Source organism: Streptomyces luteosporeus (assembly GCF_039532865.1).
Classification (GTDB): domain Bacteria; phylum Actinomycetota; class Actinomycetes; order Streptomycetales; family Streptomycetaceae; genus Streptomyces; species Streptomyces luteosporeus.
The window spans coordinates 57,275-114,148 of the sequence record NZ_BAAASL010000013.1 but is presented as its reverse complement, the minus strand read 5'-3'; the positions used below and the strand labels follow the sequence as shown (position 1 = coordinate 114,148).

Below are 56,874 nucleotides of genomic sequence, written 5' to 3'. Positions count from 1 at the left end.
CCACGCTGCCACGTTCACGGTGAAGGCACCAGGCAAGCACGGCGAGCATCAGTGGGCGGCGCAGTTCTGCGACATCCGGCGGCAGGACCAGCGCAGGCACCTTGTAGACGTCCCGCATGACCTCCCAGGCTCGTCCCGGATCCGTCACACCGTTCGCCCAGTGGATCCCGTAGGGGCGGCCCCCGGTCTCTGCCGATGTCAGGCGCCGGTCCAGCCGGGTGGACGCCACGAGCAGAACCGAGGGGAATTCTCTCAACAGCATGGCAAGGGATGCGAAACCGTCGAGTTCTTCACCTCGCAGGCGCGTGACATCGTTGAGAGCGTCGACGATCAGCACGGCGTTCTTCCCAGTGGAATCCGCGTGCCCCTGAAGTGCGGCCAACAGCAGCCTGGCAGGGACGGCCGGGCCCCCCGGTACGGCTGCGCTGGAGAGGCGTCCCTCCCATGACTCATCGCTGCCGAGTTCGCGACCGGTGACGAACGCGACCGGAGCGCCGGCAGCGACCCTGGCCTCGGCCCAGGCTCCGAGTCCGTACGACTTGCCGGTCCCCCATCCTCCTGCGATCAACAGAGCACCAGTCGCCCGGGCCGACAAGGCGGCGTCGGAGCCGAGTGCGGCCAAGCGGCGTCTGCACGCCTGCAGATCCTGAAGGGCAGTGAACAACTGCTGTTGCGCCGCAAGGTGATCGGCCGGCAATTCATCCACCAGCCCGGCGGCCTGGAAACCTGCGCACAATTCCCTGATCAGGTCTCCCATCCCCTCGGCCACAGCTGCGATCCGTCCGAGAGCAGCCACGATGTGGGAACCGTCGGCCCTGGCGGCCTCGGGTCCAGCACGCTCGAGCGTTGTGGCCAGCGTCTCGATCGCCAGGAGGCACTCCGCGCGGTCGCTTTCCCCGGCGTGCCACACCGCGAGGGCGGCGTCCACCTGCTCGGCGGTGGGGCTCCGGAGCCCGTCTGCGGACGGTTGCCATGCACTCCAAGGCCTCAGCGCGTCGACCGCGGATCGGATGCGTACCACGGTCGGTGCGGGGTCATTCAGCTCCTCCAAGACACCGCTGAGGGGGGTGTGCAGCCACGGGGTCTCGGGCCCGTCGGCACCAGGGGTGCGCCGTACGCTCCGTACCGTGGCGATCGTCTTCCGGTTCAGATCATCCAGGCAGGCGAACTGCACATCGTCGGACCGATCATCCGACTTGCGGATCACCTTCCCTATCACTTCTCCGGTGAAATTCCCGTTGAACTCGAAATGATCCCCGAGGATGTATGTGGCATGCGCTTCGGGCAGGGACAGAGTTCGGATGACCTCGTCGATGGGCATCCCTTCCCACCCGGCTGCGGCATAGCTGTTCCATGCAGCAACGAGCGCGGCTCTCAGCCCGAGACGCCAGGGGAACTCCTTGGTGAGAGCCTTGAGGGCATGGAGCGCCTCAGGTGTGCACCTATTGACCAGCACGCGGGGGATGGCGTCCCGCCACTCGACCACGTGCTCCGCCGGACCCATGAAATGGCCGCCCAAGCGATAGGCAGTCTCCACATCGGCGAAGAGGGAGTGAAGCCAGCGGTAGAGGTCCGCCAGCTCGACCTCGGCCAACGACCGTTCGATGCGCTGTCGCACTTCGCCCGTAGCGCATGCCTCAGCAAGGGCACGGCTGAAACTTTCCGATGTATGTACCAGCGCACGGATGCGAGGCCACGAATCCCGTGCGTCCGTGAACAGCATGGCTCTGGCCGCCCGCACGGCCAGCTCCCGCTGATCCGGCTCGGATGCTTCTGCCAAGCCTGTGAGCACCTCGGTCGCAAGACGGCGCGCCGACCGGCTTCCGGCCGGCAGAAGTGCTTCGAGTAGCCACGACCAGGTCTCCTGGATGAGATTGGGATCCGCAGCCTCAGCTGGGAGCACCAGGGGGGCGTCACCGTCCCCAGCCCGAGCCGCCCGCTCGGCAGGGCCGGTACACCCGACAGATGCGTCTCCTTCCCGGTCTCTGACGGCTACGGCCACCAGGCAGGCGAGTCGCTCCATCACCGACGCCAGTGGCGCCGCCCATTGAGGATCCAGGAACCTGAGGTTCCAGGGCAGTTGCCCGCGCGCCAGGTCGCCTCTCACAGCTCGTTCGAGGTCGTGGGCAAAGTCTGCTGGGGCATGGCAGGCCGCACGGCGCAACAGATCCGTCTGGGTTCTGCGGGACCGCTCGTCGGAATCGGCTGGCAAACTGCAGACGACGGCCGCAGTCCACCGGGACCAGAGTTGCCCGGTCAGCCCGTCCATTCGATCGGCCTGGTGCAGGAGGAGGAGCGCCCGGAAGCCCGCCCAGGCGCGAAGGTCTTGACGGCCCGTTCCGAGCCAGTCGTCGCGGTGATCGTGCTCGGCACCAAGATAGGTGAGCGCACAGTCCGTGAGTGCAGCCAGATCTTCGGCAGAAAACACCCTGGCTCCCGGCCATTCAGCCAGGTCATAGCTGTACTGCTGGTCCCCCTTGCCGGTATCCGGGTCACATTGGAGGTTCCACAACAGCCTCAGGAAGCTGTCGGGATCACCTGTCTGCGCCTCGGTAAGGGCCTTGTGCTGAGCGGTGGCAAGTTCCACGGCAACGGATTCGTTCTTACGCTGGGCCGCTTCGGCATTCATCCGCATGGATCGTGCCAGCTCGCTGTCGAGTGCGATGCCCTCGAAGAACCATTTCAGCCGTCGCCAAGCCGGATTGTCCTGTCGGCCGTAAAGGAGCTCGAAGGCTGCTTGGTCGTGGTGCCGGAAGAGGTGGGATGCGAGGAATCCGTACGCTTCGGCCACGTCCGGTTCGCCCGCCTTGACGGCGCGCTCCGCCTGATCGAGCAACCAGCCGAAGTCCTGCTCGCTCAGCAGCCGGGTCCGAACGGGGGCATTGCTCGGGAGATCACCGGCCGTCTGCCATTGCCGGATGCCGGTCAATGCTCGTTTCCACGACCGGGTCAGTGCCCAGAGCTCATGGGCGGGGAAATCGTCGGAACGAAGGCTCTCTGTGACCAGTGCCTCGACCAGGCGCAGCCGCTCGGCATCGACTGCCGCGGCATCCTCCACGTCGGTGCTCTCGAGGGCCGCCGGGAAGAAGACGTCCTCGTGCTTTCGCAGGCGGCCGACGATGATCGAGGCCACGAGCGGTCGGAGACCAGCGACGCGGTCAATCCGCAGGATGCGATCGATGACCTCGTCGATGAAGCCCTCCACCACCGACTTCTTGCCGCTGAGGAAGTCGCCTCCACGAGCGGTCAGCCAGCGCAGGATCTCGATCACTTGGTCATCGGTGCAGTAGGACACCATCGTCCGGAGAAAAAAGAGGTAGGAGCCGACCAGATGGGGATTCCGCGGCGGCCGGAGAACGTCGAGCACCGCCGCGATACCGATGTACCGCGGCCAGAGTCCGGACAGTAAAGTCCCGCGGAGCTCGTCGTCAGGATCGACACGTGCGGCGTAGTCGTCGTTCTGCAGGGAAGTGAGGAGAGGCCCTAACGCACCGGCGGCAGCCTCAGGAGAGCAGGCGAATACCGCGGCGACCGCGAGCCTGCGCTCCGTCGCAGGACATCGGTCTTCGCCGCAGACAGCGAGCAGCGGTGCCACCAGTTCGGGGCCCGCACAGGCCTGAGCGAGACGCAGGGCCACGCGCACACGCGCCCGCAGGGGCCAGTCGTCGTCCAAGCTGGACAGATCGCCCGTCAAGGCTGCGCCTATCTGGTCCGCCAGCCTGGGATGGGCCAGATCCCAACGCGAGAACTGCCATCGCGTGGCGCTCAGTTCCACGTCAGCCGCATGGTCCAGCAGGCGCGAGACGATCAGTCCACGCATGGCGTCGGACCGCACCAGGGCACTGTGTACGGTCACACTTTCGACATCTGCAACGACCAGCCATTCGGTGTGCTCTGGGGCGAGCGCGACCAGCCAGGCCGCCGTCTCGCGAAGGGGCGGGGGAATCCGGGACGCGTTCGCGCCTGGCACGTGGACGAGGAAAATCTCCGCTAGTCGCCGGTGGGACAGCCGCCGCCGAGTCAAGTAGGAGGCAGCAAGATAGGCCGACAGCGAAGAGTGGCGAAAGGACTTCCGCTCGTGGTCGATCCCCGTGAACAACGCGGTCCCGAAGGTTTCCCGCACCGCTTCCGGAGTGACAGGGAAGCGGTCCCCGGGCGCGCTCTCCTCCACTCCCCCGATGAGCTCATCAATCCTCAGGTCGAGTCGGTGCGGCTGGCTTCGCGGGCCATGTCCGTCCCACAGCGTCCGTCGTCCGCACAACAGCATTCGCGCAGCGATACGCCCGGCGATTTCCAGGCGCTGTGACGGCGACGTTCGAGGCGCTCGTGCCGGGAATCGTCCAGGGTCGTGCTCGTCGGCTAACAGGCGAACTCCGCTCGCAAACAGCTCTCGGGGATCCCCGCTCAGCCCATCGTTCTCCCGATACGTGCGCACCAGTAGTTCCAGGGTCAGCGGTGCGCTGGCCAGGGCACCCGCTCCGACGGACACCGCGGCGACGATGAGTGCTGTTCCATCCACACCGGCGCTGTCCGCCAGGCGCACGGCCTCCGCCCGGGACAGCGGTGCAAGGTCGGCGAACGAACACTCGCTGAAATGCTCCTGTAGAACCTCGGTCATGCGGACTAGGTAGTCGGCTGTGCGGCAGGCCAGGAGCATCCGGAGGCCTGCCGTGTCCCTGCTGTGCAACGACTTCGTCAGCCGCCCCGGCAACTGGTGAAGCATCGTGCTCTCGTCCAGTTGGTCCAGCACCACAGTCAGACGCTCGCCGTCCCTCTTTTTGGGCAAAGTGGACGACAGCCCTGCTGCATCGTCGCCACCGGCGCGCGGATTTCCGCGGGGAAGCGCGGTGAGATACCGTCCCACAAGGTCCTGGTACGAATTCTCGGTCAGGTCCGAACCATTGACCCAAACATATCCGGCCGACGTCTCCGGGTCCTCCGGCTCGAGCGCCCTGAGATCCTGGACGATGCGGCGCAGCACCGTGGTCTTACCCCCGCCGGGCTCACCGAGCAGCACCGTGGCTCCGCAAACGGCAACCGCTTCTGGAGGCAGCAAGGCCCCTGGGACGGGTGGCCCGTCTGACGGTCCGGACGCCACATCCTCGTCCAGGAACCCGTCGTCACCCAGCGGAAACAGATCCTCGACCGGATCGTTACCCGCCCGCACCCGGCACAGTCGGTCGGCCTGGATCTGGAAAACACCGTTCAATGCGCCTGCCCACCATGAGTGTCTGCCACTCCATCGCCGGAGTGGAATGTTCCGCGTCGACGGTCCACATATTTTCCCGTCACTGATTTCAGGAAGTAACCGCTGAATTCAAAGTGATCGCCGCCGTAGTGGCGTTCGCCACGCGGCTGACCGAAAGGGCGGTCCTGCGGTGGGACAGCATGCTGCCGAGTACTCCGATCACCGGATGTGGACGATTGGAGGCTGGCGATCACGGTGGTCACCACGGCAGCAGCGTGAGCAGCAGCTCTGGAGCGCGCACCGCCGGCGTCGACAGCTCGTTCGACGGTCTGCACCCGTGCACCGATCCCGCAGACGACCAGCGCCCGACCGGGCTGAAGCAGGTGCGCCCCAGCGGCAAAGCCGGAGCTTCCGCTCTCGACCGCCACAGCGTCCCTGCCATTGTGGTGCAGCCGCACCACCAGTTCACTGGGCACCGAGCCGCTGGGCACGCCTCCGCAGACCAATGGTTCGAAGTGGACGACGGGCAACCCTGCGAGGGCCGGCACCGGCCGATCGTCGTCCATGGAGATACGCCTGCGCCACAACCCGTCCTGGAGTGCGGCCCGGGCGACCTGCAGGAGGGAGCCGGACGGGGCCCATGACCGTGCCGTGGTCCCGGTTACACCCTGATGCAGCAAGGCTCCTTGGACGTCGTAGGCCGTCGTGGCCACTACTACGTCGCCGAGGGCGATGTCCTCCTCCAGACAGCTCGCCACACCGACGAAGAAGACGGCTTCGGGTGCGAGCTCACCGACAAGCTCACTGAGCAACGTCGCGGCCTGATCACCCTCGCCGAGCAGTCCGAGCGCGACCTGCCACGGGCTTCCGGGCAACCGACCGAACTCGGCTCCTTCTCCCCCCGGGAGCGGCAGCCGCTGCACATCCTCCAGCCGGTCGCGCACGGCCCGGTACTCCACAGGCAGCGCCGTCAGCACCGCCACCGTCCCCCAAGGATCACGTACCCATCCGGTCCCCACAGTGTTCCCTTCTCATCCGCCAAGGCCGTTCCAGGGAACTGCGGCAGCAGATTGACGTCAAATTGTTTGTACACCAGCAAGCTTGTATCGGGTCACCAGAATCATTAATTCCCACCGCAAGGCAAGGGCGCTCACTAGAGTTGCGCCATGACCGGTGAACCAGCCCCAGACAGAGAATCGCCGATCCCGCCGGCCCTGACCATGCGAGAGCTCGTAAGCGAGGAGACCTGGGCGGACTTCCGGCGACAATCGTTCGAGCGCCCGCACCCTCGCGGTGACGTGTTGTTACAACAAGGTGATGACGGCACTCATGTGCTCGCCGTGCTGTGTGGTTTGACCAAGGTGGAACACACAGCACGGAACGGCTCCGTCAACCTACTGGCCTTTCGCGGTCCGGGTGAGCTGCTCGGCGAGCTGGCGACGATGGGCCGGTGCGGTCGGCTGGCGAGCGTCACCACCCTTTCACGGTGTCGGGTGGCAGTCATGCACGCGGCCGCTTTCACCAAGTTCGTCACGGACCATGACCTCTACCCCGCTCTACTCCACTTTGCCCAGGCCCGACTGCGGGAGTCGACCCCGGACGGCGCGGGGCTCGGACAACGGCTGGCTGCGACGCTGGTGAGGGTGGCCGACATGCTTGTCGCATCCGGCAACGATGCCGGGCGCCCCCTTGTGCTCCCCCTCAGACGCCGCGAGCTGGCCAGCTACCTCGTCACTCATCGCAACAACGTCAGTGATCAGTTGAGGGAACTGCGCAGGTTCGGCGTCAGAGGCCACCGGTCGTCCATCGTGGTCGAAGACCTGTCGGCTCTGCGCCAGGCCCTGGAGACACTGTACGAGTAACCCGCCCCGGCGCGCCGTCCACCCGAGCCGAGAATGTGACCGGCGTCACCGGCTATCGGCACTGGGGCAGCACAACGCCCCATCGATTCCCGCGAGCCTGGACAGGCACAGCGACGCGGTAACCACCGCGTCAGCCACTGCCGATCCGACCTCTCCATGGAGGAATCGCGATGTCCGAGCGCCACGGGCTCCTGCCCGAAGCAACCGCCCACCCCTACAGTCACAGCCGTACCCTCCCGCCATACCGCGGCATCCTGGCCGTGGATGCCAAGGACTTCACCGGCCGCCCGGCCATCGAGCACGCTGTCATCAGCCGCACCATCCCGGAACTCCTGCGGATCTCCTTCACACGGGCCGACCTCTCCGGCCTCTGGGAGGACCGAAGGTTTGCCAACTCTACGGGCGACGGCTATGTCTTCGGATTCGATCCAGCAGCCATGCCGTTCGTCATCCACCCGTGGCTGAGGACCCTTCAGGACGTGCTCACCGAGTTCAACGTGCATTCCATGGGGGTGGCCCCGATCCGGCTCCGAGTCAGCCTCCACATCGGCCCGTTGCCCGACAGCGGGGAGGACTTCGACGGCAACGGCACCCCGCGCAACGACACCCACCGACTGCTCGACTCCCGTCCGGTGAAGGCGATCCTCGCCTCCTCCAACGAGAACATCACTCAGGTCGCCGCCATCTTGTCCGACCGCTGCTACCAGGATGCCGTAGCCAGCGGTTACACCGGGCGTCATCCCGACTACTTCATCGAGGTGCCGGCGACAGTGGAAGGGAAGCGCTTCGATCAGCAGGCCTGGCTCCATGTACCGGTCCCTTCGGGCGCCCTGTACGACCGCCGCGTACTCGGCGATGAGGTGATCGCGGACCAGGAGGCGGGAGATGACAGTGCCCGGGCCGGCCGCGCCAAGCCACGCGCACGCAGTCCTCGGTCGGTGAAGAACTACCGAGCGGACCACGGCAATCTGAACAGCGGTACTGTCCATGGCGACCAGCAGGTCAGTAACACCACCGTCAGCGGTGACTACATGCACGGTGGCAAAGCCGGCTCCGTACGCGGCAACCTGGGCGACACCGTTCAGGGCGACAAGAACACGGACCAGCGGTGAGCCCCCGGGCCGAACGCCCGGCCTTCCCCGGCGGCCCCTCGTGGGAAACCGGGGGATCCGGCTCCCGCGCCGAAGAGACGTTGGCGCCTGGAACGAAGCCCGAATCCACGATGTCCAGTGCCCCTGACCGGCAGGCGGCCGCAGAGGACGCAGACGATGAGGCCTTCGACCAGTCGTTGGAGGACCTGGTCGCCGCAACAACCCACGGGCGTGCCTTCTCCTTCAACTACTACGCACCGGGCGGCAACATCAACGCCGGTTCGGTGAGCGGCGGTCAACATGTGCGCAACGGGATCCATGGTGGTGAGGAATACCGCGTGGAAGTGCACGAGGGCCTCATCTCCGAACAGGAGCTCGCCGAGGCGCTACGGGGCTTCGCGGAGCCGGAATGGTTCCCCGCCGCCAGGGCAGAACTCGGCCAGGGAGTGTTCTTCCTGACCGGTAAGCCGGGAACCGGACGACGCACTGCAGCCCTCAACCTGCTGGACCGCCATAGTCCACCGGACAGCACGCTGTGGGCCATCGACGGCGATACAGACCTGTCTACGTGGCGCCCCGGCCGTGCCGGCGGCTACCTGATGGACGGCTTACTGCCCACCCAAAGGCTGAGGCCGGGCGCCCTACGCCATCTCCAACAACTGCTGCGTGAGGCCGGGGCCTGCCTGGTAGTCGTGGCACAAGACGAACCCGAGCTCGTCCGTGATCTCGAACGCCTCCTTCAGGCACGACTGTTGGTGTGTTCACCACCTTCTCCCAGGGAAGTGTTCGATACCCGATTCAAGGTCGAAGTGCCGGATCCGGCCGAGCGCGAACGACTGCTCGAGTCTTTGGAGCCCGGCCTCTTGGACGGCCTCCTCGTCCCCGAGCTGGTCCCCTCAGAAGTGGTCGAGCTGGTGACCGCCGTAGCAGCATCCGCCGAAGAGCCTGCAGCCCTCTCCGGCCTGCGCGACCGGCTGAGTTTTCTGGCCGAGGGGGAGATCCCCGAGCTGATCAACCAGCTTCACGACGATCCCGACGCCCTGGCGTTCCTGCTGGCCTCCTGCGTCTTCGAAGGGCTCGACTATCGGATCGTCCAGGAGGAGGCGGACCGGCTCCTCACCATCGCGGACGGGACTTTGCACGCCTTCCTCGACACATCGGAAAACGGCACTGGAGAAGGACAACCACGGGCCAACCCCCGCTTCGTCTTTCGGCGATCACTAGAGGACCTGCTGCGCAGCGTAGGCGCGCAGCGCGCGCCGAAGGAGATCATTCTCTCCTCGACCCACCCCTACATGGTGGAACCGGTGCGGTTTACCCGGCATCGGCAGGCAGAGACGGTCCTCAGGCATGTCTGGCGCGAATACGGCGGTCTGTCAACAGTGCTGACCGAATGGATGGACCAGGTTCAGGGCGGAAGAGAACTCACGGCACGTGTCGGTCGTGTCGTGGGCATGGCCGCCGGCTGGGGCGGCGGACGGCGGGCGTTGCGCCACGTCGGCGTCCTCGCCAAGTCAGAGCGCGAAAGCAGCCGAAGCATTGCTGCCTATGCCCTGGGCATCGCATCCGAGGACCCCGTGCTGGTCGGTGAGGTGAAGCACCGGCTCGTCCAGTGGAGCTGGAGCCCGAGTCCAGAACTGCGCACAACCGTCGCGCATGCCTGCGGCACCACTTTCGGCTTTTCCCGTCCGGACCTGGCGATGACACTGCTGCACCGGGTCTCCCGAGGGCCGGACGGCGAGCAGAGCCTGTCGGTGAAGCGTGCAGTCCGCACCTCGTCGGCAAACCTGTTCAGCTCGGGCAGCCAACCAGTGGTCGTGCGCCACTTGGCCGAATGGGTCCGCCGGGACGGACCTGACGCCGAGCTCGCCCTGCGCCTCTTCCCTCACCTCCTGGCGGATGCCTCGTGGTTCCACACCCAGTTGCTCGATGGTGGTGAGTGCGCGCAACCGGTCGTCGAACTCATCCGCCGCGCATTGAACCACGACGGCATGTTCGACACGACCTGCCACCACCTGGTCCGCTGGTGCCGTCGCGCCGCTTGGGCCGAATCCCAGCAGGAAGCCATGACGATCCTCTTCCGCGAGCTGGCCCAGGACATGCAGCACGGAGTGCTGCGGTTGTTCGTCGTGATCGACCGGATCGACGATCCCGGCTTGGTCGGCCGCGACACTGCCCGGAAAGCTCTCGAAGCCTGGCGCCGCGGGACACCGACGGGTCCGGCGCCAACGAACAGCAACCCATTGACCGGAAAGGGGGCCCAGTGACCACCGACAACAACCCTCCGATCTGCTCACCGGCCACCCACGCACCCTGGCTCGAGATCCTGCGTCAACGCTGCTCCGGCCGCCTGGACCGGGCTCTGGTGCTCCGGGACCAGGCCGGCGCACATTACCTGCTGGGGCCCCGGAAGCTGCGCAGGACGGAGGCCGACGAGGCCGCGAGACCCGCCATTCCCCGCCTGCTGGACCGATACGAGTCCGCCTTCCACGTCCGCTTGGATCAACGGACAGCGATCAGAGGAGTCGCGCTACCTACTTCCTACGGCACCGAATCGGTGGACATGCGGGTGCAATGGTGGGTCCACGACCCGGTCCGGGTCGTGACCTCCGGGGTACACAGCGGCTGGGACGTCGTACGGGCCGACCTGGATCGCCGGCTGAGTGAGGTCGAGCAGGCCTGGTCCGGCACGGGCCGTAGCCTCACCGCCGGGGACGTGTTGCACCACTTTTCTCTGTCGTACCGCTTAGACGCCACCGGTCTCACGTATCACCTCGCTGACGTCCACGCCCGCCAGGCAGAGGGGGATCTACGGCTCGGACAGGACTCCGTGGCCACTCCGCCGTACTCATGGGCAGCCAACCGACGCGAGGAGTACGAATTCTGCCTTCAGGCCGTACGGAACGGCCCGGTTTCGCTCGCCACCCTGTGGCTGCTCAGACACCCGCACGAGGTCAGCCAAGTACTGGACTGGTCGATGCGCCACCAGGACCTCTTCCGGGAGGAGACGAACTGGCAGGACGAGATGGCCGGTCTGCTGGGGGCTCTGACGCCGGAAGAGCAGCAGGAGCTCTCCGAGCTGGTGCGCACTCGGTTGATCGCCTTGGGGCGGCGCGTTCCAGGGCCTCGGCCGAGCTGACCAGGCCACGGTCACCACTCAAGTGATGCCCAATCGGCACGACGAGAGAAGACAGCAATGGCATTACTACGCTGGGACAATGCATTCGACAACATCGAGACGCATGTCCTGGAGCTTCAGACCAGCCCGGACCTGCACCTTGCGCTACCGGGCCTCGCGCGGCCGCTGCGACTGAGCCCCGCCGAGGCCAGGAACGCGCTCTACAGGGTTCCCGGCGACGAAGACCTGCGGAATTCAATCTGGTCGAGCACCATCGCCCGAGCCCGGCGCGAGGGCGACGCCCGCTCGGACTGGCAGCTCTTTGTCACGTGGCTGGCCATCCCCGCGCTACGCCGGACGGTGTACCAGGTGTCCAGCCGCCTGGGAAGCGAACGCGCCGAGGTCGAGGCGGAGGTGCTGGTGGCCCTGCTGGAGGAGTTGCAGACGGTCGCGCCGGACCAGCCGAACTGCGGCCAGACGCTGCTGCAGGCCGTCCGGACCCGCGCGTGGCGCGCCGCTCGCCGCCCGCCCGAAGCGACCGTCGCGGACACAGCGGTCATGGAGGTTCTTCGGCGACGCTCCGGCCACGGAGTGGAAGGACACATTCCCGCTCCGGCCAGCCGAGAGCGTCTGCTCGCTGCACCTCGGATCACGGTGTCTCGTGCGCAGCGCGAGGGCGAACTCCTCGGGGCGCTGGCTCACCGGCTCGGCCTGCGCGACCTGGTCTCCGCAACGACAGGTACAGGGCAAAGGCGCCGCATCGGGAAAATTTCACTGAGGAAGAAAGGCGGGCCACGATGACTGGGCGGGGAGCCACCCAGCTGACCTTCCCGGAAGCCTTCGCGCTTCCGGTCACCACCAACCTGCGCACAGCCGCGGCGGCGTTCGGGATGAGCATGAGCACGGCCTACCGGCTTGCTGGCCGCGGAGCATTTCCGTGCAAGCTGCTCCGCCCCGGACACCGCTACCTCGTACCAACTGCGCCTTTGATGCGCGCCCTCGGTATCGAGGAATGGCCAGTCTATGCAGATGACTTGGCGGCGGGCGCCGAAAGCGAAGCCGAGCTCGACTGAACAAAGCTGTTCAGGCGCAGCACACGGCTGTAGGTCAGGCAAGAGAGCCGACGTGGGATCTGGCGGCGGAACCCGGGAGCCGATCTCCAAGCGCTCGTTGCGGGCGGTTCGTGAGCGGCCTGCAGGTCACTGTGCGTGTAAACCGCAGCCCACGGCCGGAGCGCGGCGGCGACCTGGCAGCTGCGGGCGAAAGATCGAAAAGGGCCGTTCCCGATCATCGGAAACGGCCCTTGACCTGCTACTTCGCAAGTCGGGACGGCGGGATTTGAACCCACGACCCCTTGACCCCCAGTCAAGTGCGCTACCAAACTGCGCCACGTCCCGGTGCTTGTCCGGCCCGGGGTTTTCCCCGCGCCGACCGCGCACGAGAACAATACCGCACTTCGCGGGGTGGTCGCGCACCGCTTTCCGGCGGCCGTCCCGGCACACCGTAGCGGGGCGGATGCGGAGCGTGTCCGGGCCGTCAGGGGGGCCGGTGGGCTCGTCTTCCTTCGGGTGATCCTCGGTGCCGTTTTCTTGGTGATCAAATCCGCGCACTTCCCCCTTTCCGGGCCCCGGGGTGTTGACCCCAGGCACATGAGGCATGCAACGATCACCTTTTGCATGTGACCTTCCGCCTCACGCAACTCCCCTGGACCAGGAGGAAAGTTGGACACGGACACCCACATCGCGGCGGCGGCTTCCGCCGCCCTCTCCCGTCGCGGGTTCCTGCAGGCCGCGGCGGGGGGTGCCGTCGTGGCCGGGGCGGGCGTCGCGCTGCCGGGGGTGGCCGGGGACGCCCTGGCCGCCGGGCGGGGCGGGCGGGCGGACGTGCTGTCGTTCACCGCGGCCACCAACGGGGCGGCGTCCATGGCGCCGGACGGGCGGCATCTGGTCGCCGAGGTGCAGAACGTGCTGTGGTCGGTGCCGCGGGAGGGCGGGGAGGCCGTGGCGATCACGCCCGCCGACCTGGAGCCGACCCGGCCGGTGCACGCGCCGGACGGCCGGCAGCTCGCGGTCTGCGCGTACCGGGGTGGCGGCTTCCACATCTGGGTGCTGCGGCCCGACGGCTCGGGGCTGCGGCAGCTGACGGACGGGCCGTGGGACGACCGGGGGCCGGCGTGGTCGCCGGACGGCACGCGGATCGCGTTCGCCTCCGAGCGGGACGGCGACCCGGTGGCGGGCAGCCCGTACCGGGTGTGGGTGGTGGACGTGCGCACCGGCGCGCTGACCAAGGTCACCGGGCTGCCCGGGCAGGAGGGCCCGGGGCAGGAGGGGGCCTGGGAGGACTTCGACCCGGTGTGGTCGCCCGACGGCCGGCGGCTGCTGTTCGTGCGCGGCCGGGTGGAGGGCACTGCGCTGCAGTCCCGTACGGTCGCGTCGGTGGCGGCGGACGGGCGCGGGCCGGTACGGGTCGAGCACACCGAGGCGGCGGCCGCGCAGGTGATGACCCCGGCGGTCTCTCCCGACGGCCGGCTGGCGTACCTGCGGACGACGGCCGCGCCGGCCGCCTCCTGCACGCTGGTCGTGGACGGGGCGGCGGTGCCGGTCGAGGGGGACGTGGAGCCGGTGCCCCCGCGGTGGGTCTCGCGGGACGAGCTGCTGCTGACCGTCGGGGGGCACTTCGCGGTCGTCCAGGTGCCCGCGGGGGCCAGCAAGGGCAAGGCCCCGGCGGACGACCTGCCGCACCCCTCGGCCGCCCCCGCGCCGACCCCGCCGGCGACCGGTCGCGGCGTGCCGGCGGTCACGATTCCGTTCCGTGCGAAGCTGCCGCTGTCCCGGCCGCGGTACGACGTGAAGCGGTACGACTTCGCCGCCGAGGGCGGTGGCGTGCGGCCCGTACGGTCGCTGCACCTGCCGGCGCTGTCGCCGGACGGCCGCCGGGTGGTGTTCGCCGCGCTGAACTCGCTGTGGCTGGCCGACGTCTCCGGCGGCCGGGCGCCGCGGCGGCTGGTGAAGGCGGATCCGACGCGCTACCTGTTCGCGCCGTCCTTCTCCCGCGACGGCCGGGCGCTGATCTACGCCGACGACCGTGACGGGCTGCTGGCGGTGCGCCGCCGCGAGCTGGCCACCGGCGCCGAGACGGTGCTGGCCGCCGGCGGGCGCTCGCTGCCGGCGCTGTCGCCGGACGGCAGCCGGCTGGCCTGCGTCGACATGTCGGGAAACATCGTGGTCCGCGAGCTCGCCGGCGGCACCGAGAAGGTGCTGGCCGCCCCGCTGGGCGCGGGCGGGCTGCCCGGCAGACCGAGCTGGTCCCCGGACGGGCGGTACGTCGCGTTCTGCGACCGCAACCGCCTGAACCAGCGCTTCCGCGAGGGCTACAACCTCATCCGCGTCGTCGACACCACGACCGGCGAGGCCCGGCTGCACGCGCTCGCCCCGCACGCCTCGGTCTCCGACCGCTACGACTCCGGCCCGGTCTGGTCGCCGGACGGCCGCACCATGGCGGTGATCAGCGAGTCCGCGCTGTGGCTGCTGCCCGTGCGCCCCGACGGCACGCCGGACGGCGAGGCGCGGCGGCTGACGGACGAGGCCGCCGACCACCCGTCGTGGGCGGCCGACAGCCGCCGGATCCTGTACCTGTCCGCCGGGCGGCTGCGGCTGCTGGACACCAGGGACGGCTCCGTGCGCACGGTGCCCGTCGCCCTGGACTACCGGCGCCCGGCACCCGTCGACACCGTGGTGCACGCCGGCCGGCTGTGGGACGGCACGGGCTCGCAGGTGCGCGAGGACGTCGACCTCGTCGTGCGGGACGGCCGGATCGCGGCCGTCGAGCCGCACCGGCCCCGGCGGGCGGCCCGCCGCACCGTCGACGCCTCGCAGCGGACGGTGATCCCGGGCCTGTGGGACGCCCACACGCACCCGTGGCAGTACGTCTACGGCGGCCGGCAGACGGCCATACAGCTGGCGTACGGGATCACCACGGCCGTCTCGTTCGGCGGCTTCGCCTACGAGCAGGCGCGGCTGCGCGAGGCGGTGGCGGCCGGGGAGCTGGCGGGGCCGCGGCTGCTGACCGCCGGCGAGCTGCTCGACGGCTCCCGCGTCGCGTACAGCATGGGCCGGGCGCACCGCACGCGCGAGGGGCTGCGCCGCTCGCTGTCCCGGGCGGCGGCCCTGGACTGGGACTTCGTCAAGACCTACGTCCGGGCGCCGGGCTGGCTCATGGAGGAGGCGGCGCGCTTCGCGCACGAGCGGCTGGGGGTGCGCAGCGGCAGCCACCTCTGCTCGCCCGGCGTGCAGCTGGGCCAGGACCTGACCACCCACCTGCAGGCCACCCAGCGCCTGGAGTTCGGGCACGCGACGACGGCCACGGGCCGGGCCTACCAGGACCTGGCGGAGATCTACACGGCCACGAACTTCCACATGGTCGCGACGATCTTCACCTCGATGCCGCTGCTCGGCGCCGATCCGGCGCTGGCGAAGGACCCGCGGATAACGGTGCTGACGCCGCCGTGGGACATCGCGCTGGTCGAGCACACCGCCGCCAAGCCGCCGACCGAGCAGCAGCTGGTCACCTTGGAGCGCGAGGTGGAGGTCTACCGCACGGTGCTGGCGGGCGGCGGCATCGTGGCCCTGGGTACGGACGCCCCGCTGGTACCGGTGGGTCTGTCGCTGCACATGGGGCTGCGGGCGCTGCACCGGTACGGGCTGTCGGCCGCGCAGGCGCTGCGGACGGCGACGGTGCTGCCGGCGCGGGCGTTCGGCGTCGAGAAGGACCTGGGCACGCTGGAGGAGGGCAAGCTGGCGGACGCCGCCGTGATCGACGGCGACCCCTTCGCCGACTTCGACAGCCTCGTGCGCACGACGTCGGTGCTGCGCGGGGGCGTGGAGTTCGAGCAGCGCGCGCTGGTCGCCGCGTACGAGCACGCTCCGGCCGCCGCGGCGCTGCGCGCCGGTGCGGGCCGCCCGGACTGGCTGGCGATCGGCCGGCAGCTGCGCCGGGACTCGTGCTGCGACATGGAGCACCCGGCGCACTGACGCCGTGCGGGCCACTGCGGTCCGGGTGCGGTGGCCCGGCCGCAATGGCCCGCATGGGTCTGCAGGATCGTTACTGCTTGATCTCGTAGGAGTCGCCGTAGACCTTCCACTTCAGCGGCGGTTCGAGGTCGAGGTTGCCGTTGTCGAGGAAGACCCGCTGCGCGGTGTCGACGCGGCTGGTGTCCCTGTGCGCCTCCTCGTGCTTCATGGCGGCCTTGCGCGCGTCCAGGAAGGCGCTCAGGTACGTGCGCTCGTCGCCGCCCCGGGCCGGGGGCTTGGCCTTGGCCAGGGCCTTCTTGCGGATGTCGCCGAAGCTGTCGCGTCCGGTGCCGGGGCCGTGCATGACGATCGCGTCGTAGTAGGCGAACTGACCCAGGGCGCGCAGGCCGTCCTGCTTGGCCTGCTTGACGGCGGGGTCGAAGTAGATGCGGTCGCGCTCGGCCTCCTGGGCGTCCTGGAAGGCCTTGTCCTCGGCGGCCTTGTGCCAGGCGTCCTCGAAGGGCTTGCCGAGTCCGGCGTGGGAGTCGGTGCCGTTGACCTTGCGCAGGGCGGGGAGGTACTTGGCCAGGGGGTTGCCGGGCTTCCGGTCGGTGTAGCGCTCGACGAGTTCGAGCATGTCGCCGGTGCCGGAGCAGAAGCCGATGATGCCTCCGGTGTAGCCGCGGCCGTCCTTGATGTCCTCGATGTAGGTGAACTGGGCACGCCAGTCGAGCGAGGAGTTCTCCGCGCTGGAGACCAGCCGCATGGCGATGTCCTTCTTGTGCGGGTCGTCGAGACCGGCCCCCTGCGTCCGGGCGGCGGCTGCCGGCGCGGCGGCCGGGGACGACGATGCGGCCAGGCCGGGGCCCGCCAGGAGCAGCGAGGCGGGCAGGGCGGCGGCCACGCCCCACAGGGCGAGGCGGGTGGTCTTCGGCGTCGTAGCCGTCGTCGTCTTCGTCGTCGTCTTCGTCGTGGGGCGTGCGGGCATGCGGAACTCCGTTCCCGGTGGGCGGCTTGGGACCCTGCCGACACAGTGTTAGGAAGGTTTCCTAACCTCGGCCCGGGCATTGAAGCGCCCCCTCCGCATACCTGACAAGACATACGCGCACAGTTGTGCGAGATTCCGCCAATGTTGGCGGCGGTTTCCGGTAACGCCCCTCAGGCCTGCAGTGCGACGTCGGCCGGCGAAGCGGCCTCCGTGCCGCCGCCCTCCACCACCGGGCCGGCCCCCGCGGGCCGCGCCGCCACCGCGCGCCACCACGGGTCGAACGGCAGACCCACGGCCGGCTCGAACGGCTGCCCGGGCCGCGGCACGACCAGGCGGGCACCGGCGTCGCGGGCGGCGGTGACGCCGTCCTCGGCGGGCTCCTCCCACGGGTGCGGGGCGAGGTTGAAGGTCCCCCAGTGGATCGGCAGCATGACGCCCGCGGAGGCGTCGCCGCCCTGCAGGTCGGTGTGCGCCCGCACGCCCTCCCGGGGCGTCATGTGGATGTCGGGCCAGAACTCGGAGTACGCGCCGATCTGCACCATCGTGGCGTCGAACGGACCGTGCTGCGCGCCGATGGCGGCGAAGCCGGGGAAGTAGCCGGTGTCGCCGCTGTGGAAGATGCGGTGCGTGTCACCGGCGACGACCCACGACGCCCACAGCGTGTGCTGGGCGTTGCGCAGGGCGCGCCCGCAGAAGTGCCGGGCGGGGGTGGCGGTGAGGGTCAGGCCGCCGACGCGCGTGTGCTCGTGCCAGTCGAGCTCGGTGATGCGCCCGGCCGGTACGCCCCAGTGCTCCAGGTGGGCGCCGACGCCCAGGGGGACGACGAAGGCGGCGCCGCTGCGGACCAGGGCCCGGACGGTGGGCATGTCCAGGTGGTCGTAGTGGTCGTGGGAGATGACGACGGCGTCCAGCGGCCCGGTCTCGGCGAGCGGCACCGGTACGGGGTGCAGGCGGCGGGGGCCGGCGAAGGCGAAGGGCGAGCAGCGCTCGGACCACACCGGGTCGAACAGCACCCGCTGCCCGTCGATCTCGGCGAGGACGCTCGAGTGCCCCATCCACGTCAGCCGCAGCCCGGAGGCGGCGGGGACGGCCAGGTCGGCGACGGTCGTGGGGTGCACGGGCACGGCGTGGGCGGGGGCGCGGCGGCGGCGTTCCTCCGCGCGGAAGTAGGTGGGCAGGAACGCCAGCATCGAGCCGGAGGGGGTGCGCCGGGTGCCCTCGGGGTTGACGAAGGAGCCGTCCGCGAAGTGCGGCGAGCGCCGGATGCGCGCCATCCGCTCCCCCGCCGGGTCGGCGCCGAAGGCGGCCGGGCGCAGCGAGTCGAGGGGCGAGCGGTACGGACGGGAGCCGGTCACGGCACCTCCAGGGAGCACATCGGTCGGACCCGGCCCATTATCCGCCGAGCACATCGCGGTCTTCGGCCGGGCGGGTGATCGCCCGGGCGCGTCCCGGCCGCCCGCACCTCCCCACCGACAATCCGATGAAAAGACTGAGGCCATGGTGGTCATCGGCACATGGAACCTGCAGAACCTGTCCCGGCCCGGCGCCGGCCCGGGCACCCCCCAGGACGAGGCGGCGTACGAGACGAAGCTCGACGGGCTCGCCTCCACCGTCAACCGTCTCGATCCCGTCCTGCTCGGCGTGCAGGAGGTGCTCGATCCGAAGGCGCTGGACGACCTGGTCGAGCGCCTGGACGGGCACTGGCACGTGCTGCTGTCCGAGCATCCCGACAGCGCTCCCCACCACCCCATCCGGGTCGGCTTCCTCAGCCGCAGGCCGATGAAGCGCCTCGCCGACACCACCGCCTTCCCCGAGCAGCTGCTGCCCGTCCAGAGCGGGGACGACGGCGGCACGATCCACGCCATGGGCCGCGGGGTGCTCGCCGTGGAGATCGAACCGGCTCCGGGCCACCCGCTCACGGCGGCGGTGTGCCACCTGAAGTCCAAGCTCCTGAAGTTCCCCGACAAGCAGAACCCGAACCAGGACCGCTTCGACACGGACGACGAGGGCGAGCGCGCCCGCGTCGGCGCGTACGCGCTCTTCCGGCGGGGCGCCGAGGCGGCGGCCGTGCGGGCGCTGGCGGACGAACTTCTCGCAGGCCACGGCGACACGCGCGACGTGGCCGTGCTGGGCGACTTCAACGACGGGCCCAAGGCGGCCACCACCCAGATCCTCTACGGCCCGCCCGGCTCCCAGCTGGACCATCCGCGGGGTGCGGCACGGCCGGACCCGGGGGATGCGATGCGGCTGTGGAACCTGGCGCCGCTGATCAAGGAGAACGCCTTCTCCCGCGTCTTCGAAGGGGAGAAGGAGCTCATCGACCACATCCTGGTCAGCCACTCCGTGCTGGCCCGGGCGAAGAAGGTGTTCACGGGCGCCGGCGAGCCGCTGGAGAGCACCGGGGAGCAGCCCAAGGCCGGCAAGCAGCCGAGCGACCACGCGCCCGTCCTCGCGGAACTCGCCTACTGAGACAGCCCGCTACCGAGTCAGCCCGCTAACCCGGAGGGTGATGTTCAGCCGTCCCGTCAGCCCCAGCGGGGCCGGTGCCGTGCCGGGCAGGATGCGCGGCACGCCGTGGTACGCGAGCCGGGAGGGGCCGCCGAAGACGAACAGGTCGCCGCTGTGCAGTTCGACGTCCGTCCAGGGCCGGCTGCGGCCCTCGGTGTTGCCGAAGCGGAAGACGCAGGTGTCCCCCAGGCTGAGCGAGACGACGGGCGCGGTGGACTTCTCGTCGGCGTCGCGGTGCAGGCCCATCTTCGCGTCGGCGTCGTAGAAGTTCACCAAGGCGATGTCGTACGCCTCGGGCCCGGCCGGGCGGCCGTACGCGCGCGCCACCGCGGCCCGCGCCAGCTCGTCCAGCCAGGCGGGGAACGGCTTGACCGGCGCGCCGTCGCCGTCGACGACGGTGCGGGCGTAGCCGTAGGGGAACCAGTGCCAGCCCAGGCAGACGGTGCGCACGGACATCTCGCCGCCGCTGGGCATGCGCACCGTGCGCAGGCCCGCCGGGGGCCGGGCCCAGGCGCGGCAGGCCGCCAGGAGGCGGCGCTGGGCGGCCTCGTCCAGCCAGCCCGGGACGTGCACCGCGCCCGGGGCGACCTCGGTCACGGGCCGGGGGAAGAGCTCACCGTCCATGCGGCCAGCCTAGGCCGGGGCGCCGGCAAAAGATTTTCACCCGGTGATGTCACATCCGGGGGGTCCCGATTCGTCGTACGGGTGACAGCAACCGTTCTCCTCGGAAGGCACCGGCCATGGCCCGCGTTTCCCTCACCCCGCCCCGTACGCTGATCAACCGCCTCGTCGCCTGGTACAGCAAGCGGACGTACGGCAAGGTCATCGATCCCATGCTGGCGCTCGGGCACAACCGCAAGGTGCTGATGACCGACGCGCGCTTCGAGATGTCGCTGGCCCGGTGGAACAAGCTGGACAGCGGGCTGAAGGAGCTCGCCGTGATGGCCTCGGCGGCAGCGATCGGCTGCTCCTGGTGCATGGACTTCGGCTACTGGCTGAGCCACGGCCAGGGCATGGCGCCCGAGAAGCTGCGCGACGTGCCGCAGTGGCGCTCCAGCGACGCCTACACGCCCCTGGAGCGCGATGTCATGGAGTACGCCGAGGCGATGAGCGCCACCCCGCCGGCCGTGGAGGACGAGCTGGCGGAGCGGCTGCGGCGGCAGCTCGGCGAGGCGGCGTTCGTCGAGCTGACCGCCATAGTGGCAGTGGAGAACCTCCGCTCCCGGATGAACTCGGCGCTGGGGCTGACCAGTCAGGGCTTCAAGGACAGCTGCGAGATCCCGGCCCGCCCCGGCGCCTGAGGTTCAGCCCTTGCGGCCCACCCCGCCGTAGAAGACGGTGTTGCTCAGCTCCTCGGGGCCGGGCACCGGGCCGTCCGGGCGCCACAGCGGCACCCGGACCAGGCCCGGCTCCAGGAGCGCGAAGTCGCCGAAGAGCGGCTCGATCGCGGCGCGCCCGCGCAGGTTCAGGGCGGCGGTGGCGTTCTTGTAGACGTCGAGCACTCCGTCGCGGGCCACGGCGTCGGTGCGCCCCTGGGCGTAGCCCGCGTAGGGCTCCTCCGTGGCGTGGGAGAGGACGAGCAGGCTGCCGGCGGGCAGGGCGTCCCCGAGGGTGGCGATGATGCCGGCGGGGTCCTCCTCGTCCTTCACGAAGTGCATGACGGCGACGAGCAGCAGGGCGACGGGCTCGCGGAAGTCGATGAGGTCGCGGACCACGGCGTTCTGCAGAATCGTTTCGGGCTGCCGTACGTCCGCGAGCGCGAAGCCGGCGCCGCCCTCGTTGGTGAGCTTGGCCCCGGCGTGGGTGGCGACGATGGGGTCGTTGTCGACGTACGCCACCCGGACGCCGCGGGCCTCCTCCCGCGCGACCTCGTGGGTGTTGGGCGAGGTGGGGATGCCGGTGCCGATGTCGAGGATCTGCCGGATGCCGCCGCGCACGGCCTCGCGCACCGCCCGGCGCAGGAAGGCCCGGTTGGCGCGGGCGGACAGGCGCACCTGCGGGTGGGCCGCGATGACCTGCTCGGCGGCGAGGCGGTCCACCTCGTAGTTGTCCCAGCCGTCGAGGTAGTAGTCGTACATGCGGGCCGGGTGCGGTCTGCTGGTGTCGATCTCCTCGGCCGTGAAGCCCCCCGCCTCCAGGCCCGGGCCGCCGAAGCGCCCGTCGAAGCCCCACTCGCCCGCGCCCTGCTCACCCGCGCGCTGCTCGCTCGTGCCCTGCTCGCTCATGCCCTGCTCACCCACGCCCGTCCCCTTCGCTTCGCATGTTCTCTCCCCCGTTTCCGCGTGCGGTGGCGCGGTCAGTGCCCCGCGAGCAGGAAGTCGGCCTCGCCGGCCTTGGCGCCCCGGATGAAGGTCTCCATCTCGTGACGCGTGTAGATCAAAGCGGGACCCTCGGGGTCCGTGGACTGGCGCAGTGCCACGCGCCCGTCCACCAGTCTCATGACCTCGACGCAGCTGCCGCCGTTGCCGCCGCTCCACGGCTTGCTCCAGCCCTCGGTGCCGAGGTCGGAGGCGGGCATGCCGTTGTAGACGTGGTCCGGATCCATGGTTTCAGATCTCCTTACGAATGCCACCCAGGATTGCCTTGGTGGTGTGTGCCGGCGCGGCCTGCGCGCACATCCGGTCCAGTGCCTCCAGGAAGGACGAGACGTCCTCGCGCTGGTCGAAGTACGAGGCACCGACGAGGTTCTCGGCGTACGCGATGTCCGGAAGCTCCTGGATGGGGAACCGGAAGATGTGGAAGGGGCCGTACATCGCCGGGTGCGGGCCGGCGGCGAACGGCATGAACTGCAGGCGGACGTGCGGCATCTCACTGGCCTCGATCAGCCGGTCGATCTGGGCCCGCAGGACGTCCGGCCCGCCGATGGGCCGGCGCAGCACGGTCTCGTCCATCACCACCCACAGCAGGGGCGGCCGCTCCCGGGTGAGCAGGCCCTGGCGCTCCCGGCGCACGGCGACGGCACGCTCCACGTCCGCCTGGGGGGCGTGCGGCATGCCGGCGCGCAGCACGGCCCGGGCGTAGTCCTCGGTCTGCAACAGGCCGGGCACATAGTGCGGTTCGTAGGCGCGGATGAGGTTGGCCTCCTGCTCCAGGCTCACGAACGCGCTGAACCACTCGGGCAGGACGTCCCGGAAGCGGTGCCACCAGCCGGGGCGGTTGGCCTCGCGGGTCAGTGCGAGGAAGCCCTCGACCTCCTGCGGGTCGCTCACCCCGTAGACGCGGAGCAGCTTCTCCACGTACGGGATCTTCAGCCCGACCTCGGCCTTCTCCATCCGCCGGACGGTGGCGTGGGTGACGTCCAGGGCGCGGCCGGCCTCCTCGTAGGAGAGGCCGGCCTTTTCCCTGAGGTCCTGGAGCCGCTTGCCGAGCACGACCCTCAGGACGGTCGGGGCCCCCGCCGGACGCGCGTCCGCCACTGTCCATCCCCTCCAACTGCCGTCATATGCCAGCAGTGTGCCACGCAGCCTGTCGGCCCGACAGACTGTCCTTGCGATTCTGCAATTTACAGATTGAACCTTGCCACAGCTCGCACACATCGCACATAGTTGCGGCGTGGTCCCCTCCCATGACGCACCCTCGCCCGGGCTCTGCGGCAGCTATCTCATCGGCCATCTGCAGGACGCCTTCCACTTCCCGGCCCTCAACGCCTCGGTGGCGGAGGCGCGAAAACGAGTTCTCGCACGGCTGCGGGAGTGGGGAATCGACGAAGTCGCCTGCGACGACGCACAGTTGGTGGTCTCGGAACTGTTCACCAATGCCGTGCGGCACACCGACAGCGACAAGGTCGGCTGCCGGCTGCGGGTGAGCGGGGCGGCACTGCGCATCGAGGTCGCCGACCACGGGCACGCCCCGACGGAACCACGGGTGCGCTGCAGCGGGGCGGACGAGGAGAGCGGACGCGGGCTGCTCCTGGTCGGTGCCCTGTCGGCGGCGTGGGGGGTCCGGCCCGACGACAGCGGCCACGGCCGTGTCGTCTGGGCGGACGTGCCGCACGGGCGGCTCCCCTGAGGCGGGCCCGCACCCGCGGGCCCCGAGGGTCCGTTGCGGCCGCGCGTTACAGCGGCAGCAGGTCCGGGCGCTTGGGCTCGACGTTGTCCCCCGAGGACTCGCCGCGCAGCCGGCGCCCGATCCACGGCACCAGGTGCTCCCGGGCCCAGTGGATGTTGTCGCGCCGCACCTCGGCGGCCGAGCGCTGCCCCTCCTCCGGCCACGGCTGGTCCGGGTCGGCCGGCACCTCAAGGCCCAGCACCTGCGCGGCGCGCAGCGCCACGCGGGTGTGGCCGTCCGCCGACAGGTGCAGCCGGTCCTCGCTCCAGGCCCGGCGGTCCTGCACCGAGCGCAGGGACCACAGGTCGAGCACCGGGCAGTCGTGCCGGTCGGCGATGGCCCGCACATGGGCGGTGTACGTCGCGATCTTGCCCCTCAGGTGCCGCAGGACCGGCACGCCGCGGGTGTCGAAGCCGGTGCACAGCAGCACGGTGCCGACCGTCGCGCGCAGTTCGGCCACGGCCGCCTCGTAGCGCTGGGCCACGTCGTCCGGGTCGCTGCCGGGGCGCAGGATGTCGTTGCCGCCGGCGCAGAAGGTGACGAGGTCCGGGCCGAGCTCCTTGGCCCGGGGCACCTGCTCCTCCACGATCTGGTCCAGGAGGCGGCCGCGCACGGCCAGGTTCGCGTACCGGAAGGTGTGCTCCGGCTGCTGGTCGGACAGGAGGATGGCCAGCCGGTCGGCCCAGCCGATGAACGTGTCGTCGGGTCCCGGGTCGCCGACGCCCTCGGTGAAGCTGTCCCCGACGGCCGCGTACGACCCGATTGCGCTCTTGCTGAATGAATGCGAATCGTCTGCCACGTCAGTACATCTTTCACCTTCGCAAGTGACCTACGCCACCGTAACCAGGGGTTGACGTGCCGTGATGTATCCCACCCCGGCAATGTCGCGCCGTGCGGAATACGATGCGGTGTCGCATCGGCGCCGCATCTTTCGCAAGGGAGCAGCACGTGACCTGGACACCGCCCGCCCCGTCGACCGAACCCGAGCTCGCGAAAGTCCGCAACTTCCGCGACCTGGGCGGCCTGCCGGCCGCCGGCGGACGGCAGGTGCGGCCCGGCGTCCTCTTCCGCAGCGGCCACCTCGCGCACGCCACCGAGACGGACAGGGCCTTCCTGGAATCGCTCGGGCTGCACACGGTCTTCGACTTCCGCAACGCGGCCGACATCGCCCTCGAAGGCCCGGACGTCGCGCTCACCGGCGTGCGGAATGTCAACATCCCCTTGTCGGACCCGGCCGACGGCAGCGAGTTCTGGCGGATGGTGCGCGACGGCGACCTGGCCACCCTGCGCGCGGTGCTCGGCGAGGGCCGCGCGGCGGACCGGATGGCCGACTCCTACCGCACGATGATCGTCACCCGCACCGCCGAGCACAGCCGCGTGCTGCACGCGCTCGCCGACGACAGCGTCCCCGCCCTGATGCACTGCGCCGCCGGCAAGGACCGCGCGGGGCTGTCGATCGCCGTCACGCTGCTCGCCCTCGGGGTGGAGCCGGAGGTGATCGAGGCCGACTACCTGGAGTCCAACGCACCGCACCGGCGGTACGTGGTGCGGCGGGGGGACGGGGAGGCTCCGCCGGAGGTGATGGAGCTGCTGTCCCCGCTGTTCGAGGCGAGGGCCTCGTACCTGGGGGCGGCGTTCGCCGCTGTCACGGAGACGTGGGGGGCCACCGAGCGGTACCTCTCCGAGGGGCTGGCCTTGACCCCCGGCACGCGGGAGCGGCTGCGGGAGCGACTGCTGTCGTAGCTATCCGCCCATCGCCTGCTTCATCAAGGTCTTGCCGAAGTCCCACATCAGGCCGCCCCCCTCGTGGGCTTCGTCCATGACGGCCGTGAAGGCGTCGACGAAGCGGTCGACCTCGCGCTCGCCGATGATCAGCGGCGGGATGAGCTTGATCACCTCCAGGTGGTCGCCCGAGACCTGCGTGAGGATGCGGTGCTTGCGCAGCAGCGGGATCACGACCATCTGGGCGAACAGGCCCTTGCGGGCCGCCTGCAGCATCGTCCAGCGGCTGCGCAGGCCCAGCGACTTGGGCCGGCCGAACTCGATGCCGATCATCAGTCCGCGCCCGCGCACGTCGTGCAGCATCTCGTACCTGCCGGTCAGGGCGGCGAGGCGGGAGCGCAGCAGCTCGCCCGTGGTGCGGGCGTTGGCGACGATCTGCTCGTCCTCCATGACGGCGAGGACCGCCAGCCCGGCCGCCATGGCCTGGGCGTTGGAGCCGAAGCTGGCCGAGTGGACGAGCACCCGGTCCATGGAGGAGTAGACCTTCTTGAAGATCCAGTCCTTGCCGAGCGTGGCGCCGACGGGGACGTAGCCGCCCGAGAGGGCCTTGGCCACGCACACCAGGTCCGGCTCGACGCCGCTCTCGTGCTGGTAGCCGAAGAACTCGCCGGTGCGGCCGATGCCGGTCTGCACCTCGTCCGCGATGAGCAGGGCCTTGTGCCGGTGCAGCAGCTCCTGCGCCGCCCGCAGGTAGCCGGGCGGGGGGACGTGCACGCCCTTGCCCTGGACCGGCTCGATCACGAACCCCGCGACGTCGCCGCGCGCCAGCTCCCGTTCCAGCGCCGCCAGGTCGCCGAGCGGCACCGCGGTGTCGGGCAGCAGGGGCGCGAAGCCGTCGCGGAAGCCGTCCTCGCCGTTGACGGACAGCGAGCCGATCGTCAGGCCGTGGAAGGCGTGCCGGCAGTACAGGATGCGCGGCCGGCCGGTGGCGTACCGGGCGAACTTCAAGGCGGTCTCCACCGCCTCGGTGCCGCTGTTGCCGAAGAAGACCCGGTCCAGGTGGGGGGCGTACGACAGCAGCCGCTCGGCGAGCAGGCCGGGCAGCGGCGGGCAGTCGAAGCGGGTGAGGTCGGCGAGGGAGGCGTCGAGGACGTCGTGCAGCGCCTTGCGCACGACCGGGTGGTGCCGGCCCAGGCCCATGACCCCGAAGCCGGCGAGCATGTCGAGGTGGTCGCGCCCGTCGGCGTCCCAGAAGTACGCGCCCTCGGCCCGCTCGTAGACCTTGTCGAAGCCGATGGTGTGCAGCATGCGCGGCAGCTGGTGGTTGAGGTGACGGGCGTGCAGCTCGTAGCGTTCGCCGCCGCGCTCGGCCAGCAGCCGGGCCAGGTCGAATCCCTTGGTGCCCTCGGAGGTCATGCCTCGCTCGTCTCCTTCGCGGCCGCGGCCCGCACGGCCTTGTTCCGGCCGGCCTTCGCGCCGTCGGTCTTCGTCACGGTCGCCCGGGCCTCCTGCGCCCGGGCCAGGGCGGCGCTGATCCGCCCGGCGATCTCGGCCGGCGTGAGCCCGACGTCGGCGAGCACCTCCGACCGCTTGGCGTGCGCCAGGAACTGCTCGGGGATGCCGAAGGTCCGTACGGGCACGTGGGTGCCCGTGTCGCGCAGGGCTTGGGCGACGGCCCAGCCGACTCCGCCGGTGCGGCTGTTGTCCTCCACCACGGCGACCAGCCGGTGCTGGGCGGCCAGCGGCGGCAGGGCCGGGTCGACGGGCTTGACCCAGCGGGGGTCGACGACGGTGCAGCCGGTGCCGCGGGCCCGCAGCAGCTCGGCCGCGTCCAGCACGACCGGTGCCATGGCCCCCACGGCGACGAGGAGCACGTCGGCCGGGGTCCGGGCGGAGCCGGCCAGGACGTCCATGCCGCCGGCGCGGCCGACGGCGGGCACGGGCTCGCCGACGTTCTCCTTGGGGAAGCGCACGACGGTGGGGGCGTCGTCGACCTCGACGGCCTCGCGGAGCTGGGCGCGCAGCTGGTCGGCGTCGCGCGGGGCGGCGATCCGCAGGCCGGGGACGACCTGCAGGATCGACATGTCCCACATGCCGTTGTGGCTGGGCCCGTCCGTCCCGGTGACGCCGGCGCGGTCGAGGACGAACGTCACCCCGCACCGGTGCAGGGCCACGTCCATCAGCACTTGGTCGAAGGCGCGGTTGAGGAAGGTGGCGTAGACGGCGACGACCGGGTGCAGGCCGCCGGTGGCCAGGCCCGCCGCGCAGGTGGCGGCGTGCTGCTCGGCGATGCCGACGTCCCAGACGCGGTCCGGGTACGCCTCGGCGAAGCGGGTCAGGCCCACCGGGTCCAGCATGGCAGCCGTCAGGGCCACGACGTCGGGCCGCTCGGCCCCGATGCGCACCATCTCCTCGCCGAAGACCGACGTCCAGGACACCCCGGCCGGGCGGGACAGCGGCCGGCAGGTGAGCGGGTCCATCACGCCGACGGTGTGGAAGCGGTCCGCCTCGTGCTCCAGGGCGGGCCGGTAGCCGCGGCCCTTCTGCGTACGGCAGTGCACGAGGACGGGCCCGTGGAAGCGCTTGGCCCGGCGCAGCGCCGACTCGACGGCGGCGATGTCGTGGCCGTCTATGGGGCCGAGGTACTTAAGGCCCAGGTCCTCGAACATTCCCTGGGGGGCGAAGGCGTCCTTGAAGCCCTTCTTGGCGCCGTGCAGCGACTCGTAGACGGGCCTGCCCACCCCCGGCACGCGCAGCAGGGCCTCCTTGCCGCGGGCGAGGAAGCGCTCGTAGCCGTCGGTGGTGCGCAGGGTGGCCAGGTGGTCGGCGAGGCCGCCGATGGTGGGCGCGTAGGAGCGCTCGTTGTCGTTGACGACGATGACGAGCGGGCGGTCCTTGGCGACGGCGATGTTGTTGAGCGCCTCCCAGGCCATGCCGCCGGTCAGGGCGCCGTCGCCGATGACGGCGACGACGTGGCGGTTCCAGCGGCCGAGGACCTGGTTGGCCTTGGCCAGGCCGTCGGCCCAGCCCAGCACGGTGGAGGCGTGGCTGTTCTCGATGACGTCGTGCTCGGACTCCTCGCGGGAGGGGTAGCCGGACAGGCCGCCCTTGCCGCGCAGCTTGGAGAAGTCCTGGCGGCCGGTGAGCAGTTTGTGGACGTAGGACTGGTGGCCGGTGTCCCACAGGATGCGGTCCGCTGGCGAGTCGAAGGCCCGGTGCAGGGCGATGGTCAGCTCCACCACGCCGAGGTTCGGTCCCAGGTGGCCGCCGGTCCTGGCCACGGCGTGGATCAGGAAGTGGCGGATCTCCTCGGCGAGGTCGGTGAGTTCTTCTCCGTCGAGCGCCTTCAGGTCGCGTGGACCGCGGATGTTCTCCAGCAACGACACGCCGGCCCCCTCCTCCTTGGTCGGCCCGGCAGCCCCGGGCTCGTTCCTGTTGCTGCCGCCGCTTCAGAGCACGGTGACGGCGGGCGGCCCGGAGGGGCCGCCGTCGTTCCCCGTCTGCTCGGCGAGCTTCATGGCCTCCTCGATGAGCGTCTCCACGATCTTCGACTCGGGAACGGTCTTGATGACCTCACCCTTGACGAAGATCTGGCCCTTGCCGTTGCCGGAAGCGACACCGAGGTCGGCCTCACGCGCCTCGCCCGGGCCGTTGACGACACAGCCCATGACGGCCACGCGCAGCGGCACCTCCATGCCCTCCAGGCCCGCGGTGACCTCGTCCGCGAGCTTGTACACGTCCACCTGCGCACGGCCGCAGGACGGGCACGAGACGATCTCCAGCCGGCGCTGGCGCAGACCCAGGGACTCCAGGATCTGGATGCCGACCTTGATCTCCTCCGCCGGCGGGGCGGAGAGGGAGACGCGGATGGTGTCGCCGATGCCCTCCGAGAGCAGGGCGCCGAAGGCGACGGCCGACTTGATGGTGCCCTGGAACGCCGGACCCGCCTCCGTCACACCCAGATGCAACGGGTAGTCGCACTGGGCGGCCAGCTGGCGGTAGGCGTTGACCATCACGACCGGGTCGTTGTGCTTGACCGAGATCTTGATGTCCCGGAAGCCGTGCTCCTCGAACAGCGACGCCTCCCACAGAGCCGACTCGACAAGGGCCTCCGGCGTCGCCCTGCCGTACTTCTCCAGCAGGCGGCGGTCGAGGGACCCGGCGTTCACGCCGATGCGGATCGGCACACCGGCATCGCCGGCCGCCTTCGCGATCTCCCTGACCTTGTCGTCGAACTGCCGGATGTTGCCCGGGTTCACGCGCACCGCCGCACACCCGGCGTCGATCGCGGCGAAGACGTACTTCGGCTGGAAGTGGATGTCCGCGATCACCGGGATCTGCGACTTGCGCGCGATGACCGGCAGCGCGTCGGCGTCGTCCTGGGAGGGGCAGGCCACCCGGACGATCTGACAGCCGGAGGCCGTCAGCTCGGCGATCTGCTGCAGGGTCGCGCCGACGTCCGCGGTGACCGTGGTGGTCATGGACTGCACCGAGATCGGCGCGCCCCCGCCGACCGGCACCGTCCCGACCTGGATGCGCCGCGAGGGGCGGCGCTCCGCGAGGGGCCGGGGCGGCACCGGGGGCAGGCCCAGGGAGACGGGCTCCGTGGTGTCCACGGCGCCTACCCCCGGTTCCCGGAGACGGTCTCGCGTGCGGCGCGCAGGGACTCCTTGAGGGAGCCCATGGTGGCCAGGACGGCCGTCGGCTCGTAGCCGCAGTGGGCCATGCAGTTGGCGCACCGCTCGTCCTTGCCTCGGCCGTACTTCTCCCAGTCGGTCTCCTCGATCAGCTGGCGGTACGTCGGCACGTACCCGTCGCTCATCAGGTAGCAGGGGCGCTGCCAGCCGAAGAGGGAGTAGTTGGGGATGGCCCAGGCGGTGCAGGGGAAGTCCGCCTTGCCCTCCAGGAAGTCGAGGAACAGCGGGCTGTGGTTGAGCCGCCAGCGCCGCCGGTTGCCGCCGGAGAACGCCTTGCGGAACAGCTCGCGGGTCTGCTCGACGCCGAGGAAGTGCTCCTGGTCGGGGGCCTTCTCGTAGGCGTAGGCGGGCGAGATCATCATCTCGTCCACCTTGAGCTCGTCGTTGAGGTAGTTGAGCACCTCGACGACCGTCTGCGGGGTGTCGGTGTTGAAGAAGGTGGAGTTGGTGGTGACGCGGAAGCCGCGCCGCTTGGCCTCCTTGATGGCCTCCACCGCCTCGTCGAAGACGCCCTCCTTCGCCACCGAGGCGTCGTGCCGCTCCCGCAGACCGTCGATGTGCACCGCGAAGGCGAAGTAGGGGGAGGGGGTGAATTTCTCGATCTTCTTCCGCAGCAGCAGGGCGTTGGTGCAGAGGAAGACGTATTTGCGCCGGGCGACCAATTGGCGCACGATCTCGTCGATCTGAGGGTGCATCAGCGGTTCGCCGCCGGCGATGGAGACCATCGGGGCGCCGGACTCCAGCACCGCGCCGACCGCCTGGGCAACGGGCATGCGCTGTTTGAGCACGCCGGCGGGGTGCTGGATCTTGCCGCACCCCTCGCACTTGAGGTTGCAGGCGAACAGCGGCTCGAGCTCCACGATCAGCGGAAACTTCTCCCGCCGCCGCAGCTTCTGTTCGAAGAGGTAGGTTCCTACCCTGATGGTCTGGCGGAGCGGCATGGCCATCTGGCTCACCTCCTGGGGAGCAGCAAAGAACGGTGCCATTCGAAAAAAGCCGGCAGGACGGTGCGCAGCACGCGGAAGGCTGATATTCCACCGCGCAGGGTCCCGATGCGTACGAGTTCGTGTTCCGGAGCGTCCACGACCACTCTTACGGCGGCAACGGGGCGTGCCCCGGCACGCACGGCGCTCCGGAGCGTGGCCGCGGACTCCATGTCCACCGCCAGTGCGCCCGAGGCGTGCAGGGCGGCCCGCTCGGCGCCGCGCACGACGTGGTCCGAGCCCACGAGCGGCCCGGTGTGGATGACGCGCCGGGGGGCGACCCGGGTGAGCTCCTTGGCCAGCAGCTCGACCCCGACGCACTCGGTGCGCCCGGCGGCGTCGCGGGTCTCGTCGGCGACGACCAGGTCGCCGGGGTGCATCCCCGGCGCCAGCCCGGCGCAGAAGCCGGTGGCGATGACGGCGGCGTCGCCCATCTCGCCCTGCCGGCGGGCCTCGGCGAGGACCCGGGTGACGGCACGGTCCGCCGCCTGCGGCCCCATGCCCGTACGCAGTACGGTCACGGGCCCGGCGGCACCGCCCGCGCCCCCGCGCAGGGCCAGCCGCTCGATGCCGAGGGCGCAGGCGATCAGCAGCGGTGCGGGGTCGGGCGTGTCCGTGCCGTGGGTCATCAGCCCTCCAGCCGGGGGGCGGCGGAGGGTTCGCCGTGCAGGTAGCGGCCGAGTGCGGTGAGCGGGAAGACCTGGCGGTAGAGGTGGTAGTTGATGGAGAAGTCCCAGGGGAAGCCGGTGCCGGTGAAGTACGGCTCGTCCCAGGCGCCGTCCTCCCCTTGCGTCTCCGCCAGGAACAGCACCCCGCGCTGGACGGCCTCGCTCTCGCGCTCGCCCGCGGCCAGCAGGGCCATCAGGGCCCAGGCGGTCTGCGAGGCGGTGGAGGCGCCGCGGCCGATCCAGGCGGGGTCGCGGTAGGAGCGCAGGTCCTCGCCCCAGCCGCCGTCCGGGTTCTGCACGCTGGTGAGCCAGGCGACGGCCCGGCGCACCGCGGGGTGGGAGGCGGGCAGGCCGGCGGCCGTCAGGGCGGGGACGACCGAGCCGGTGCCGTAGACGTAGTTCACGCCCCACCGGCCGAACCAGGCGCCGCTGTCCTCCTGCTCCGCGAGCAGCCACTCGATGCCGCGCCGGGCCCGGGGGTCGTGCTGCTTGCCGAGGAAGGCCAGCATCTCCACGACGTGGGCGGTGACGTCGGCCGAGGGCGGGTCGACGACCTCGCCGAAGTCGCAGAAGGGCAGTCTGTTGGGCAGGGTGCTGGTGTTGTCGGCGTCGAACGCCCCCCAGGCGCCGTTGCGCGAGCGCATGCCCACCGCCCACCGGGCGGCCCGGCGCACCGCCGCCTCGACGCGGGCCGGGTCGGGGTGGTGCACCCGCTTGAGGGCGAGGACGACCTCGGCGGTGTCGTCGATGTCGGGGTAGGTGTCGTTGTGGAACTCGAACGCCCAGCCGCCGGGCTCCAGGTGCGGGCGGCGCACGGTCCAGTCGCCGGGGCGGGTGATCTGCTCGTCGAGCATCCAGTCGGCGGCGCGCACCAGGGCCGGGTGGTCGGCCGGCAGGCCGGCGTCGGCGAGGGCGGTGACGGCCAGGCAGGTGTCCCAGACCGGGGACTGGCACGCCTCGATCATCCGCACGGGCTCGCCGTCGGCGCCGGTGTGCCAGACGGCGAAACGGTCCAGCGAGGCCAGTCCCTCGCGCAGGACGGGGTGGTCCAGGTCGTAGCCCAGCAGGTGCAGGGCGATGACCGAGTAGACGGCGGGCGGCTGGATGCCGCCCCAGCAGCCGTCGTTCTCCTGCCGCTCGACGATCCAGCGGGCCGCGGTGTTCAGGGCGGCGCGGCGCAGCGGGGCGAGGGGCAGCCGGTGGTAGACGTGCAGCGCCTTGTCCAGGCGCTGGAAAAGGCCGTCCCAGCTGGCGGCGGGGGCGAGCGGGCGCGGCGGGTTCGGCCGCCCGGGGTCGGTGTGCAGCTCGTCCAGGGCGAAGGGGCCGGGCCGCACGGGGCGCAGGGCGGAGACGACGGTCAGGGGGACGATGGTCTGCCGGGCCCACTGGCCGAAGTCGTAGATGTTCAGCGGGAACCACTTCGGCAGGTACATGATCTCGGGCGGGAGCTCCGGCAGGTCCTCCCAGCGCCACCAGCCGAAGAGGGCGAGCCAGATGCGGGTGAAGACGCGGCTCGCGGCGATGCCGCCGTGCTCGCGGATCCAGGCGGCGGCCGCGGCCATGTGGGGCTCGGTGGGGTCGTCGCCGGCGAGCCGCAGGGCGACGTAGGCCTCGATGCAGGCGGACAGCTCGCCGGGGCCGCCGTGGAAGGTGGCCCAGGTGCCGTCGGGGCGCTGCTGGGCGCGGATCCAGCGGGCGGCGGCCGCGGTGGTGCGCTCGTCGTCGACGCCCAGGAAGCGCCGCAGGAGGAGGTCCTCGGCGTCCATGGTGACGTTGGTCTCCAGGTCGCCCTTCCACCAGCCCTGCTCGTCCTGGCGGGCCAGCAGGTGCTCGGCGGCGCGGGCGGCGGCGCGCACCGCCGCTTCCTGGATCTTCGGCGGCCCGGGGGGCGCCGTGGGGTTGCGCAGGACGGTCGTGCTCGTGCCGGCCTCGGCCGCGCGGGGCGGCGGGGCCCCGGTGCCGTCGGTCGTCGCTGTCATGTGGTGTCCCCTAGTGCAGTGAGTTCCTTCTCTGCCGTACTGCCGTGACTGTCGTGACTGCCGTACTTCGGGGTTCCGCCTCGGCCGGTGCCGCGCAAACAGGCACCGGCCGGCGACCGCGTGGGGGTGTCAGGTGATGGGCGATCAACTCTTCCGTACGACGACGAAGTCGGCGAGGGCGGTCAGCTGGGCACGGACCTCGGCGGGCATGTCGACTCCTTCGAGGGCGTCGATGGCGGTGGCGTGCTGGCGGCGGGCCTCCTGGGAGGTCCACTCCCGGCCGCCCGCCTCCTCGATCAACGCCGCCCGGCTGGCGAATTCTTCCTCGTCGAAGTCGGCCAGTTGGGCGTCGGTGAGCTTGGCATCGGCGGAGAGGATGCCGGCGAGGTGCTGGGAGGCCGGGCCGCCGGCCGCGAGGGCGGCGACGACCGGGAGGGACTTCTTGCGCTGCCGCAGGTCGCTCCAGGTCTGCTTGCCGGTGGCCACCGGGTCGCCCCAGATGCCCAGCAGGTCGTCGACGGCCTGGAAGGCCAGGCCCAGGTGGTAGCCGTAGGCCTCCAGCCGGTCGGCGGTGGCCTCGTCGGCGCCGCCGAGGACGGCGCCGATGGAGACGGCGCAGGCCAGCAGGGCGCCGGTCTTGTTGCCCTCCATCTCCAGGCACTCCGCCACGGTGACGCGCTCGCGGTGCTCGTAGGAGATGTCCTGGGCCTGGCCGTCGATGAGCTTGCGGGTGGCCGTGGTCAGGCGCCGGGTGGCACGGCCGGCCTCGACGGTGCCGAGCTCCAGGAGCACCTCGTTGGCGAGGGCGAAGAGGGCGTCGCCGACGAGGATGGCCTGGGCGGGACCGTAGGCCTTCCAGACGGTGTCGCGGTGGCGGCGCTGCTCGTCGCCGTCCATCAGGTCGTCGTGCAGCAGCGAGAAGTTGTGCACGAGCTCGACGGCGACGGCGCCGGGGACGCCCACCTCGGCGGAGGCGCCGGCGGCCTCGGCCGACAGCAGGGCGAGGGCGGGCCGGACGGCCTTGCCCTGATCGCCGTCGATCGGCTTGCCGTCGGTGTCGATCCAGCCGAAGTGGTAGGCGGCGACGGTGTCCATGGGTGCGGCGAGCCGGGCCACGGCGGCACGCAGCACCGGCGTGGCAAGCGTCCGTCCGCGCTCCAGCAGGGCGCGTACGCCCGCGGTGTCGACAGCTGGGATCGCCGATGTCACGGTCTCTCCTCTGGTGGTCGTGCTCGTGCGCGGCCCGCCCGGCGGGACGCGCTCCTTGAGGGCTCGCTGGTTCATACCGCCGCCTCCCGCAGGGGGTCCTGGTGCGGCCGGCCGAGCCGGGAGAGTGCTGCGCGGGCGGCGCTCGCACCGCTGCGCACCGCGCCCTCCATGGTCGCGGGCCAGCCGGTGGCGGTCCACGCTCCGGCCAGGTAGAGGCCGGGCGCGTTCGTGGGGGCGTCCGGCCGCAGCCGGCCGACGCCCGGGGTGGGGGCGAACGTCGCCGTGCGCTCGCGGGTGACGAAGAAGTCCTTCACGACCGCGGTGCGGGCGGCGGGCAGCAGCCGCTCGAGCTCGGGCAGGTAACGCGCGCGCAGTTCGGCGACGGGGCGGTCGATGTCGTCCTGGGCGGCCGACTGGGAGACGGCGAGGTACTGGCCGCCGCCGGCCGCGGCCAGGCCGGAGGAGTCGGTGCGGTCGAAGACCCACTGCACGGGAGAGCCGAGGGCCGCGAAGAAGGGCTGCCGCAGCACCTTGCGGTCGTAGACGACGTGCAGGTTGAGGATGGGCGCGGTGCCGATCCGCAGCAGCCGGTCGGGCTCGTCGAGGGCGCCGGTGGGCAGCAGGTCGTGGGCCTCGCGCTGGGGCACGGCGAGCACCACGGTGTCCGCCGTGAGGCTCTCGGCGCGGTGCGGGCCCGATTCGGCGTCCACCTGCCAGGTGCCGTCGGGGCGGCGGGTGATGCGGGTGGCGCGGGTGCGCAGTGCGGTGCGCACGCCGGCCGCGTCGAGGGCCGCGCCGGCGCGGGTGTGGTGCAGCTCGCCGAGGGGCACGCGGGCCCAGCCGATGTCGGCGGCGCCGGGCTCGGACAGCAGCCCCGTCCCGAAGACCTTGGCGGCCAGGCCGAGGGAGGCCTGGTCGGCGGTGGCGTTGAGGGTGGCGATGCCCACCAGGTCCCACAGGGCCTCGACGGTGCGGGGCGACTGGCCGTGGCGGTGCAGCCAGGTGGCGAAGTCGGTGCCGTCGAGGGCGGGGTCGGCCGGGTCGAGGGTGCGCAGGGCGAGCGCGGCGCGGCCGACGGAGGCCCGTTCGGCGAGCGAGAGGTGGGGGTAGGTGGCGAGGCTGGCCGCCAGGTGCAGCGGCACGGGCAGGGCGGTGCGGCGCAGCCGGCCCAGGCGGGGCCGCCCGGAGGGGTGGCCGACGTCGAGGACGGGCACGTCGAGCCGGTCCTGCAGAGGGGCGAGGTGGGAGGCGCCCACGCGGTCGAGGAACCACCGGTAGGCGGTGCAGCAGCGCAGGTAGACGTGCTGGCCGTTGTCGATGCTCAGCTCGCCGCGGGTGAAGGAGAAGGCGAGCCCGCCCAGGCGGGGCCGGCCTTCGAGCAGGGTGACGCGGACGCCGGCGGCCGCGAGCTGGAGCGCCGCGGTGATGCCGGCGAGCCCGCCCCCGATCACTACCGCGGCCGCCCCCTCGGGGCGGCCTGCTTCGTCTGTACGGGGCCGGGTGGTGCTCTGTGCTGTCATGCGCGCTTCCCCTCGGCTGCTGTCAGGGACGCGAGGACCGGGCGGAGGGTTGCACACCGCTCGCCGTCGCGGGGGCGGGTCATCAAGCGCGCCCCCTGGCGGTCTGCCGGTGGACGCTGCGGGCGTCGTACCCGGACAGTCCGCGCACGGCGACGAAGGCCTTCTCCCGGCCGGGCAGCGAGACGCGGCCGCGCAGCACGGCGGCGGGGTCCTCGGCGATGCGCTCCAGGAGCCGGCGGTAGATGCCGGCCATGGCGGCGACGCAGGCGCCGCTGCGCCGGTCGAGCATGGGCAGCAGCCTGGTGCCCTCGGCGAACAGCGCGCGGGCCCGGCGGACCTCGTGCTGCACCAGGCCGGTGAAGTCGGCCCCGGCCGGGGGCCGGGGGGAGGCGAAGCCGGCGGAACAGCCGAACTTGGCGAGGTCCTCGGCGGGCAGGTAGGTGCGGCCGCCCTCGGCGTCCTCGCGCAGGTCGCGCAGGATGTTGGTGAGCTGCAGGGCCAGGCCCAGGGTGTCGGCGTACTCGGGGGCGCGGGCGGCCTCCCGGGCGCCGGGGACGGTGCCGAAGACGCCGAGGGAGAGCCGGCCGATGGCGCCGGCCACGCAGCGGCAGTAGCCGGCGAGGTCCTCCCAGGTCTCGTAGGTCTGGCCGCGCACGTCCATCTGGACCCCGTCGATGAGCTCGTCGAGCCCGCCGATGGGGATGGGGAAGCGGCGCACGGCGTGGGCGAGCGCGACGGCCACCGGGTCGGTGTCGTCCTCGTCGACCTCGCCGGCGCGGATGCGCTCCAGCGTGGTGCGGGCGTCCTCCAGGCGCAGGCGCTTGGACTCGGCGTCCAGGGGGCCGTCCCCGATGTCGTCGACGCGCCGGGAGAAGGCGTACAGGGCGGACATGGCCCGCCTCTTCGCGGCCGGCAGCAGCCGGATGCCGTAGCTGAAGTTGCCCGCCTGCTGTCCGGTGACGGCCTCGCAGTAGCTGTACGCGGCGAGTACCGGCGGCGACGCGTGCGGTGTTGCGGTCACGATCCCGCTCACCCCTCTCTTCGCAGTGTCGCCCCCACCGCGCGCAGCATGCTGAGCCTGGTGGGCTTGGGCGGTCCGGGGAGAACGTCGTGCCCCGCGGCGGCGACCGCACGGAGTGCGGCCCTCCCCCCGCCCACGAACCCCGCGAGCAACAGCCTGAGCCTGCCGTGGACGCTACCCACCAGGGGGGTCCCTTCATTCAGCAGGCGCCCGGCGCGTTCGGCCTCGAACGCGACCAGGGCACGCACTGATGCGCTGGCCGTGGGGCGGGCGAGGTCGGGCACGGCGACGCGGAAGCGCCGCAGGTCCTCGGCGGGCAGGTAGACGCGGTCGCGCCGCAGGTCCTCGGCGACGTCCTGGATGTGTTCGACGATCTGCAGGGCGGTGCAGACCGCGTCCGAGCGGCGGATCCGCTCGGGGCTTGCGGTGCCGGTGATGCCCAGGACCAGGCGGCCGACGGGGTTGGCGGACAGCTCGCAGTAGGCGAGCAGGTCCGCATACGTCTCGTAGCGGCGCACCCGCTGGTCCTGGCGGTTGGCCTCGATGAGGCCGAGGAAGGGCTCGGGGGTCAGGCCGCACCGGCGCACGGTCGGGCGCAGGCGCATCAGCAGGGGGTGGCGGGGGCCGGTGCCGCCGTGGTCGAAGACCCGGCGCAGGTCGGCCTCGAAGGCGTCCAGCATGGCGGGGCGGTCGTCGCTCTGCTCGCGGTCCAGGCCGAGCAGCTCGGCGTCGCGGCCGCCGGGGGCGAGGTCGCCGTCGCCGATGTCGTCGACGAGGCGGGCGTAGCCGTAGACGGCCATGAGGTCCTGGCGCCAGGCGCGGGGCACGAAGAAGGGCGCCACGGGGAAGTTCTCGTACGCGGCCTTGTCGAGCACGGCGCGCGCGTGCGCGTCCGTCCCGGCGGTCACTGCGGGCTGCCCGGACCGGGGACGGCGTACGCGCCTGTGACCTGGAGAGGCCCCGTAGCCAATGCCGCCATTGCCGTCACATCTCCCGTTCTACACTGCCGACCCAGAACATCCTATTTCGGACACGCCGCAGGCTGGGCCGTGCCCCCGGCCTCCCTCCGGGTCGCCCCCTGCGGAGCCGGCCGCAAAACGGCCGCAAAAGAGCAGGCTACAGCGTACGCCGTACAAACGTCCGACGCCCGCCGGGGTACGTGCTTGATCCATACAATGCCACGCGGCGCGCGAATCAACCCTGCCAATAAGCCAGTTGACCGTCACGGATGGGTCAAGGCCCCCGCCGGAGGGCTCCGGCGGGGGCCTTGTACGTCACATTCGGACGTCAGCGGGCCGTCTCCTTCTCGTAGGCCCGCACGACCTCGTCGGTCGGCCCGTCCATCAGCAGCTCCCCGCGCTCCAGCCACAGCACCCGGTCGCAGGTGTCCCGGATCGACTTGTTGTTGTGGCTGACGAGGAAGACCGTGCCGGCCTCCTTGCGCAGCTCCCGGATGCGCTCCTCGGAGCGCTTCTGGAAGGCCCGGTCGCCGGTGGCCAGCGCCTCGTCGATCATCAGCACGTCGTGGTCCTTGGCCGCGGCGATCGAAAAGCGCAGCCGAGCGGCCATGCCGGAGGAGTACGTGCGCATCGGGAGCGTGATGAAGTCGCCCTTCTCGTTGATCCCCGAGAAGTCGACGATGTCCTGATAGCGCTCCTTGATCTGCTCCCGGCTCATGCCCATCGCCAGACCGCCGAGCATCACGTTCTTCTCGCCGGTCAGGTCGTTCATCAGGGCGGCGTTGACGCCCAGCAGGGAGGGCTGGCCGTCGGTGTAGACCTTGCCGCGCTCGGCGGGCAGCAGCCCGGCGATCGCCTTGAGCAGGGTCGACTTGCCGGAGCCGTTGGAGCCGATCAGGCCGATGGCCTGGCCCCGGTAGGCGGTGAAGCTCACGCCCTTGACGGCGTGCACCTCCCGCACGCCGGCGCTCGGCTGCCGGCGGACGATCCGGTTCAGGGCGGCCGTGGCACTGCCCCGGCCGGTGTTGCCGCCGTAGACGCGGTAGACGATGTGGACGTCGTCCGCGATCACGGTGGGGACGCGCTCGGCGCCCTTGGGGGTGATCTGCTCAGCCACGGCCGTACTTCTCCTCAGCCTTCCAGAAGTAGACGAAGCCGCCGACGCCGATCAGCACGGCCCAGCCGACCGCCAGCGCCCACACGTGCGGCGGCAGGTGCTTCGCCCCGTAGTCGTCGATCAGCGCGTAGCGCATCAGGTCGATGTAGACGGCCGCCGGGTTGGCCCCCAGCAGATCGATCACCCACTGGGACGCATGGGTCCGCTTGAGGTTGTCGACCAGGCTGTACATCACGCCCGAGGCGTACATCCAGGTGCGCAGCAGGAACGGCAGCAGCTGGGCCAGGTCGGGGGTCTTGCTGCCCGCGCGGGCCAGGATCAGCGCCAGTCCGGTGTTGAAGAGGAACTGGAACGCCAGCACCGGGATGATCATCAGCCAGGCCGCCGACGGCATGTGCCCGCAGGCGACCAGGACGAGGGCCAGCACGATCATCGAGTAGAGCAGCTGCTGGAGCTGCTGGAGCGCGAAGGAGATCGGCAGGGCCGCCCGGGGGAAGTGCAGGGCCCGGACCAGGCCCAGGTTGCCCGCGATCGCCCGGACGCCCGCCATGGCCGAGCTCTGGGTGAAGGTGAAGACGAACACACCCGTCACCAGGAACGGGATGTACGTGTTCGTCGGCAGGCTCCGCTTCTGGTCCATCATCACGCCGAAGATGAAGTAGTACACGACGGCGTTCAGCAGGGGCGTGGCCACCTGCCAGACCTGGCCCAGCTTGGCCTGGCTGTACTGAGCGGTCAGCTTCGCCCGCGAGAAGGCGGAGATGAAGTGGCGCCGCTCCCACAGCTGCCGCGTGTACGCGGCCAGGGACGGCCGGGCGCCGCTCACCGCGAGGCCGTACTTGCGGGCCAGCTCGGCGGCGGACAGTCCGTCGTCGGGTGACGACGGCACAGTCAGGGCGACCGCACTGTCGTGCGTTGTCTCGCTCACAGTTGACACTTTCGTCCTCAAGGCGCGCCTTTCGGGGCCGGACCCCGGGGCGCGCCCCATGCTCTTCGACACGACTCTCGGATACGAGCTTGTCAGATCACGGGCGGTCGACCCAGTCGGGTCAGGCGCCACACGGTACGCCACTTCATGGGGCGCCGCGGCCCGCACGGGGTCGTCCACCCCTCCCGGAAGCCGCCCAGCCACGCGCGCAGCGCGGGCAGGGAGGGCCGCCGGGCCAGGGTCAGCAGCAGCCAGACCCCCACGTACACGGGGACCAGGGGGGCGGGCAGGTTGCGGCGGGCCAGCCAGACGCGGTTGCGGGCCACCATGCGGTGGTAGACCGCGTGCCGGCTGGGGGCGGTCGTCGGGTGGTGCAGGACCATGTCCGACCGGTAGTCGATCATCCAGCCCGCGTCCAGGGCCCGCCAGGCCAGGTCGGTCTCCTCGTGCGCGTAGAAGAACTCGTCCGGCAGCCCGCCGACCTCGGCGAAGACCCGGGTGCGCACCGCGTTGGCGCCGCCCAGGAAGGTGGTCACCCGCGAGGAGCGCATCGGGTCCGCGGCGCGCAGGCGCGGCACGTGGCGGCGCTGGGTGACGCCGGTGTCCGGGTCGGCGATGCGGAAGCTGATGATGCCGAGCCGGGGGTCGGCGGCGAAGGCCGCGCGGCACAGCTCGGCCGTGTCCTGCCGGGGCAGCAGGCCGTCGTCGTCCAGGAAGAGCAGGATGTCGACGTCGCGGCCGGCCGGGCCGAAGGCCTCGATGCCGGCGTTGCGGCCGGCCGGGATGCCCACGTTCTCCGGCAGCTCGACGGTGCGGATCGCAAGGCCCGCCACGTTCAGCTCCGGCAGCGGGCAGCCGTTGCCGACCACCGCGACCTCGATCGGATCGCCGCTCTGCTTGGCGACCGACTCCAGCAGCGCCCGCAGGTCGTCGGGGCGGTTGCCCATGGTCAGCACGACCGCGCCGACCTTCGCGTGCTTGCGTGCGTCACTCATCGCGCCCCCGCTCATCGCAGCCTGCTCGACGCCAGGATGGACACCAGGTGCAGCACCGTCTGCAGCAGGGCGATGCCGGCCAGGACGGCGGTGCCCAGGCGGGTGAAGAACAGATCGCCCCTGACCGCGTCCAGGATCGCCAGCAGCAGGATCAGCAAGGACGCCTCGATGCCGAGGATCAGGCGGTGGAACTTCAGCGCCGCGGCGGCCTTGCGGGCCAGCGCCATGCCGGAGGAGCGCGGCTCGGACGCGGCCTCCTTGACGGGCGGCAGACCGGCCTGGTGGCGGGCGACGCCGACGAGGTCGGTCTCGGCCTTGATCAGGACGGCGCCGAGCGCGGCGAGGGTGCCGAGGAAGGCCCACAGCCAGTCGATCCGGCCGCCGCCCCACAGGTCGGCGGCGCGCAGGCCGAGGCCCACCAGGACGGCGGCGTCGCACAGGTAGGCGCCGACCCGGTCCAGGTACACCCCGGAGTTCGAGTACTGCTTCTTCCAGCGGGCGATCTCGCCGTCGACGCAGTCCAGCAGCAGGTAGAGCTGCACCATGACGACACCGAGGACGGCGCCCCAGATCCCCGGCACCAGCAGCGCCGGGGCCGCGAGGACGCCCGCCACGGTCATCAGGTAGGTGAGCTGGTTGGGCGTGACCTTGGTGTTCACCAGATGGCGGTCGACCCGCAGCGAGACCTCCCGCATGTACAGGCGGCCCATCCAGTGCTCGCCACTGCGCCGGTCCTTCACACCCGCGGGGTGGACGACCGGGCGGAGTTCAGCGACTGACGGTTTGTGCATAGTCGGCGTACGCGTCCCTGATCTGGTCGGTGGAGAGGTCGAGGTGCTCCAGGATGGTGTACCTCCCGGGGCGGGTCCGCGGCGCGTAGTCGACGACCTCGACGAACTCCTCGTCGGTGAAGCCGATCTCGCCCGGCAGCACGGGCAGGCCGTGCCGGCGCAGGACCTCGACCATGAGCGCGGCCTCCTCGTGGGCGCCGCGCAGGTGCATCGCGAAGGCCGCCCCCAGGCCGCACTGCTCGCCGTGGGGGGCGGACCGCTTGGGGTGCAGCAGGTCGAAGGCGTGGTTGATCTCGTGGCAGGCGCCGGAGGCCGGGCGGCTGTCGCCGGCGACCGACATCGAGATGCCGGTGAGCACCAGGCCCTCGGCCAGCACCTGCAGGAAGCCGTCGTCGCCGACGCCGCCGGGGTGGCGCAGCACGGCCTCGCCGGCCTGGCGGGCCATGGCGGCGGCCAGGCCGTCGATGTCCTCGCCGGTCTCGCGGTGGGAGAGCTCCCAGTCGGCGACGGCGGAGATGTTGGAGATCGCGTCGCCGATGCCGGAGCGCACGTAGCGCACCGGGGCCCGGCGGATGACGTCGAGGTCGATGACGACGGCGATCGGGTTGGGCACGCCGTAGGAGCCGCGGCCCGCGTCGTTGTCGAGGGTGGCGACCGGCGAGCACAGCCCGTCGTGGGAGAGGTTGGTGGCGACCGCCACGAGCGGCAGGCCGATGCGGGCCGCGGCGTACTTGGCACAGTCGATGATCTTGCCGCCGCCGAGGCCCACGACGGCGTCGTAGTGCCCCTTCTTCATGCGGTCGCCGAGCCTGATGGCGTCGTCGAGGGTGCCGCCGCCCACCTCGTACCAGGAGGCGCCGGGCAGCGCCGGGGCCAGCCGCTCGCGCAGCTGGGCGCCGGAGCCCCCGCTGATGGCGACCGCCAGCTTGCCGGAGCTGGAGATGCGCTGGTCGTGCAGGAGACCGGCGAGGTTCTCCAGCGCTCCGGGGCGGATGTCGACGACGACCGGCGAGGGGATGAGCCTCGTCAGTACTGGCACGCGATCTCCCGGCCCTTGGCGAGGTCGTCGTGGTTGTCGATCTCGACCCAGCGCACGTCGCCGATGGGCGCCACGTCCACCTGGAAGCCGCGGTCGACGAGCTCCTGGTAGCCGTCCTCGTAGTACAGGTCGGGGTCGCGCTCGAAGGTGGCCTTGAGCGCGTCGGCCAGCTCGGCGGCGGCCTCGGCCTCGATGAGGGTGACGCCGATGTACTCGCCGGTGGCGTCGCCGGGCTCCATCAGCTTGGTGATCTTCCGGACGCCCTTGCCGGCGTCCACGACGACCTTCATCTCCTCGTCGGCGAGCTTCTTGACCGCATCGAGGGCGAGGATGATCTTCTTGCCGTCGCCGCGGGCGGCCAGCAGCGTCTTCTCGACGGAGACCGGGTGGACGGTGTCGCCGTTGGCGAGGATCACCCCGCGGCTCAGGACGTCACGCGCGCACCACAGGGAGTAGGCGTTGTTCCACTCCTCGGCCTTGTCGTTGTCGATCAGCGTCAGCTTCAGCCCGTACCTGGCCTCCAGGGCCTCCTTGCGGGCGTAGACGGCCTCCTTGCGGTAGCCGACGACGATGGCGACCTCGGTCAGACCGACCTCCGCGAAGTTGCCCAGGGTCAGGTCGAGAACGGTGGTCTCACCGTCGACCGGCACCAGCGCCTTGGGCAGGGTGTCGGTGTAGGGACGCAGGCGCCGTCCGGCGCCGGCGGCCAGCACGAGGCCGATCATGCGGGTTCTCCTGATTCGTCGTGGACAGCGGGCGCCCCGGCGGACACCCAGAACCGGATGCTCTCGCAGAGCACCAGGAGCGCGATGCCGGCCGCCAGGGCCGTCAGCGCCACGGTGAAGCCCTGGCCGTGCCAGAGGGCGGCGGCGATGGTCACCGCCACAGCGCGTCCCTCGTGCCCGCCGGTGGCGCGGACGAGCCACGGCGGGGGGGCACCGGTGCCACCGCGGATGCGGTAGACCGTGTCGTAGTGATGGTAGGCGACCGCGGCGACCAGCCCGAACGCCGCGGGCAGCGCCCCGGGGACGCCCGAGCGGGCCGCGAGAGCGAGGACGAGGACGTACTCGGCGGCCCGCAGGACCGGCGGGACCAGCCAGTCCAGCGGGCCCTTGAGCGAGCGGTGGACGGCCATGGCCGAGACCACGGCGTACAGCCCGGCCTCCTCGACCGCCCGCCAGGTGCCGGCGGTGCCCAGCAGCAGCGGGCCGGCCAGGAGGACGACTGCGGCCAGCACGGCCAGCGCCGGCGCGGCGTACGCCTTGCCGGGCGCCTTGCGGGCCGGCAGCAGCGTGAGCAGGAGCGAGTCGGTCAGCTCCCCCAGCGCCCGCGCGGCGCGGTCGGTGCGGCGGGCCTTGCGGGTCAGGGAGCGCAGGACGCGGCCCGCGGTCGTGTAGCAGGCGGCGAACGCGCAGCCGATGAGCAGCACGACGAAGACGGTGCGGGGGGTGGTGAGCGCGGTGAGCACCGCTATCAGGGCCCAGCGCTCCCCGATGGGCAGCACGATCATGCGGCGCACCCAGACCGTCCAGCCGACGCTGTCGAGCCGGTCGGACAGGGCGGCGGTCGGGCTGGTGTTCGCCGTCGCGTCGTGGTTGGCCTCGGTGAAGGCGAAGTCCACGACGTGCCGGCACGTCTGCAGCACCATCGCGCCCAGGGCCAGCGCCCAGACGTCGTCGCCGCCGCGGGCGGCGCCGAGGGCGAGGCCCGCGTAGTACGCGTACTCCTTGGCGCGGTCGAAGGTGGCGTCCAGCCAGGCGCCGAGCGTGGAGTACTGCAGCGAGTAGCGGGCCAGCTGGCCGTCGGTGCAGTCGAGCACGAACGAGGCGATCAGCAGGGCGCCGGCGGCGACGAAGCCGGCGCGCGTGCCGGTGGCCGCGCAGCCGGCGGCGATCAGCGCCGTCAGCAGGGAGGCGGTCGTCACCTGGTTGGGGGTCAGGCCGCGGCGGGCGCACCAGCGCGCGATGTAGCGCGAATAGGGGCTGATGAAGAAGGTGGTGAAGAAGCCGTCGCGGGACTTCACGGCGCTGCGCAGCCGCACGGCCTCGTCGTCGACGGCCGCGGTGGCGGCGTGGGCCTTGGCCCGGGCCTCCTCGTCCGCGGGCACCTCGGCGACGAGCACGCCGAGCTCCGGGCGGTGCACGGCGACGCCGGCGGCCTCCAGCCGGGCGGCGAGGAGGTCGGCAAGCCCCTCCCCGGCCCCGCCCGCCGGCGGGTGCGCACGCCCGGGCGCCTCGCCCGGCCCGGCCGCACCCGTTTCGGCGGCACGTGCCAGTGCGGTCCGTGCCTCCGGCTGGACCGCGAGGGCGCCCGGCACGGCGCCCGCGGGGAAGCGGGGGTCGGTCAGGGCGAGGCGCAGGGCGTGGACGTGGCCGGTGAAGCGGGGGTCGACGACGGCGACGCGGTCGGCGGCCGGGACGGCGGCGAGCTCCGCGGCGGTGGCGGCCGCTCCGGCCGCCGTGCGCACGTCAAAACCCAGCGACCGCAGGTCGTCCTCGACGGAGGATCCGGCGGGCGGCGTACCGGTGAGGATGGCGGTCGGCAGACGAACTCACTCCTTGCAGCTGACGTGGCCGCCCCGGATGCCGCGGTCGTCGCGGCGCGGTGGCCGGGGGGTGCGGCGCGCGGGGCCCCGGCTGCGGGGCGGCGTACGGCACGTCGGCAGAGGCTATCGGATCAACGGAAGCCGCCGTTCACCGCACGTGCACCCAGCGGTCCCGTCGCTGACAGGACGCCCGCCGGGCGCCGGTGGTTCCCACGGACGGAGGATCCCCGGGAGGAAACGTTTCCCGTCAGTCGGCTGGATTAGGGTGCGGCATATGACGTGGCTGATCACAGGCGGAGCGGGATACATCGGGGCGCACGTGGCCCGGGCGATGACGGAGGCCGGGGAGCGGGTGGCGGTCCTGGACGACCTGTCCACGGGCACGGCCGCCCGGCTGCCCGACGCCGTTCCCCTGGTGCGGGGCTCGGTCCTGGACCGGGAGCTGCTCGACCGTACGTTCGCGGAGCTGGGCGTCACCGGTGTGGTGCACCTCGCGGCGAAGAAGCAGGTCGGGGAGTCGGTCGAGAAGCCGCTGCTGTACTACCGGCAGAACCTGCACGGGCTGACCGTGCTGCTGGAGGCGGTCGTGGCGGCCGGGATCCGCAGCTTCGTGTTCTCCTCCTCCGCGGCCGTCTACGGCACGCCGGACACCGACCTGGTCACCGAGGCCACGCCCTGCCTGCCGATCAACCCGTACGGCGAGACCAAGCTGGCCGGCGAGTGGCTGGTGCGGGCGACGGGTGCCGCGCACGGGATCTCCACCGCCTGCCTGCGGTACTTCAACGTGGCGGGTGCGGCGCGGCCGGAACTGGCCGACACCGGCATCTTCAACATCATCCCGATGATGTTCGACCGGATCACCCGCGGGGAACGGCCCCGGATCTTCGGCGACGACTACGACACGCCCGACGGCACCTGCGTGCGGGACTACATCCACATCGAGGACCTGGCCACCGCCCACCTGGCCGCGGCCCGCCACCTGCAGCAGCGTCCCGGCGCGGGCGACCTGACGCTGAACGTGGGCACGGGGCGGGGCGTGTCGGTGCGGGAAATGGCGGACCTGATCGCGGACGTCACCGGCAGCACCGGCCTGGCGCCGCTCACCGAGCCGCGCCGACCGGGTGATCCGGCGCGTGTCGTGGCGTCGAACGAGAGAATCGCCAAGGAGCTCGGCTGGAGCGCCCGGCACGACCTTCGCAGCATGGTCGTCTCGGCCTGGGAGGGCTGGTGCCTGCACCACCCCGAGGCGCATCGCCGCTGATCACCCGCTTGCGGCATCGCCGCAGGTCAGAGGCAATGACAACGGTGTTCAGTGCCGCGTTGCCAATACCCCCCACCCGTAGTTCACTGGGCTCGGCCGGCGACCGCCGGCCGCGGCGCGGGACGTCCACGGAAGGCGGGTTTCATGGGAGCGGGGCACGATCACGGTCACTCGCACGGGGGACCCCCGCCCGAGGCGAACGGCACCGCTGCCGCCGCCTACAAGGGGCGGCTGCGCATGGCGCTGGGCATCACCCTGACCGTGCTGCTGACCTACGCCGCCGGCAGTGCGATCACCGGCTCGCTGGCGCTGTTCGCCGAGGCCGGGCACATGGCGACCGACGCCATCGGCGTGTCCATGGCGCTGCTGGCCATCCACTTCGCCGGCCGGCCGCCGTCGCCCCGGCGCACCTACGGCTACGCCCGGGCCGAGATCCTCGCGGCGCTGCTGAACTGCCTGCTGCTGCTGGGCGTGGGCGGCTTCATCCTCTACGAGGCCGTCCAGCGGCTGACCAGCCCGACCGAGGTGCCGGGCGGGCAGACGGTGGTGTTCGGCCTGGTCGGCATCGTGGCCAACGGGATCTCGCTGGCCCTGCTGATGCGCGGGCAGAAGGAGAGCCTCAACGTCCGCGGGGCGTTCCTGGAGGTCCTCTCGGACGCGCTCGGCTCGCTGGCCGTGGTGATCTCCGCACTGGTGATCATGGCCACCGGGTGGACGCAGGCGGACCCCATCGCCTCGCTGCTGATCGGCCTGATGATCGTGCCGCGCACGGTGAAGCTGCTGCGCGAGGCGCTGGACGTGCTCCTGGAGGCCGCGCCCAAGGACGTGGACATGGAGGAGGTCCGGGCGCACATCATGGCCCTGCCGGGCGTGGAGGACCTGCACGACCTGCACGTGTGGACCATCACCTCGGGCATGCCGGTGCTCTCGGCGCACGTGGTGGTGGATCCGGCCGCGCTGGACTCGGCCGGCCACGAGAAGATGCTGCACGACCTGCAGGGCTGCCTGGGCGAGCACTTCGCGGTGGAGCACTGCACCTTCCAGCTGGAGCCCAGCGGCCACGCCGAGCACGAGGCGAAACTGTGCCACTGAGCGCCCCGGGACCGCCCCCGGCCCGTACCGGGGCCCGGCGGGCGGCGAAGGGCGCCGGTCAGGACTCATCCGGCCGTGCCGTGGGCATCTCGTACGGCAGACTGGAGGGTCGACGACCGGAAACGAGGATGGTCAATGCCGATCACATCAGCCACGGGCCGCTCCGCCGACTCGGCGCGGCCCCGCGCCGCCGACGACACCGCTGAACCCATCATGCTGGAGCTGGTCGACGAGAACGGCAGAACGGTCGGCACGGCCGAGAAGCTCTCCGCCCATGTCGCACCCGGCCGGCTGCACCGCGCCTTCTCGGTGTTCCTCTTCGACGACGAGGGCCGGCTGCTGCTGCAGCGCCGCGCGCTGGAGAAGTACCACTCCCCCGGTGTCTGGTCGAACACCTGCTGCGGTCACCCCTACCCCGGCGAGCTGCCCTTCGTGGCCGCCGCCCGGCGCACCGGCGAGGAGCTGGGGCTCGCGCCGGAGCTGATGCGCGAGGCGGGGACGGTGCGCTACAACCACCCGGACCCGGCGTCGGGCCTGGTGGAGCAGGAGTACAACCACCTGTTCGTGGGACGGGTGGGCCAGCGGCCGCAGCCGGATCCGGCGGAGATCGCGGAGACGGCCTTCGTGACCCCGGCGGAGCTCGACGAGCTGCGCGGGCGCCACCCCTTCTCCGCGTGGTTCATGACGGTGCTCGACGCCGCCCGGCCGGCGATCCGCGAGGTCACCGGGGCCGGCGCCGGCTGGTAGCCGGCGGGCGCAGCGGCAGGGCGGCCCAGACCACCTTGCCGCCGCCCGGCGTGTGCTCGACGTCGCACAGGCCGCCCGCCTCCTCGACGGTCGCCTGCACCAGCAGCAGGCCGCGCCCTCCGGTGCGCGGCTCGTCGTCGGGGCAGGCGGCGACCGGCCGCGGCCGGTAGGGGTGGCTGTCCTCGACGGCCACCCGCACCCACTCCGGGCCGAGGGAGACCTCGACGGCCACCTGGGGGGTCAGCAGCGCCGCGTGCTGCACGGCGTTGGTGACCAGCTCGGAGACGATCAGCAGCAGCCCGTACAGCAGGTCCTCGCGCAGGGGGACGCCCTGGCCCCGGATCAGGTCGCGCACCGCGCGTCTGGTGCGGGGCACCGAGCTGTCGAGGGCGGGAGCGAGGTACCGCCACGTGCCGTCGTACTCGGCCGGCTTCCGGGGCGGGGGTGCCTGCCCCGGCTCGGACGGGACGCTCCCGAGGCTCTCCATGTCCGGTACCAACCCCTCGCCCTGGCTCGACAGCACAGCCATGAGTGTGGGAACCACCGGGTGACCTGCGGCGAGCTGCTCGGAAGTCACCGTTTTTTCGGCGGCTTTTGACCGGGTGGTTATGCCGCAGTCACGCCACCGACTGTTCCTGGCGGCCCCGTTCGCCGTTCCCTGCCCGGTTCCGGCCCCGGTTACCATCCGGCGCATGGAGCCCGCACTGCACCTGGACATCGACGGCCCCACGGCCACCATCCGCATCGCGCACCCCGCCAAGCGGAACGCCATGACCACCGGCATGTGGCGCGACCTGCCGCGGCTCCTTCAGCGGTGCGCCGCGGACACGGCCGTACGGGTGCTGGTGCTCACCGGTGAGGGCGGAACCTTCTGTGCCGGGGCGGACATCTCCTCGCTCGCGGCCGACGGCGGCACGCTCTCCCGGGACCTGGCGGTCGCCGCCGAGGAGGCCCTCGCGGCCTTCCCCAAGCCGACGATCGCCGCGGTGCGCGGCCACTGCGTGGGCGGTGGCTGCCAGCTCGCCGCCGCCTGCGACCTGCGGTTCGCCGCCGAGGACGCCTCGTTCGGCGTCACCCCGGCCCGGCTGGGCCTCGTCTACCCGGCCTCCTCCACCCGCCGCCTGGTGGAGCTCGTCGGCCCGGCCACCGCCAAGTACCTGCTGTTCTCGGCCGAACTGATCGACGCCGAAAGGGCGCTGCGCTGCGGCCTGGCCGACGAGGTGTGGCCGGCGCAGCGGCTGGACGAGCGGGTGGCACAGTTCGCGTGCGTGCTGGCGGCCCGCTCGCAGCTGACGCAGGCGGCGGCCAAGGAGTTCGCGGCGGGCCCGGTGGAGGCCGGGCGCATCGCGCACTGGGCGCGGCTGGAACGCGGCAGCGGTGAGCCCGCGGAGGGCGTGACCGCCTTCCTCGAGCGCCGTCAACCGCGCTTCACGTGGACGGTCTGACGGGGCATCGGCCCGCACGTCCGGTGTGATCTTCATTGCGCTCTCCGCCCTTCCCGCTGTACCAACCAGTAGGTACAGTCACGGGACATGACATCTCTTCCGGACGGCGCCGTGCGCCGCTGCGCAATGCTGGTCAACCCCTTCCACTCGGCGCACTACTTCGCCCCCGAGACCCGGCAGGAGCTCACCGCACTCGGTCTGAAGGACCAGGGCGTCTACTTCGCCGGCCGCTCCGCCGCCCTCGGCCGGGTCGGCGCCGGTGTGGTGACGGCGACGTTCCACAACTTCAAGCCGGAGCTGGTGGCGCAGTACGTGCCCGCGGTATGGGAGATCACCTCCCCGCAGGACGTCCTGGACGCGCGGCTGCGGGCCGTCGACGCCCTGCTGCGCCGGCTGCTGGGCGAGGACGCCGTGGCCTCCGCGGAGCTGGCCGAGGCCGCCACCCTCGCGCTGCGCGCGGCCGAGGGCTGCCGGCCGCAGGGCCGGACGCTGTACGCGGCCCTGGCCGAGCTGCCCGTGCCGGCCGAGCCGCACCTGGCGTACTGGCACGCCACCACGCTGCTGCGCGAGCACCGCGGCGACGGCCACATCGCCGTCCTGCTCGGGGCCGGTTTCGACCCCGTCGAGGCGCTGGTCGCCCACGCCGCCACCGGCAAGGGCATGTCCGAGAAGTGGAACCGCGACCTGCGCGGCTGGAGCGCCGAGGAGCTGGAGGCCGGCCGGCAGCGGCTGCGCGAGCGCGGCCTGATGGACGAGGGCGGCGCGCTGACCGAGGCGGGCACCGCGCTGCGCGAGGAGCTGGAGCAGCGCACCGACGAGCTGGACCGCGGCCCGTACGAGCACCTGGGCGCGGCCGGCACCGCACGCCTGACCGAGCTGGCCCACCGCTTCACCACTGCCGTGGTCGAGGCCGGGGCCTTCCCGGCGGACCTGCGCGGCTGACCCGGCGCGGCGACGCCGCACCGCCGCGCACCACGGCACCTGCCACAATGCAGATCACGACACGGGGCACCGCCCGTAGGACACCCGGAGAAAGCAGAGCGTGATCGTGACGACGCCGATGTCCATCGAAGGCAGGATCGCCGAGGAGCTCGGCGTACGGGAAGCGCAGGTGCGAGCCGCCGTCGACCTGCTCGACGGCGGCTCCACCGTGCCGTTCGTCGCCCGCTACCGCAAGGAGGCGACGGGGGCGCTCGACGACGCGCAGCTGCGCACCCTCGAAGAGCGCCTGCGCTACCTGCGGGAGCTGGAGGAGCGGCGCACGGCCGTCCTGGAGTCCGTCCGTTCCCAGGGCAAGCTGGACGCGGAGCTGGAGGCGCGCATCCGCGCCGCCGACTCCAAGGCCCGGCTGGAGGACATCTACCTGCCCTTCAAGCCCAAGCGGCGCACCAAGGCGCAGATCGCCCGGGAGGCGGGCCTGGAGCCGCTCGCCGAGGGGCTGCTGGCCGACCCCGGCGTGGAGCCGCTGGCCGCGGCCGCGGCCTACGTCTCGGCCGACAAGGGCGTCGCGGACGCCGCGGCGGCCCTGGAGGGGGCCCGGGCGATCCTCACCGAGCGGTTCGCGGAGGACGCGGACCTCATCGGCGAGCTGCGCGAGCGCATGTGGGGACGCGGCCGGCTGGTGGCGAAGGTCCGCGACGGCAAGGAGGAGGCGGGCGCGAAGTTCGCCGACTACTTCGACTTCGCCGAGCCCTTCACCGCCCTGCCCTCGCACCGGGTGCTGGCCATGCTGCGCGGCGAGAAGGAGGAGGTCCTCGACCTCACCCTGGATCCGGAGCCCGCCGACGAGCGCACCGAGGGGCCGGGGCCGTACGAGCAGATGATCGCCCGCCGCTTCGGCATCGCCGACCGGGGCCGGCCCGCGGACAAGTGGCTCGGCGACACGGTGCGCTGGGCCTGGCGCACGCGCGTGCTCGTCCACCTCGGCATCGACCTGCGGCTGCGGCTGCGGCAGGCCGCCGAGGACGAGGCCGTGCGCGTCTTCGCCGCCAACCTGCGCGACCTGCTGCTGGCCGCGCCCGCCGGCACGCGCGCCACGATGGGCCTGGACCCGGGCTTCCGCACCGGCGTGAAGGTCGCCGTCGTCGACGCCACCGGCAAGGTCGCCGCGACCGAGACCGTCTACCCGCACGTGCCGCAGAACAAGTGGGACGCCTCCCTGGCCACCCTCGCCCGCCTGGCGCGCGAGCACGGCGTGGAGCTCGTCGCCATCGGCAACGGCACGGCCTCGCGGGAGACGGACAAGCTCGCCGCCGACCTGATCGCCCGTCATCCGGAGCTGAAGCTGACGAAGGTGATGGTCTCCGAGGCCGGCGCCTCGGTGTACTCCGCCTCCGCCTTCGCCTCCCAGGAACTGCCCGGCCTCGACGTCTCGCTGCGCGGTGCCGTCTCCATCGCCCGCCGGCTGCAGGACCCGCTCGCCGAACTGGTCAAGATCGACCCCAAGTCCATCGGCGTCGGGCAGTACCAGCACGACCTGTCCGAGGTGAAGCTCTCCCGCTCGCTGGACGCGGTGGTCGAGGACTGCGTCAACGGCGTCGGCGTCGACGTCAACACCGCCTCGGCGCCGCTGCTCTCGCGGGTCTCGGGCATCGGCTCCGGCCTCGCCGAGAACATCGTCGCCCACCGGGACGCCAACGGCCCCTTCCGTTCCCGCAGGGCGCTCAAGGACGTGCCCCGGCTCGGCCCCAAGGCGTACGAGCTGTGCGCGGGCTTCCTGCGCATCCGCGGGGGCGACGACCCCCTGGACGCCTCCAGCGTCCACCCCGAGGCGTACCCCGTGGTGCGCAAGATGGTGAAGGCCACCGGTGGTGACGTCGCCTCCCTCGTCGGCAACACGGCCGTGCTGCGCTCGCTGCGGCCCGACGACTTCGTCGACGACACCTTCGGCCTGCCGACTGTCTCCGACATCCTGCGCGAGCTGGAGAAGCCGGGCCGCGACCCGCGGCCGGCCTTCCGGACGGCCACGTTCAAGGAGGGCGTCGAGAAGATCGGCGACCTGGCGGCGGGCATGGTGCTCGAAGGCGTCGTGACGAACGTGGCCGCGTTCGGCGCCTTCGTGGACATCGGCGTCCACCAGGACGGGCTCGTGCACGTCTCGGCGATGTCCAAGACGTTCGTGAAGGACCCGCGGGACGTGGTCAAGCCCGGCGACATCGTGCGGGTGAAGGTGCTGGACGTCGACATTCCGCGCAAGCGCATCTCACTGACCCTCCGGCTGGACGACGAGGCGACGCGCGAGCGGGGCGAGCGCGGCGAGCGGCCCGACCGCCGTGATCGCGGCGAGCGCGGTGAGCGTGCGGAGCGCGGCGAGCGCTCCGAACGGCGGGCGCCGCGGCAGCGCCGACCCGAGCCCAGGACCGCCGCGGCGCCGCCGGCGAGCGGCGCCATGGCGGACGCCCTGCGCCGCGCCGGCCTGCTGTAGCGAGGTCTCCCCGGGGCTGCGGCCCCGGGGAGCGCTCCCCTGACGGCGGTGGGGCTCAGGCCTCCCGCAGCAGGTCGGCGAGGTCGCCCTCCACGTCCAGGTGGCCGGCCTCGCCGCCCGCCGGCACCTGGGCGTAGGTGTGGGCGAGGAAGGAGCGCAGCTCCGGGGTGTCTATCTGCACCATCGCCACGCCCTCCGGCGCGTGGAACTCCAGCACCGTGCGGTGCGGGCCGCACGGCCACACCCGTACGTCACCGCCGCCCGCCGACCTCAGCAGGCCACGGGCCAGCAGGTCGCGGGCGAAGGTCCACTGGACCTCGGCGCCGTCGAGGGAGGCCACCGGCGGGAAGGCGACGCGCACGGCGAAGGGATCGGAACGCTCGTAGCACAGCCGCGCGGGAACCGTCCGGGACGGCGGGGCCGATGCGATGATCCGTGCCTGGACAGCCTGTTCGATGACAGTGGACAACGCCAGCTCCCTTGCGTGGTTTCCCTGGTGGTGCGCTTCCCGTGCCGCTGGGATTTCCGGGAGTTCCCTCTTCCCCGCATGGTGAGACGAGTGAACGATCGTGGTCGTGCACCGGATTCCTCCGTGAGTTGCGTCACGGACCTTGAGAGGCACGACATTTACCTGTCAGTTCCGTCAATCGCCACGGAGCGGTGGAACCATGAGCATTTCCCGGCCACCCCCGGGGGCCGGGCGTCAGGGGCATCTCGGTCATGCCTGCCACGTTAGGTGCCGGGACCGGTGCCGCGGATCGCCCGAGCGGCCACCGGCTCGTGGCCGAAAGGATGAAAGTCCGACGGCCCCGGCGGCCCTCGGCGGCGCTCCGGAGAGACTTTCGAATTGCCTGCCGGGGCCGTCCGTCCTCCGTTAGCCTCCCCGCCCATGAGACGGATGGGGAAGTCCATACGAGCGGCCGCGGCCGCGGTCCTGGGAGCGGCGCTCCTCCTCGCGGGGAACGCGCCGGCGGGCGCGACCGCCGCGCCCGCCGCCCGGAACGCCGTCCGGGATGCCGCGCCGGACGCCGTGCGCCCGGCGTGGCAGGAGCGGCCCACCGGCAGCGACGCCCGCTTCCGCGGCCTCGCGGCGGTCGGCCGCACCACCGCGTGGCTGGCCGGCAGCAAGGGCACGGTCCTGCTCACCCGGGACGGCGGCACGACCTGGCGCAACGTTTCGCCCCCCGGCGCCGGGGCTCTGGAGTTCCGCGACGTGACGGCCTTCGACGCGCGGCACGCGGTGGTCCTGGCGATCGGCGAGGGCGAGGCGTCGCGCATCCTGCGCACGGACGACGCCGGCGCGACCTGGAAGGAGTCCTTCCGCAACCCCGACCCCAAGGCCTTCTACGACTGCCTGACCTTCTTCGACCACCGCCACGGCATCGCGCTCGGCGACCCGGTGGACGGCAGGTTCCGCGTCCTGGCCACGCGGGACGGCGGACGCAGCTGGCGGGCGCAGCCCGCGGCGGGGATGCCCGCCGCGCTGCCCGGCGAGGCGGCCTTCGCCGCCAGTGGCCAGTGCGTGGTGAGCTCGGGCCCGCGCGACGCCTGGATCGCCACCGGGGGCGGGGCCGTCTCCCGGGTGCTGCACTCCGCGGACCGGGGCCGCACCTGGCGCGCCGCCGAGGCGCCGCTGCCGGCGGGCGACGCGGCCCGCGGCGTGTTCGCCCTGGCCTTCCGTGACCGTACCCACGGGCTGGCCGTCGGCGGGGACTACCGCCCGGGGCAGCCCTCGCCGCGCGCGGCCGCCGTCACCGGCGACCGCGGGGCGAGCTGGACGGGCGCGCAGCGGCCGCCGGCCGGCTACCGCTCGGGGGTGGCCTGGCTGCCCGGCAGCCGGACCGCCGCCGTGGCCGTCGGCCCGGCCGGCAGCGACGTCACCACGGACGGCGGGCGCACCTGGCGCGGCTTCGACACCGGTTCGTACGACACCGTCGACTGCGTCCCGGGCGGCTGCTGGGCGGCCGGCGAGAAGGGGCGGGCCGCCCTCCTCGTACCGCCTCGGGGCCGGTGAACCGGCGCGGGTTCAGGAGGGCAGTTCCTGGCGGTAGGCCTCCAGCGCCGGCGCGGTCTTGGTCGGAATGAACTCGGTGATGGTGTACTCGCACACGCCCGCCACCGTGAAGGGGTCGCTCCGCGTGATCTCCTCGATCTTGGCGCGGTCGTCGCCGAGCGCCAGGATGATGCCGCCGTCGCGGGGCACCTTGCGGCCGGAGGCGATGAACACCCCGGACGCGTAGTGCGCCTCCAACCAGGCGACGTGCTCGGGCAGGGCGGCGTCGATGCGCTCGATGGGCGCGATGTAGGTCAGTTCAAGTACGAACATGATCGACAGGCTACGCCCCGGCTCCGCCCCGCCCGACGCCGCGCCACGCCCGTCCCGTAGCGTGGTCGGATCATGAGCGACGCACCGGCGAACACCCTGTACCCGCTGCCCGAGGACTGGCCCTCGACGGAGGCCGAGGCGACCGCCGTCCAGAACGAGCTGCGCGGGCAGGTGGTCCTGGACGAGCCGGGCCCGCCTCCCGGCGCCCCGCTGGTGGTCGCCGGCGTGGACGTGGCCTACGACGACGAGCGGGACCTGGTCGCGGCCGCCGCCGTCCTGCTGGACGCCCGCACGCTCCAGGTCCTCGAGGAGGCGACGGCCGTCGGCCGCGTCTCCTTCCCGTACGTACCGGGCCTGCTGGCGTTCCGTGAGGTGCCCACCGTCCTCGAAGCCCTCGGGCGGCTGACCGCCGAGCCGGACCTGGTGGTCTGCGACGGCTACGGGATCGCCCATCCCCGCCGCTTCGGGCTGGCCAGTCACCTGGGCGTGCTGACGGGCCTGCCCACCATCGGCGTGGCGAAGAACCCGTTCGTCTTCCGCCACGAGCCGCCCGGCCCGCGCCGCGGGGACGCCGCGCCCCTGCTCGACGGCATGG

The 56,874-nt window shown here is 71.8% G+C and carries 48 protein-coding genes and 1 tRNA gene (2 of these 49 only partly in view); 19 read left to right on the top strand and 30 right to left on the bottom strand.

Annotated features, from left to right (window positions below; all coding sequences use genetic code 11):
* Both ABD361_RS18740 and ABD361_RS18735 read right to left on the bottom strand, forming a co-directional pair.
* Nucleotides 1–5,209, bottom strand: partial view of a hypothetical protein gene (locus tag ABD361_RS18740; RefSeq protein ID WP_344436551.1) — the 5' portion only. 2,450 nt of this gene lie to the left of the window's left edge; 5,209 of the gene's 7,659 nt are visible here — the first part of the coding sequence; the start codon lies at nucleotides 5,207–5,209; its stop codon lies beyond the left edge, outside the window.
* Entirely contained in the window at nucleotides 5,206–6,165 is a 960-nt protein-coding gene (locus tag ABD361_RS18735; protein WP_344436550.1) for a 5'-methylthioadenosine/S-adenosylhomocysteine nucleosidase family protein, read from the bottom strand. The genes ABD361_RS18740 and ABD361_RS18735 overlap by 4 nt, the downstream gene beginning before the upstream one ends.
* Before the next feature lie 189 nt (nucleotides 6,166–6,354).
* Here ABD361_RS18735 and ABD361_RS18730 point away from each other — a divergent pair, with 189 nt between their 5' ends.
* From ABD361_RS18730 to ABD361_RS18705, 6 genes are all read left to right on the top strand, one after another.
* On the top strand, nucleotides 6,355–7,050 hold the full coding sequence (locus ABD361_RS18730) for a Crp/Fnr family transcriptional regulator (protein WP_344436549.1): 696 nt from the start codon (nucleotides 6,355–6,357) through the stop codon (nucleotides 7,048–7,050).
* Between the two features lie 170 nt (nucleotides 7,051–7,220).
* Nucleotides 7,221–8,162 (top strand): hypothetical protein, encoded by a 942-nt coding sequence (locus tag ABD361_RS18725; protein WP_344436548.1) that lies wholly within the window; start codon nucleotides 7,221–7,223, stop codon nucleotides 8,160–8,162.
* A 110-nt stretch (nucleotides 8,163–8,272) separates the two neighbouring features.
* Nucleotides 8,273–10,408, top strand: coding sequence for a hypothetical protein (locus ABD361_RS18720; RefSeq protein WP_344436546.1), 2,136 nt, complete (start codon nucleotides 8,273–8,275; stop codon nucleotides 10,406–10,408).
* Complete coding sequence (locus ABD361_RS18715; RefSeq protein WP_344436545.1) at nucleotides 10,405–11,280, top strand: hypothetical protein; 876 nt, start codon at nucleotides 10,405–10,407, stop codon at nucleotides 11,278–11,280. The genes ABD361_RS18720 and ABD361_RS18715 overlap by 4 nt, the downstream gene beginning before the upstream one ends.
* 57 nt (nucleotides 11,281–11,337) lie before the next feature.
* Complete coding sequence (locus ABD361_RS18710; RefSeq protein WP_344436544.1) at nucleotides 11,338–12,060, top strand: hypothetical protein; 723 nt, start codon at nucleotides 11,338–11,340, stop codon at nucleotides 12,058–12,060.
* Entirely contained in the window at nucleotides 12,057–12,332 is a 276-nt protein-coding gene (locus ABD361_RS18705; RefSeq protein WP_344436543.1) for a DNA-binding protein, read from the top strand. Before ABD361_RS18710 ends, ABD361_RS18705 begins: the two co-directional genes overlap by 4 nt.
* A 250-nt stretch (nucleotides 12,333–12,582) precedes the next feature.
* Here ABD361_RS18705 and ABD361_RS18700 read toward each other — a convergent pair.
* Nucleotides 12,583–12,656 (bottom strand) — tRNA-Pro (locus tag ABD361_RS18700).
* Nucleotides 12,657–12,980: 324 nt separating this feature from the next.
* Between ABD361_RS18700 and ABD361_RS18695 the strand changes: the two genes are divergently transcribed.
* Complete coding sequence (locus tag ABD361_RS18695; RefSeq protein ID WP_344436541.1) at nucleotides 12,981–16,289, top strand: amidohydrolase family protein; 3,309 nt, start codon at nucleotides 12,981–12,983, stop codon at nucleotides 16,287–16,289.
* Between the two features lie 70 nt (nucleotides 16,290–16,359).
* Here ABD361_RS18695 and ABD361_RS18690 read toward each other — a convergent pair whose 3' ends face one another.
* Together ABD361_RS18690 and ABD361_RS18685 are read right to left on the bottom strand one after the other, a co-directional pair.
* A complete protein-coding gene (locus tag ABD361_RS18690) occupies nucleotides 16,360–17,256 on the bottom strand; it encodes a chitosanase (protein WP_344436540.1) in 897 nt (298 codons plus the stop codon).
* Between the two features lie 170 nt (nucleotides 17,257–17,426).
* Nucleotides 17,427–18,611, bottom strand: a complete 1,185-nt coding sequence (locus tag ABD361_RS18685; RefSeq protein ID WP_344436539.1) for an MBL fold metallo-hydrolase — start codon at nucleotides 18,609–18,611, stop codon at nucleotides 17,427–17,429.
* 145 nt (nucleotides 18,612–18,756) lie between these two features.
* On the opposite strand from ABD361_RS18685, the gene ABD361_RS18680 reads away from it, so the two are divergent.
* A complete protein-coding gene (locus ABD361_RS18680) occupies nucleotides 18,757–19,725 on the top strand; it encodes an endonuclease/exonuclease/phosphatase family protein (RefSeq protein ID WP_344436634.1) in 969 nt (322 codons plus the stop codon).
* 9 nt (nucleotides 19,726–19,734) lie between these two features.
* Here the strand turns inward: ABD361_RS18680 and ABD361_RS18675 are convergent, their stop codons facing one another.
* Nucleotides 19,735–20,388, bottom strand: a complete 654-nt coding sequence (locus tag ABD361_RS18675) for an alpha-ketoglutarate-dependent dioxygenase AlkB family protein (RefSeq protein ID WP_344436538.1) — start codon at nucleotides 20,386–20,388, stop codon at nucleotides 19,735–19,737.
* Between the two features lie 116 nt (nucleotides 20,389–20,504).
* On the opposite strand from ABD361_RS18675, the gene ABD361_RS18670 reads away from it, so the two are divergent.
* Nucleotides 20,505–21,065, top strand: a complete 561-nt coding sequence (locus tag ABD361_RS18670) for a carboxymuconolactone decarboxylase family protein (RefSeq protein ID WP_344436537.1) — start codon at nucleotides 20,505–20,507, stop codon at nucleotides 21,063–21,065.
* A gap of 3 nt (nucleotides 21,066–21,068) precedes the next feature.
* Here ABD361_RS18670 and ABD361_RS18665 read toward each other — a convergent pair whose 3' ends face one another.
* The 3 genes from ABD361_RS18665 to ABD361_RS18655 all read right to left on the bottom strand — a co-directional run bounded on the left by ABD361_RS18665 (nucleotide 21,069) and on the right by ABD361_RS18655 (nucleotide 23,180).
* The gene (locus tag ABD361_RS18665; protein ID WP_425583255.1) at nucleotides 21,069–21,989 is read right to left on the bottom strand and encodes an SAM-dependent methyltransferase; all 921 of its coding nucleotides are present in this window, start codon (nucleotides 21,987–21,989) and stop codon (nucleotides 21,069–21,071) included.
* A gap of 71 nt (nucleotides 21,990–22,060) precedes the next feature.
* Entirely contained in the window at nucleotides 22,061–22,309 is a 249-nt protein-coding gene (locus ABD361_RS18660; RefSeq protein ID WP_344436535.1) for a DUF397 domain-containing protein, read from the bottom strand.
* 4 nt (nucleotides 22,310–22,313) lie between these two features.
* Nucleotides 22,314–23,180, bottom strand: a complete 867-nt coding sequence (locus ABD361_RS18655; RefSeq protein ID WP_344436534.1) for a helix-turn-helix domain-containing protein — start codon at nucleotides 23,178–23,180, stop codon at nucleotides 22,314–22,316.
* A 136-nt stretch (nucleotides 23,181–23,316) separates the two neighbouring features.
* On the opposite strand from ABD361_RS18655, the gene ABD361_RS18650 reads away from it, so the two are divergent.
* The gene (locus ABD361_RS18650) at nucleotides 23,317–23,772 is read left to right on the top strand and encodes an ATP-binding protein (protein WP_344436532.1); all 456 of its coding nucleotides are present in this window, start codon (nucleotides 23,317–23,319) and stop codon (nucleotides 23,770–23,772) included.
* Between the two features lie 46 nt (nucleotides 23,773–23,818).
* On the opposite strand, the gene ABD361_RS18645 is transcribed toward ABD361_RS18650, so the two are convergent.
* Entirely contained in the window at nucleotides 23,819–24,610 is a 792-nt protein-coding gene (locus tag ABD361_RS18645; protein ID WP_344436531.1) for an SGNH/GDSL hydrolase family protein, read from the bottom strand.
* 149 nt (nucleotides 24,611–24,759) lie between these two features.
* Between ABD361_RS18645 and ABD361_RS18640 the strand changes: the two genes are divergently transcribed.
* The gene (locus tag ABD361_RS18640; protein ID WP_344436530.1) at nucleotides 24,760–25,554 is read left to right on the top strand and encodes a tyrosine-protein phosphatase; all 795 of its coding nucleotides are present in this window, start codon (nucleotides 24,760–24,762) and stop codon (nucleotides 25,552–25,554) included.
* On the opposite strand, the gene ABD361_RS18635 is transcribed toward ABD361_RS18640, so the two are convergent.
* From ABD361_RS18635 to ABD361_RS18555, 17 genes are all read right to left on the bottom strand, one after another.
* Complete coding sequence (locus ABD361_RS18635) at nucleotides 25,555–26,949, bottom strand: aspartate aminotransferase family protein (protein WP_344436529.1); 1,395 nt, start codon at nucleotides 26,947–26,949, stop codon at nucleotides 25,555–25,557.
* Nucleotides 26,946–28,919 carry a 1-deoxy-D-xylulose-5-phosphate synthase gene (dxs, locus tag ABD361_RS18630; RefSeq protein ID WP_344436527.1) on the bottom strand — a complete coding sequence of 658 codons (1,974 nt, stop codon included), beginning with the start codon at nucleotides 28,917–28,919 and terminating at the stop codon, nucleotides 26,946–26,948. Before dxs ends, ABD361_RS18635 begins: the two co-directional genes overlap by 4 nt.
* Nucleotides 28,920–28,982: 63 nt before the next feature.
* On the bottom strand, nucleotides 28,983–30,149 hold the full coding sequence (gene ispG, locus ABD361_RS18625) for a flavodoxin-dependent (E)-4-hydroxy-3-methylbut-2-enyl-diphosphate synthase (protein ID WP_344436526.1): 1,167 nt from the start codon (nucleotides 30,147–30,149) through the stop codon (nucleotides 28,983–28,985).
* A gap of 5 nt (nucleotides 30,150–30,154) precedes the next feature.
* Complete coding sequence (hpnH, locus tag ABD361_RS18620) at nucleotides 30,155–31,177, bottom strand: adenosyl-hopene transferase HpnH (RefSeq protein ID WP_344436525.1); 1,023 nt, start codon at nucleotides 31,175–31,177, stop codon at nucleotides 30,155–30,157.
* Nucleotides 31,178–31,182: 5 nt separating this feature from the next.
* Nucleotides 31,183–31,842 carry a phosphorylase family protein gene (locus tag ABD361_RS18615; RefSeq protein WP_344436524.1) on the bottom strand — a complete coding sequence of 220 codons (660 nt, stop codon included), beginning with the start codon at nucleotides 31,840–31,842 and terminating at the stop codon, nucleotides 31,183–31,185.
* Nucleotides 31,842–33,860, bottom strand: a complete 2,019-nt coding sequence (shc, locus tag ABD361_RS18610; protein ID WP_344436523.1) for a squalene--hopene cyclase — start codon at nucleotides 33,858–33,860, stop codon at nucleotides 31,842–31,844. The genes ABD361_RS18615 and shc overlap by 1 nt, the downstream gene beginning before the upstream one ends.
* 144 nt (nucleotides 33,861–34,004) lie before the next feature.
* Nucleotides 34,005–35,144 (bottom strand): polyprenyl synthetase family protein, encoded by a 1,140-nt coding sequence (locus tag ABD361_RS18605; protein ID WP_344436522.1) that lies wholly within the window; start codon nucleotides 35,142–35,144, stop codon nucleotides 34,005–34,007.
* Nucleotides 35,141–36,589 carry a hydroxysqualene dehydroxylase HpnE gene (hpnE, locus tag ABD361_RS18600; protein ID WP_344436521.1) on the bottom strand — a complete coding sequence of 483 codons (1,449 nt, stop codon included), beginning with the start codon at nucleotides 36,587–36,589 and terminating at the stop codon, nucleotides 35,141–35,143. Before hpnE ends, ABD361_RS18605 begins: the two co-directional genes overlap by 4 nt.
* 82 nt (nucleotides 36,590–36,671) lie before the next feature.
* Nucleotides 36,672–37,622, bottom strand: coding sequence for a presqualene diphosphate synthase HpnD (gene hpnD, locus ABD361_RS18595; protein WP_344436520.1), 951 nt, complete (start codon nucleotides 37,620–37,622; stop codon nucleotides 36,672–36,674).
* Nucleotides 37,619–38,518: a squalene synthase HpnC gene (gene hpnC / locus ABD361_RS18590; protein ID WP_425583249.1), complete on the bottom strand. Its 900-nt coding sequence runs from the start codon at nucleotides 38,516–38,518 to the stop codon at nucleotides 37,619–37,621. The genes hpnD and hpnC overlap by 4 nt, the downstream gene beginning before the upstream one ends.
* A gap of 379 nt (nucleotides 38,519–38,897) precedes the next feature.
* Nucleotides 38,898–39,686, bottom strand: coding sequence for an ABC transporter ATP-binding protein (locus tag ABD361_RS18585; protein ID WP_344436519.1), 789 nt, complete (start codon nucleotides 39,684–39,686; stop codon nucleotides 38,898–38,900).
* A complete protein-coding gene (locus ABD361_RS18580; RefSeq protein ID WP_344436518.1) occupies nucleotides 39,679–40,614 on the bottom strand; it encodes an ABC transporter permease in 936 nt (311 codons plus the stop codon). The genes ABD361_RS18585 and ABD361_RS18580 overlap by 8 nt, the downstream gene beginning before the upstream one ends.
* A gap of 92 nt (nucleotides 40,615–40,706) precedes the next feature.
* A complete protein-coding gene (locus tag ABD361_RS18575) occupies nucleotides 40,707–41,609 on the bottom strand; it encodes a glycosyltransferase family 2 protein (RefSeq protein ID WP_344436517.1) in 903 nt (300 codons plus the stop codon).
* An 11-nt stretch (nucleotides 41,610–41,620) separates the two neighbouring features.
* Nucleotides 41,621–42,400, bottom strand: coding sequence for a CDP-alcohol phosphatidyltransferase family protein (locus ABD361_RS18570; RefSeq protein WP_344436516.1), 780 nt, complete (start codon nucleotides 42,398–42,400; stop codon nucleotides 41,621–41,623).
* Entirely contained in the window at nucleotides 42,378–43,439 is a 1,062-nt protein-coding gene (locus ABD361_RS18565) for an iron-containing alcohol dehydrogenase family protein (RefSeq protein WP_344436514.1), read from the bottom strand. Before ABD361_RS18565 ends, ABD361_RS18570 begins: the two co-directional genes overlap by 23 nt.
* Entirely contained in the window at nucleotides 43,427–44,164 is a 738-nt protein-coding gene (locus ABD361_RS18560; protein WP_344436513.1) for a phosphocholine cytidylyltransferase family protein, read from the bottom strand. The genes ABD361_RS18565 and ABD361_RS18560 overlap by 13 nt, the downstream gene beginning before the upstream one ends.
* Complete coding sequence (locus tag ABD361_RS18555; RefSeq protein WP_344436631.1) at nucleotides 44,161–45,984, bottom strand: DUF5941 domain-containing protein; 1,824 nt, start codon at nucleotides 45,982–45,984, stop codon at nucleotides 44,161–44,163. Before ABD361_RS18555 ends, ABD361_RS18560 begins: the two co-directional genes overlap by 4 nt.
* 274 nt (nucleotides 45,985–46,258) lie before the next feature.
* Here ABD361_RS18555 and galE point away from each other — a divergent pair, with 274 nt between their 5' ends.
* From galE to idi, 3 genes are all read left to right on the top strand, one after another.
* Entirely contained in the window at nucleotides 46,259–47,245 is a 987-nt protein-coding gene (gene galE / locus ABD361_RS18550; RefSeq protein WP_344436512.1) for a UDP-glucose 4-epimerase GalE, read from the top strand.
* Between the two features lie 144 nt (nucleotides 47,246–47,389).
* Entirely contained in the window at nucleotides 47,390–48,337 is a 948-nt protein-coding gene (locus ABD361_RS18545; RefSeq protein WP_344436511.1) for a cation diffusion facilitator family transporter, read from the top strand.
* 135 nt (nucleotides 48,338–48,472) lie between these two features.
* A complete protein-coding gene (gene idi, locus ABD361_RS18540; protein WP_344436510.1) occupies nucleotides 48,473–49,084 on the top strand; it encodes an isopentenyl-diphosphate Delta-isomerase in 612 nt (203 codons plus the stop codon).
* Here the strand turns inward: idi and ABD361_RS18535 are convergent.
* Complete coding sequence (locus ABD361_RS18535; RefSeq protein ID WP_344436630.1) at nucleotides 49,059–49,571, bottom strand: ATP-binding protein; 513 nt, start codon at nucleotides 49,569–49,571, stop codon at nucleotides 49,059–49,061. The genes idi and ABD361_RS18535 overlap by 26 nt on opposite strands.
* Nucleotides 49,572–49,776: 205 nt before the next feature.
* On the opposite strand from ABD361_RS18535, the gene ABD361_RS18530 reads away from it, so the two are divergent.
* The 3 genes from ABD361_RS18530 (at nucleotide 49,777) to ABD361_RS18520 (ending at nucleotide 53,953) form a co-directional block, all read left to right on the top strand.
* Nucleotides 49,777–50,529 (top strand): enoyl-CoA hydratase/isomerase family protein, encoded by a 753-nt coding sequence (locus ABD361_RS18530; RefSeq protein ID WP_344436509.1) that lies wholly within the window; start codon nucleotides 49,777–49,779, stop codon nucleotides 50,527–50,529.
* Between the two features lie 87 nt (nucleotides 50,530–50,616).
* A complete protein-coding gene (locus ABD361_RS18525; RefSeq protein ID WP_344436508.1) occupies nucleotides 50,617–51,471 on the top strand; it encodes an SCO6745 family protein in 855 nt (284 codons plus the stop codon).
* Nucleotides 51,472–51,589: 118 nt separating this feature from the next.
* Entirely contained in the window at nucleotides 51,590–53,953 is a 2,364-nt protein-coding gene (locus tag ABD361_RS18520; RefSeq protein WP_425583254.1) for a Tex family protein, read from the top strand.
* A 55-nt stretch (nucleotides 53,954–54,008) separates the two neighbouring features.
* Here ABD361_RS18520 and ssgD read toward each other — a convergent pair whose 3' ends face one another.
* Complete coding sequence (ssgD, locus tag ABD361_RS18515) at nucleotides 54,009–54,422, bottom strand: spore wall synthesis regulator SsgD (RefSeq protein ID WP_344436507.1); 414 nt, start codon at nucleotides 54,420–54,422, stop codon at nucleotides 54,009–54,011.
* A 429-nt stretch (nucleotides 54,423–54,851) separates the two neighbouring features.
* Between ssgD and ABD361_RS18510 the strand changes: the two genes are divergently transcribed.
* A complete protein-coding gene (locus ABD361_RS18510; protein WP_425583253.1) occupies nucleotides 54,852–55,967 on the top strand; it encodes a WD40/YVTN/BNR-like repeat-containing protein in 1,116 nt (371 codons plus the stop codon).
* A gap of 12 nt (nucleotides 55,968–55,979) precedes the next feature.
* Here ABD361_RS18510 and ABD361_RS18505 read toward each other — a convergent pair whose 3' ends face one another.
* Nucleotides 55,980–56,279, bottom strand: coding sequence for a YciI family protein (locus tag ABD361_RS18505; protein WP_344436505.1), 300 nt, complete (start codon nucleotides 56,277–56,279; stop codon nucleotides 55,980–55,982).
* Nucleotides 56,280–56,351: 72 nt separating this feature from the next.
* Here ABD361_RS18505 and ABD361_RS18500 point away from each other — a divergent pair, with 72 nt between their 5' ends.
* Nucleotides 56,352–56,874, top strand: the 5' portion of a protein-coding gene (locus tag ABD361_RS18500; protein ID WP_344436504.1) for an endonuclease V. The gene runs 188 nt beyond the window's last position; 523 of the gene's 711 nt are visible here — the first part of the coding sequence; it begins with the start codon at nucleotides 56,352–56,354; its stop codon lies beyond the right edge, outside the window.

What these genes read in the sequence shown, in the direction of transcription:
- ABD361_RS18730 (WP_344436549.1), top strand. Translation starts at nt 6,355, where the DNA reads ATGACCGGTGAACCAGCCCCAGACAGAGAATCGCCGATCCCGCCGGCC.
- ABD361_RS18725 (WP_344436548.1), top strand. Translation starts at nt 7,221, where the DNA reads ATGTCCGAGCGCCACGGGCTCCTGCCCGAAGCAACCGCCCACCCCTAC.
- ABD361_RS18720 (WP_344436546.1), top strand. Translation starts at nt 8,273, where the DNA reads ATGTCCAGTGCCCCTGACCGGCAGGCGGCCGCAGAGGACGCAGACGAT.
- ABD361_RS18710 (WP_344436544.1), top strand. Translation starts at nt 11,338, where the DNA reads ATGGCATTACTACGCTGGGACAATGCATTCGACAACATCGAGACGCAT.
- ABD361_RS18705 (WP_344436543.1), top strand. Translation starts at nt 12,057, where the DNA reads ATGACTGGGCGGGGAGCCACCCAGCTGACCTTCCCGGAAGCCTTCGCG.
- ABD361_RS18690 (WP_344436540.1), bottom strand. Translation starts at nt 17,256, where the DNA reads ATGCCCGCACGCCCCACGACGAAGACGACGACGAAGACGACGACGGCT.
- ABD361_RS18675 (WP_344436538.1), bottom strand. Translation starts at nt 20,388, where the DNA reads ATGGACGGTGAGCTCTTCCCCCGGCCCGTGACCGAGGTCGCCCCGGGC.
- ABD361_RS18670 (WP_344436537.1), top strand. Translation starts at nt 20,505, where the DNA reads ATGGCCCGCGTTTCCCTCACCCCGCCCCGTACGCTGATCAACCGCCTC.
- ABD361_RS18665 (WP_425583255.1), bottom strand. Translation starts at nt 21,989, where the DNA reads ATGAGCGAGCAGGGCACGAGCGAGCAGCGCGCGGGTGAGCAGGGCGCG.
- ABD361_RS18660 (WP_344436535.1), bottom strand. Translation starts at nt 22,309, where the DNA reads ATGGATCCGGACCACGTCTACAACGGCATGCCCGCCTCCGACCTCGGC.
- ABD361_RS18635 (WP_344436529.1), bottom strand. Translation starts at nt 26,949, where the DNA reads ATGACCTCCGAGGGCACCAAGGGATTCGACCTGGCCCGGCTGCTGGCC.
- hpnH (WP_344436525.1), bottom strand. Translation starts at nt 31,177, where the DNA reads ATGGCCATGCCGCTCCGCCAGACCATCAGGGTAGGAACCTACCTCTTC.
- ABD361_RS18615 (WP_344436524.1), bottom strand. Translation starts at nt 31,842, where the DNA reads ATGACCCACGGCACGGACACGCCCGACCCCGCACCGCTGCTGATCGCC.
- shc (WP_344436523.1), bottom strand. Translation starts at nt 33,860, where the DNA reads ATGACAGCGACGACCGACGGCACCGGGGCCCCGCCGCCCCGCGCGGCC.
- ABD361_RS18605 (WP_344436522.1), bottom strand. Translation starts at nt 35,144, where the DNA reads ATGAACCAGCGAGCCCTCAAGGAGCGCGTCCCGCCGGGCGGGCCGCGC.
- hpnE (WP_344436521.1), bottom strand. Translation starts at nt 36,589, where the DNA reads ATGACAGCACAGAGCACCACCCGGCCCCGTACAGACGAAGCAGGCCGC.
- ABD361_RS18575 (WP_344436517.1), bottom strand. Translation starts at nt 41,609, where the DNA reads ATGAGTGACGCACGCAAGCACGCGAAGGTCGGCGCGGTCGTGCTGACC.
- ABD361_RS18570 (WP_344436516.1), bottom strand. Translation starts at nt 42,400, where the DNA reads ATGCACAAACCGTCAGTCGCTGAACTCCGCCCGGTCGTCCACCCCGCG.
- ABD361_RS18560 (WP_344436513.1), bottom strand. Translation starts at nt 44,164, where the DNA reads ATGATCGGCCTCGTGCTGGCCGCCGGCGCCGGACGGCGCCTGCGTCCC.
- galE (WP_344436512.1), top strand. Translation starts at nt 46,259, where the DNA reads ATGACGTGGCTGATCACAGGCGGAGCGGGATACATCGGGGCGCACGTG.
- ABD361_RS18545 (WP_344436511.1), top strand. Translation starts at nt 47,390, where the DNA reads ATGGGAGCGGGGCACGATCACGGTCACTCGCACGGGGGACCCCCGCCC.
- idi (WP_344436510.1), top strand. Translation starts at nt 48,473, where the DNA reads ATGCCGATCACATCAGCCACGGGCCGCTCCGCCGACTCGGCGCGGCCC.
- ABD361_RS18535 (WP_344436630.1), bottom strand. Translation starts at nt 49,571, where the DNA reads ATGGAGAGCCTCGGGAGCGTCCCGTCCGAGCCGGGGCAGGCACCCCCG.
- ABD361_RS18530 (WP_344436509.1), top strand. Translation starts at nt 49,777, where the DNA reads ATGGAGCCCGCACTGCACCTGGACATCGACGGCCCCACGGCCACCATC.
- ABD361_RS18525 (WP_344436508.1), top strand. Translation starts at nt 50,617, where the DNA reads ATGACATCTCTTCCGGACGGCGCCGTGCGCCGCTGCGCAATGCTGGTC.
- ABD361_RS18520 (WP_425583254.1), top strand. Translation starts at nt 51,590, where the DNA reads ATGTCCATCGAAGGCAGGATCGCCGAGGAGCTCGGCGTACGGGAAGCG.
- ABD361_RS18510 (WP_425583253.1), top strand. Translation starts at nt 54,852, where the DNA reads ATGGGGAAGTCCATACGAGCGGCCGCGGCCGCGGTCCTGGGAGCGGCG.
- ABD361_RS18505 (WP_344436505.1), bottom strand. Translation starts at nt 56,279, where the DNA reads ATGTTCGTACTTGAACTGACCTACATCGCGCCCATCGAGCGCATCGAC.